Annotated in this window: 50 protein-coding genes and 1 tRNA gene; 30 read left to right on the top strand and 21 right to left on the bottom strand. The window is 67.2% G+C overall.

Going from position 1 to position 56,126, the window contains the following annotated elements:
• The first annotated feature begins 15 nt into the window (after positions 1-15).
• Positions 16-867: an acetyl-CoA carboxylase, carboxyltransferase subunit beta gene (gene accD / locus BZF57_RS03525; protein ID WP_086734741.1), complete on the top strand. Its 852-nt coding sequence runs from the start codon at positions 16-18 to the stop codon at positions 865-867.
• A gap of 39 nt (positions 868-906) precedes the next feature.
• Complete coding sequence (locus BZF57_RS03520; protein WP_086734739.1) at positions 907-2,217, top strand: bifunctional folylpolyglutamate synthase/dihydrofolate synthase; 1,311 nt, start codon at positions 907-909, stop codon at positions 2,215-2,217.
• Here BZF57_RS03520 and BZF57_RS03515 read toward each other — a convergent pair.
• Positions 2,214-3,926 (bottom strand): AmpG family muropeptide MFS transporter, encoded by a 1,713-nt coding sequence (locus tag BZF57_RS03515; RefSeq protein WP_086734737.1) that lies wholly within the window; start codon positions 3,924-3,926, stop codon positions 2,214-2,216. The two genes, BZF57_RS03520 and BZF57_RS03515, sit on opposite strands and share 4 nt — an antisense overlap.
• Positions 3,927-4,044: 118 nt before the next feature.
• Here BZF57_RS03515 and BZF57_RS03510 point away from each other — a divergent pair, with 118 nt between their 5' ends.
• The 3 genes from BZF57_RS03510 to rsmD are packed head-to-tail and all read left to right on the top strand — an operon-like array spanning position 4,045 to position 6,575.
• Positions 4,045-5,184 carry an aromatic ring-hydroxylating oxygenase subunit alpha gene (locus BZF57_RS03510; protein ID WP_240505838.1) on the top strand — a complete coding sequence of 380 codons (1,140 nt, stop codon included), beginning with the start codon at positions 4,045-4,047 and terminating at the stop codon, positions 5,182-5,184.
• A gap of 39 nt (positions 5,185-5,223) precedes the next feature.
• On the top strand, positions 5,224-6,003 hold the full coding sequence (locus BZF57_RS03505) for a pseudouridine synthase (RefSeq protein WP_086734733.1): 780 nt from the start codon (positions 5,224-5,226) through the stop codon (positions 6,001-6,003).
• On the top strand, positions 6,000-6,575 hold the full coding sequence (gene rsmD, locus BZF57_RS03500) for a 16S rRNA (guanine(966)-N(2))-methyltransferase RsmD (protein ID WP_086734731.1): 576 nt from the start codon (positions 6,000-6,002) through the stop codon (positions 6,573-6,575). Before BZF57_RS03505 ends, rsmD begins: the two co-directional genes overlap by 4 nt.
• A 4-nt stretch (positions 6,576-6,579) precedes the next feature.
• Here rsmD and BZF57_RS03495 read toward each other — a convergent pair whose 3' ends face one another.
• On the bottom strand, positions 6,580-7,125 hold the full coding sequence (locus BZF57_RS03495; protein WP_086734729.1) for a hypothetical protein: 546 nt from the start codon (positions 7,123-7,125) through the stop codon (positions 6,580-6,582).
• A 273-nt stretch (positions 7,126-7,398) separates the two neighbouring features.
• Here BZF57_RS03495 and BZF57_RS03490 point away from each other — a divergent pair, with 273 nt between their 5' ends.
• Complete coding sequence (locus tag BZF57_RS03490; RefSeq protein WP_086734727.1) at positions 7,399-9,702, top strand: ATP-dependent helicase; 2,304 nt, start codon at positions 7,399-7,401, stop codon at positions 9,700-9,702.
• A 4-nt stretch (positions 9,703-9,706) separates the two neighbouring features.
• Here BZF57_RS03490 and BZF57_RS03485 read toward each other — a convergent pair whose 3' ends face one another.
• The 3 genes from BZF57_RS03485 to BZF57_RS03475 form a co-directional block, all read right to left on the bottom strand.
• Positions 9,707-10,531, bottom strand: a complete 825-nt coding sequence (locus BZF57_RS03485) for a sterol desaturase family protein (RefSeq protein WP_086734725.1) — start codon at positions 10,529-10,531, stop codon at positions 9,707-9,709.
• Between the two features lie 72 nt (positions 10,532-10,603).
• Entirely contained in the window at positions 10,604-12,049 is a 1,446-nt protein-coding gene (locus tag BZF57_RS03480; protein ID WP_086734723.1) for a DEAD/DEAH box helicase, read from the bottom strand.
• A 145-nt stretch (positions 12,050-12,194) separates the two neighbouring features.
• The gene (locus tag BZF57_RS03475) at positions 12,195-12,764 is read right to left on the bottom strand and encodes a hypothetical protein (RefSeq protein ID WP_086734721.1); all 570 of its coding nucleotides are present in this window, start codon (positions 12,762-12,764) and stop codon (positions 12,195-12,197) included.
• Positions 12,765-12,938: 174 nt separating this feature from the next.
• Here BZF57_RS03475 and BZF57_RS03470 point away from each other — a divergent pair, with 174 nt between their 5' ends.
• On the top strand, positions 12,939-14,408 hold the full coding sequence (locus BZF57_RS03470) for an FAD-binding oxidoreductase (protein ID WP_086734718.1): 1,470 nt from the start codon (positions 12,939-12,941) through the stop codon (positions 14,406-14,408).
• Between the two features lie 108 nt (positions 14,409-14,516).
• On the top strand, positions 14,517-15,311 hold the full coding sequence (locus tag BZF57_RS03465) for a SapC family protein (protein WP_086734716.1): 795 nt from the start codon (positions 14,517-14,519) through the stop codon (positions 15,309-15,311).
• 99 nt (positions 15,312-15,410) lie between these two features.
• Here BZF57_RS03465 and BZF57_RS03460 read toward each other — a convergent pair whose 3' ends face one another.
• Entirely contained in the window at positions 15,411-16,400 is a 990-nt protein-coding gene (locus BZF57_RS03460; protein ID WP_169712926.1) for an N-formylglutamate amidohydrolase, read from the bottom strand.
• 139 nt (positions 16,401-16,539) lie between these two features.
• On the opposite strand from BZF57_RS03460, the gene cpdR reads away from it, so the two are divergent.
• The 4 genes from cpdR to BZF57_RS03440 all read left to right on the top strand — a co-directional run bounded on the left by cpdR (position 16,540) and on the right by BZF57_RS03440 (position 20,417).
• Positions 16,540-16,929 (top strand): cell cycle two-component system response regulator CpdR, encoded by a 390-nt coding sequence (gene cpdR, locus BZF57_RS03455; protein ID WP_086734714.1) that lies wholly within the window; start codon positions 16,540-16,542, stop codon positions 16,927-16,929.
• Positions 16,930-17,017: 88 nt separating this feature from the next.
• Positions 17,018-17,092: transfer RNA gene (locus tag BZF57_RS03450), tRNA-Val, on the top strand.
• Between the two features lie 224 nt (positions 17,093-17,316).
• Entirely contained in the window at positions 17,317-18,540 is a 1,224-nt protein-coding gene (locus tag BZF57_RS03445; protein WP_086734712.1) for an NADP-dependent isocitrate dehydrogenase, read from the top strand.
• A 107-nt stretch (positions 18,541-18,647) separates the two neighbouring features.
• Positions 18,648-20,417: a cation:proton antiporter domain-containing protein gene (locus tag BZF57_RS03440; RefSeq protein ID WP_086734710.1), complete on the top strand. Its 1,770-nt coding sequence runs from the start codon at positions 18,648-18,650 to the stop codon at positions 20,415-20,417.
• A gap of 5 nt (positions 20,418-20,422) precedes the next feature.
• Here the strand turns inward: BZF57_RS03440 and BZF57_RS03435 are convergent, their stop codons facing one another.
• From BZF57_RS03435 to BZF57_RS03415, 5 genes are all read right to left on the bottom strand, one after another.
• On the bottom strand, positions 20,423-21,088 hold the full coding sequence (locus BZF57_RS03435) for a hypothetical protein (protein WP_086734708.1): 666 nt from the start codon (positions 21,086-21,088) through the stop codon (positions 20,423-20,425).
• Positions 21,089-21,168: 80 nt separating this feature from the next.
• Positions 21,169-23,823, bottom strand: coding sequence for an alanine--tRNA ligase (gene alaS / locus BZF57_RS03430; protein WP_086734706.1), 2,655 nt, complete (start codon positions 23,821-23,823; stop codon positions 21,169-21,171).
• A gap of 277 nt (positions 23,824-24,100) precedes the next feature.
• Positions 24,101-25,168 (bottom strand): recombinase RecA, encoded by a 1,068-nt coding sequence (gene recA, locus BZF57_RS03425; RefSeq protein WP_086734704.1) that lies wholly within the window; start codon positions 25,166-25,168, stop codon positions 24,101-24,103.
• Positions 25,169-25,300: 132 nt separating this feature from the next.
• On the bottom strand, positions 25,301-26,920 hold the full coding sequence (locus tag BZF57_RS03420) for a DUF4139 domain-containing protein (protein ID WP_086734702.1): 1,620 nt from the start codon (positions 26,918-26,920) through the stop codon (positions 25,301-25,303).
• Between the two features lie 146 nt (positions 26,921-27,066).
• Positions 27,067-28,560, bottom strand: coding sequence for a DUF4139 domain-containing protein (locus BZF57_RS03415; RefSeq protein ID WP_206073206.1), 1,494 nt, complete (start codon positions 28,558-28,560; stop codon positions 27,067-27,069).
• A 196-nt stretch (positions 28,561-28,756) separates the two neighbouring features.
• Here BZF57_RS03415 and BZF57_RS03410 point away from each other — a divergent pair, with 196 nt between their 5' ends.
• Entirely contained in the window at positions 28,757-29,986 is a 1,230-nt protein-coding gene (locus BZF57_RS03410) for a tetratricopeptide repeat protein (protein WP_086734700.1), read from the top strand.
• Between the two features lie 9 nt (positions 29,987-29,995).
• Here the strand turns inward: BZF57_RS03410 and BZF57_RS03405 are convergent, their stop codons facing one another.
• The 3 genes from BZF57_RS03405 to smpB all read right to left on the bottom strand — a co-directional run bounded on the left by BZF57_RS03405 (position 29,996) and on the right by smpB (position 33,807).
• Positions 29,996-32,422 carry a hybrid sensor histidine kinase/response regulator gene (locus BZF57_RS03405; RefSeq protein ID WP_086735907.1) on the bottom strand — a complete coding sequence of 809 codons (2,427 nt, stop codon included), beginning with the start codon at positions 32,420-32,422 and terminating at the stop codon, positions 29,996-29,998.
• A gap of 128 nt (positions 32,423-32,550) precedes the next feature.
• Positions 32,551-33,165, bottom strand: a complete 615-nt coding sequence (locus BZF57_RS03400) for a DUF2062 domain-containing protein (protein ID WP_420810153.1) — start codon at positions 33,163-33,165, stop codon at positions 32,551-32,553.
• 159 nt (positions 33,166-33,324) lie between these two features.
• The gene (gene smpB / locus BZF57_RS03395) at positions 33,325-33,807 is read right to left on the bottom strand and encodes an SsrA-binding protein SmpB (RefSeq protein WP_086734698.1); all 483 of its coding nucleotides are present in this window, start codon (positions 33,805-33,807) and stop codon (positions 33,325-33,327) included.
• Between the two features lie 105 nt (positions 33,808-33,912).
• On the opposite strand from smpB, the gene BZF57_RS03390 reads away from it, so the two are divergent.
• The gene (locus BZF57_RS03390) at positions 33,913-34,977 is read left to right on the top strand and encodes a succinylglutamate desuccinylase/aspartoacylase family protein (protein WP_086734696.1); all 1,065 of its coding nucleotides are present in this window, start codon (positions 33,913-33,915) and stop codon (positions 34,975-34,977) included.
• On the opposite strand, the gene BZF57_RS03385 is transcribed toward BZF57_RS03390, so the two are convergent.
• Positions 34,974-35,852: a hypothetical protein gene (locus BZF57_RS03385; protein WP_086734694.1), complete on the bottom strand. Its 879-nt coding sequence runs from the start codon at positions 35,850-35,852 to the stop codon at positions 34,974-34,976. The genes BZF57_RS03390 and BZF57_RS03385 overlap by 4 nt on opposite strands.
• Before the next feature lie 2 nt (positions 35,853-35,854).
• The gene (gene dapA / locus BZF57_RS03380) at positions 35,855-36,739 is read right to left on the bottom strand and encodes a 4-hydroxy-tetrahydrodipicolinate synthase (protein WP_086734692.1); all 885 of its coding nucleotides are present in this window, start codon (positions 36,737-36,739) and stop codon (positions 35,855-35,857) included.
• Between the two features lie 97 nt (positions 36,740-36,836).
• On the opposite strand from dapA, the gene BZF57_RS03375 reads away from it, so the two are divergent.
• Together BZF57_RS03375 and BZF57_RS03370 are read left to right on the top strand one after the other, a co-directional pair.
• Positions 36,837-38,801, top strand: coding sequence for a lytic transglycosylase domain-containing protein (locus BZF57_RS03375; protein WP_240505837.1), 1,965 nt, complete (start codon positions 36,837-36,839; stop codon positions 38,799-38,801).
• An 11-nt stretch (positions 38,802-38,812) separates the two neighbouring features.
• A complete protein-coding gene (locus tag BZF57_RS03370) occupies positions 38,813-39,292 on the top strand; it encodes a GreA/GreB family elongation factor (RefSeq protein WP_086734689.1) in 480 nt (159 codons plus the stop codon).
• Here the strand turns inward: BZF57_RS03370 and BZF57_RS03365 are convergent.
• Together BZF57_RS03365 and BZF57_RS21575 are read right to left on the bottom strand one after the other, a co-directional pair.
• Positions 39,283-39,666 (bottom strand): RNA 2'-phosphotransferase, encoded by a 384-nt coding sequence (locus tag BZF57_RS03365; RefSeq protein WP_206073187.1) that lies wholly within the window; start codon positions 39,664-39,666, stop codon positions 39,283-39,285. The two genes, BZF57_RS03370 and BZF57_RS03365, sit on opposite strands and share 10 nt — an antisense overlap.
• A gap of 72 nt (positions 39,667-39,738) precedes the next feature.
• Entirely contained in the window at positions 39,739-39,834 is a 96-nt protein-coding gene (locus BZF57_RS21575; protein ID WP_240505836.1) for an RNA 2'-phosphotransferase, read from the bottom strand.
• 48 nt (positions 39,835-39,882) lie between these two features.
• On the opposite strand from BZF57_RS21575, the gene BZF57_RS03360 reads away from it, so the two are divergent.
• From BZF57_RS03360 to BZF57_RS03320, 9 genes are all read left to right on the top strand, one after another.
• Positions 39,883-40,368 (top strand): hypothetical protein, encoded by a 486-nt coding sequence (locus BZF57_RS03360; protein ID WP_206073186.1) that lies wholly within the window; start codon positions 39,883-39,885, stop codon positions 40,366-40,368.
• Between the two features lie 40 nt (positions 40,369-40,408).
• Complete coding sequence (gene rlmN / locus BZF57_RS03355; RefSeq protein ID WP_086734687.1) at positions 40,409-41,668, top strand: dual-specificity RNA methyltransferase RlmN; 1,260 nt, start codon at positions 40,409-40,411, stop codon at positions 41,666-41,668.
• Entirely contained in the window at positions 41,665-42,258 is a 594-nt protein-coding gene (locus BZF57_RS03350; RefSeq protein ID WP_086734685.1) for a class I SAM-dependent methyltransferase, read from the top strand. Before rlmN ends, BZF57_RS03350 begins: the two co-directional genes overlap by 4 nt.
• The gene (locus BZF57_RS03345) at positions 42,255-42,896 is read left to right on the top strand and encodes an MOSC domain-containing protein (protein ID WP_086734683.1); all 642 of its coding nucleotides are present in this window, start codon (positions 42,255-42,257) and stop codon (positions 42,894-42,896) included. The genes BZF57_RS03350 and BZF57_RS03345 overlap by 4 nt, the downstream gene beginning before the upstream one ends.
• A gap of 134 nt (positions 42,897-43,030) precedes the next feature.
• Positions 43,031-43,501, top strand: coding sequence for a glycine zipper 2TM domain-containing protein (locus tag BZF57_RS03340; RefSeq protein WP_086734681.1), 471 nt, complete (start codon positions 43,031-43,033; stop codon positions 43,499-43,501).
• A 128-nt stretch (positions 43,502-43,629) separates the two neighbouring features.
• Positions 43,630-44,007, top strand: coding sequence for a glycine zipper 2TM domain-containing protein (locus BZF57_RS03335; protein WP_086734679.1), 378 nt, complete (start codon positions 43,630-43,632; stop codon positions 44,005-44,007).
• Between the two features lie 84 nt (positions 44,008-44,091).
• The gene (locus BZF57_RS03330) at positions 44,092-44,883 is read left to right on the top strand and encodes an SDR family oxidoreductase (RefSeq protein ID WP_169712925.1); all 792 of its coding nucleotides are present in this window, start codon (positions 44,092-44,094) and stop codon (positions 44,881-44,883) included.
• A gap of 9 nt (positions 44,884-44,892) precedes the next feature.
• Positions 44,893-45,639 carry a cytochrome b/b6 domain-containing protein gene (locus tag BZF57_RS03325; RefSeq protein WP_086734676.1) on the top strand — a complete coding sequence of 249 codons (747 nt, stop codon included), beginning with the start codon at positions 44,893-44,895 and terminating at the stop codon, positions 45,637-45,639.
• Positions 45,632-46,381, top strand: coding sequence for a molybdopterin-dependent oxidoreductase (locus tag BZF57_RS03320; RefSeq protein WP_086734674.1), 750 nt, complete (start codon positions 45,632-45,634; stop codon positions 46,379-46,381). The genes BZF57_RS03325 and BZF57_RS03320 overlap by 8 nt, the downstream gene beginning before the upstream one ends.
• Here BZF57_RS03320 and BZF57_RS03315 read toward each other — a convergent pair.
• Positions 46,378-46,818 (bottom strand): DUF1801 domain-containing protein, encoded by a 441-nt coding sequence (locus BZF57_RS03315; protein WP_086734673.1) that lies wholly within the window; start codon positions 46,816-46,818, stop codon positions 46,378-46,380. The genes BZF57_RS03320 and BZF57_RS03315 overlap by 4 nt on opposite strands.
• A 98-nt stretch (positions 46,819-46,916) precedes the next feature.
• Here BZF57_RS03315 and BZF57_RS03310 point away from each other — a divergent pair, with 98 nt between their 5' ends.
• Positions 46,917-48,143 carry an SAM-dependent methyltransferase gene (locus BZF57_RS03310; protein ID WP_086734671.1) on the top strand — a complete coding sequence of 409 codons (1,227 nt, stop codon included), beginning with the start codon at positions 46,917-46,919 and terminating at the stop codon, positions 48,141-48,143.
• Here the strand turns inward: BZF57_RS03310 and BZF57_RS03305 are convergent.
• Positions 48,140-49,501 carry an acyltransferase family protein gene (locus tag BZF57_RS03305; RefSeq protein ID WP_086734668.1) on the bottom strand — a complete coding sequence of 454 codons (1,362 nt, stop codon included), beginning with the start codon at positions 49,499-49,501 and terminating at the stop codon, positions 48,140-48,142. The genes BZF57_RS03310 and BZF57_RS03305 overlap by 4 nt on opposite strands.
• 177 nt (positions 49,502-49,678) lie before the next feature.
• Here BZF57_RS03305 and BZF57_RS03300 point away from each other — a divergent pair, with 177 nt between their 5' ends.
• Both BZF57_RS03300 and BZF57_RS03295 read left to right on the top strand, forming a co-directional pair.
• The gene (locus BZF57_RS03300) at positions 49,679-50,899 is read left to right on the top strand and encodes an argininosuccinate synthase (RefSeq protein ID WP_086734665.1); all 1,221 of its coding nucleotides are present in this window, start codon (positions 49,679-49,681) and stop codon (positions 50,897-50,899) included.
• Positions 50,900-51,867: 968 nt separating this feature from the next.
• On the top strand, positions 51,868-52,419 hold the full coding sequence (locus BZF57_RS03295; protein WP_086734662.1) for a septal ring lytic transglycosylase RlpA family protein: 552 nt from the start codon (positions 51,868-51,870) through the stop codon (positions 52,417-52,419).
• A gap of 6 nt (positions 52,420-52,425) precedes the next feature.
• On the opposite strand, the gene BZF57_RS03290 is transcribed toward BZF57_RS03295, so the two are convergent.
• On the bottom strand, positions 52,426-52,788 hold the full coding sequence (locus BZF57_RS03290; RefSeq protein ID WP_086734659.1) for a hypothetical protein: 363 nt from the start codon (positions 52,786-52,788) through the stop codon (positions 52,426-52,428).
• A 119-nt stretch (positions 52,789-52,907) separates the two neighbouring features.
• On the opposite strand from BZF57_RS03290, the gene BZF57_RS03285 reads away from it, so the two are divergent.
• Entirely contained in the window at positions 52,908-54,371 is a 1,464-nt protein-coding gene (locus BZF57_RS03285; RefSeq protein WP_143738328.1) for a sodium:solute symporter family transporter, read from the top strand.
• Positions 54,372-54,861: 490 nt separating this feature from the next.
• Positions 54,862-56,073 (top strand): IS256 family transposase, encoded by a 1,212-nt coding sequence (locus BZF57_RS03280; protein WP_011950834.1) that lies wholly within the window; start codon positions 54,862-54,864, stop codon positions 56,071-56,073.
• The last annotated feature ends 53 nt before the right edge of the window (positions 56,074-56,126 follow it).

Here is a 56,126-nt window from a genome sequence, read left to right as displayed (position 1 = left end):
ATTAGGACACCGCCCATGAACTGGTTCACCCGCGTCCGCAATTCGCTGGGCTTCGCGCCCGAAAAGAAGTCCACCGAGAAGGATCTGTGGATCAAGTGCCCCTCCTGCCAGGAGATGCTCTTCGTCGCGGATTACGAGGCGAACCTCAGCGTGTGTCCCAAGTGCGAGCATCACGGCCGCATCGGTGCCGACGCGCGGCTCGGCCTGCTGCTCGATGCGGGCTTCGAGGTGCTGCCGCTGCCCAAGGTTACCGAGGACCCGCTCCAGTTCAAGGACACCAAGAAATACACCGACCGTCTCAAGGCCGCGCGCGCCGCGAACCCGCATGAGGATGCCTTCGTGGTCGGCTCGGGCTTCATCGACGCGCAGCCGGCGGTGGTCGGTGTGCAGGACTTCAGCTTCATGGGCGGCTCGATGGGCATGGCCGTGGGGCAGGCCTTCTGCAACGGCGCGCAGAAGGCGCTCGATCGCAAGTGCGCCTATATTGTGGTGACCGCAGCGGGCGGCGCGCGGATGCAGGAGGGGATCCTCTCCCTCATGCAGATGCCGCGCGCAACGGTGATGACGCGGCGGCTGAAGAATGCCGGCCTCCCCTATATCGTGGTGCTGACTGACCCAACGACCGGCGGGGTTACCGCGAGCTACGCGATGCTCGGCGACATCCACATCGCCGAGCCCGGCGCGCTGATCGGCTTTGCCGGCCAGCGCGTGATCCAGGACACGATCCGCGAGCAGCTGCCCGAGGGCTTCCAGCGCGCCGAATATCTCCACAAGCACGGCATGGTCGACATGGTCGTCTCCCGCCACGAGCTGAAGGCGACGCTGGCGCAGGTGCTCGACTATCTGGCACCCGTGAAGGCGGCGTAAGCTCTCCCCTCCCGCCTGCGGGAGGGGCCGGGGGTGGGCATGAGAGACTTCGGCAAATCCGACGATCCGCGCGTTCAGGCCCAGCTTGATCGCCTCGCCGCGCTGAGCCTGCCGCAGGGGCGGCTCGGGCTGGAAACGATTCGCGCCCTGATGGAGCGCCTCGGCAATCCGCACCGCCAGCTGCCGCCGGTGTTCCACGTGGCGGGCACCAATGGCAAGGGCTCCACCTGCGCCTTCCTGCGCGCGATGCTGGAGGCCGAAGGTTACAAGGTTCACGTCACCACCTCCCCCCACCTCGTGCGCTACAACGAGCGCATCCGCTTGGCCGGAGAGCTGATCTCGGACGTGATGCTGGCGGACGTCCTCGAAGAGGTGCTGGACGCCGGAGACGACCTCGGCCCCAGCTTCTTCGAAGTCACCATCGCCGCCGCCTTCCTCGCCTTCAGCCGTGTGCCCGCTGACGTCTGCGTGGTCGAAGTCGGCATGGGCGGGCGCTTCGATGCGACCAATGTGCTCGAACCCGAGGCGCTCGCCGCCTGCGGGATCGCCGCGCTCGGCCTGGATCACGAACGCTTCCTGCTCGCCCCCGAGGAGGGCGTGCCCAAGGAACCGATGGCGCGGATCGCCTTCGAGAAGGCGGGGATCGCCAAGCGCGGCGTGCCGCTGGTGACAATGGGCGAGCTATATCCCTTGCCATCGCGAGCAGCAATTCATGCGGTGGCCAAGCGCGTCGGACCGCTTCTGATCCAATACGGGAAGAATTGGGTTTGCGCCGTCGAGGGAACTGAAATGTACTTTTCCGATGGGGAAGTTCTTGGGACTGAAAACTACCTGCCCTTACCGGCAATCGCAGGCGAACATCAGGTTTTCAATGCCGGGTTGGCAATTGCAATGTTGCGGTTTCAGAATCGGATCAAAATCTCTGACGATGCCGTTGATGACGGGCTTTTGAACGCCAGCTGGCCTGCCCGAATGCAGCGCCTCGCCCCCGGCCCGCTGACAGGGGCACGCGAAGTGTGGCTCGACGGCGGGCACAATCCGCAGGCGGGCGCGATGATCGGCGCGCATTTCGCAGGGCAGCGCCTGCACCTCGTTATCGGCATGATCGAGAGCAAGGACCCCACCTCGCTGATCGGACCGCTTGCCGCTTGCCTCGCCAGCATCACCGCCGTGCCGGTGCCGGGGCATGACTGGCACCCGGCGTCCGCCTTCGGCCCCTCGGCACGCGCGGCGCCCGATGTGCCGAGCGCGTTGGCGATGATCCCGGACGACGGCCTGCCGATCCTCGTCGCCGGCTCGCTCTACCTCGCGGGCGAGGTGCTGCGGCTCAATGACGAGCTGCCGGACTAGATCTCCGGCTCGGGCGGCGGCGCGTTGTCGGCCCGGCCCGACCTTGCCTGCCGCACCCATTCCACTACGCACAAGACCACCGCAAAGGCGCCGATCGCGGTCGTCAGCAGGAACACGTCGTAATAGCCGCGCTCCTCGATCATCTGGCCCAGCGCAGGCCGCCCCAGCGTCCCCACCAGCATCGTCAGCGAGGACAGAAGCGCATACTGCACCGCGCTGTAGCCCTTGGCCACGACGCTCGAGAGGTAGGCGACGAAGGCCGCGCCCGCGATGCCGACCGCGATGTTCTCCGCGCCGATGGCGAGCATCAGGCGGCCCATGCGCTCCTCCGCGCCGAACTGCGCGATCAGCGTGGTGAAGCCGATGGCATCGCTCACCGCCTGCATCCGCGCGCCGCCCACGGCAAGGTCGGCATAGAGCAGGTTGGTCAGCGCCGCGATTACCGCGCCCAGCGTCAGCGTGCTCATGCGGCCGATAACGGTCAGCAGCGTGCCCCCGGCCGCCAGCCCCACGATCAGCGCGCCGACGCCGAAGAACTTGGAGGCAATCGCGACCTCGTCCTTGGTGTATTGCAGTTCGCCCAGATAGAAGGGGTAGGCAAAGCTGCCCCAGATCGCGTCGGTGATGCGGTATGACAGCACCAGCGCGATCACCAGCACCGCGGCCCATTTCAGACGCCCGATGATCTCGGCCAGCGGCAGGATGAGCGCGCGGTAGCCGTGGTCGAGCGCGGTATCGAGCGCGCCGGTCGCGGGCGCATCAGCAGCGAGGACATGGCGACCGGACTTGCGCATCGCCTCCAGCCACCCGGCGATGGCTCCGGGGATCACCACGGTCGCTATCACGATAAGCGGGCCCATCTGGCTAACGAAGGCGGTCGAATCCGGCCGTGTCTCGGGCGTCGCCGTCAGCGAGGCCACCATGAAGTCGAGCACGATGAACAGCGCCCAGCCCCACAGCACGGCGACAGCGGCAAGCGCATAGGCGCGCACCCGGGGGGCGATCTGTCCCGCCTGCCGCAGCGTGCCGAGATTGGCGCGCTCGCTTTCCAGTGCGGCGGCGCTGCGCTCGGCATCGGGAGCGAAGAGGCCGAGGAAGCCGACGAACAGCAGAATGCCGCCCATGCTGGCAAAGACCGCGGGCCAGCCCATCCGTTCGGCCATGAAAAGCGCCAGCGCTCCGCCGACCAGCGCGGCGACGCGGTAGCCCATCTGGAACACGGTCGAGAGGATGTCGATCGTCGCTACCTCGTCGGCGACATCGACCCGCCACGCGTCGATCACCACGTCCTGCGTTGCGGAGGCGAAGGCACCGATCCCCGCAAGCAGCGAGAACACCCCGAGCGAGGACAGCGGGTCGAGAGCCGAGAGGATCACCAAGATTGCCCCCAGCAGCAACTGCGCGGTGACGATCCACTGCTTGCGCTTGCCGAGCTTCCTCAGCCCCGGCAGATCGACCCGGTCGAGGGCGGGCGACCACAGGAATTTGAAGGCATAGGCGAGCCCCACCAGCGAGAACACGCCCATCGTCTCGACATCGACCTTGGCGTCCGTCAGCCAGGCGTAGAGCGTGCCGAGCAGCAGCGCATAGGGCAGCCCGCTGGCAAAGCCGAACAGCAGGACATAGGCGGTCTTGGGATGGCGCAGCGCCGCCATCAGCGCGATCCAGCGCGACAGGCGCGTAGCATGTTCGGGTGCGGCTGTAGCCATTGACGATCCCATTCCTGGCCCAATCTTCGCGGGGCGGATTTGCTCCGGCCCGGTTTCGTGTCACACTAGTCGGGGTTGAGAGGATGAGAAAAGAGCGATGAACGCCGCAACAACAGATATGCCCACTTTGCGGCCCACACCCGGCCAGTTGGCACTCGCCGAGGCGATCCGCGGCGGTGTCGGGCGGCAGTCGGGCGGGGTCCAGACGGTTCCCGCGAAGAACTACACCTGCCCGGATCACTTCGCCCGCGAGAAGGCGGCGCTGTTCGAGCGGCTGCCGCAGGTGATCGCGCCCTCCGCGCTGCTGCCCGAGCCCGGCATGGCGGTGCCGCATGACGCGACCGGTCGCCCGCTGCTGATCACCCGCGACAACGAGGGCAAGGCCCATGTCTTCCTCAACGTCTGCCGCCACCGCGGCACCCGGCTGGTCGAGGGGAGCGAGGCGGTCTGCGCCAAGCGGCTGGTGTGCCCCTATCACGCGTGGACCTACAGGCTCGACGGCGGCTTCCTCGCCCTGCCCCGCCCCGAGACCTTCCCGGGGCTCGACAAGGCGGACTACGGCCTCGTGGAACTGCCCAGTCTTGAGGCAGGCGGCCTGATCTGGTTCACCCCGGCGCAGGATGCCGATTTCAGCGCTGCACAGGAATTGGGCAGCGATATGGATTCTTTCGGATTGGCCGGCGCGCACCTGTTCCGGAGGAAGCTCCACACGGTGCGCGGCAACTGGAAGCTGATCATGGATGCCTTCCTCGAAAGCTACCATGTGACGCGGCTGCACGCGGCCACGATCGGCCCCTTTTTCAAGGACGGGATCACCGCGGGCGACCAGATCGGCCCGCACCAGCGCTCGGCCGTCGGGCGGCTGGAGGAGATGGCGGGCGTCGATCTCACCGACATGGCGCAATTGAGGCGGGTGGTGACCTTCGCCTACCAGCTGCTCCCCGCGACGGTGATCGTGCCGAGCCCCGATTACATCAACGTGATGGTGCTGATGCCGCAGGCCGCCGACCTTACGCTGGTCGAGGACTTCATGCTCATTCCCGAGGCACCCGCGACCGAGAAGGCGCTGGCGCACTGGGAGAAGAGCTGGAACCTGCTCGACGGCGGGGTCTTCGCCTCGGAGGACTTCCGCGCGGCGGAGCTCGGCCAGCAGGGGCTGTCCTCGGGGGCGGTGGAGCACATCACCCTCGGCACGCTCGAAGGCGGGATCGCGCGCTTCGACCAGATCGTGAGCGAGGCGCTACGGGCCGCCAACTGAAGGTCGCATTCCGGCGCGAAATGCTTTAGGCGCGCGCCCATGCCCACCCAGCCCCCACGCTCCGAAACTCGTCCCGAAGGCGACCGCATCGCCAAGCTGCTCGCCCGTGCGGGCATCGCCAGCCGCCGCGAGGTCGAGCGGATGATCGCCGAGGGCCGCGTCGCGATCGATGGTAAGGTGCTCGATACGCCCGCGACGATCCTCGCAAGCCTCAGGGGCGTGACGGTTGACGGCAAGCCCGTGACCGCCGCGGAGGCGACGCGGCTGTTCGCCTTCCACAAGCCCACCGGCCTCATCACCGCCGAGCGCGATCCGGCGGGGCGCCCGACGATCTACACCGCGCTGCGCAATGCCCTGCCCAAGGACGCGGGCCGGGTGATGCCGGTCGGACGGCTCGACCTCAATACCGAGGGCCTGCTGCTCCTCACCAATGACGGCGCGGTGAAGCGCCAGCTCGAACTGCCCGCGAGCAAGATCCCCCGGACCTACCGCGCGCGCGCCTTCGGCGTGGTGACGCAGGAGCAGCTCGAGGACCTGATCGAGGGCGTCGAGATCGACGGGATGCGCTACGGCTCGATCGACGCGAACCTGGAGCGTTCCTCGGGCCGCAATCTGTGGATCGAGATGACCATCACCGAGGGCAAGAACCGCGAAGTGCGCCGCGTGCTCGAGCACTTGGGGCTTCAGGTGAACCGCCTGATCCGCACCGGCTATGGTCCCTTCGACCTCGGCGATCTGCCGCGCGGGCAGGCGGTGGAACTGAAGGGCAAGCCGGTCGACCGCTTCCTTGCTGATCTGGCCAAGGCGGCGGCGAAGTGAGGATCATTGCGGGCGAATGGCGCGGGCGCAAACTCACCGCGCCCAAAGGTGACGCGACCCGTCCGACCGCCGACCGCACGCGCGAGACTCTGTTCGCGATGCTCACCAGCAGGCTCGGCGATTTCGAGGGATTGCAGGTCGTGGACCTCTTCGCCGGCTCGGGCGCGCTGGGGCTCGAAGCCTTGTCGCGCGGGGCGGAACACTGCCTGTTTGTCGAGCAGGACCGCGCGGCGGTGGATGTCATCCGCGCCAATATCGCGGCGCTCGGTGCCGCCCTGCGCACGCGGGTCGAGGCGGGTTCGGTGATGGCCCTGCGCGCGGCGGCCAAGCCGCTCGATCTGATCCTCGCCGATCCGCCCTATCATTCGGGCGCGGGCGAGGTGGCGCTCGACCGTCTGCTCAGGCTCGGCTGGATCGGGCCGGAGACATGGATCGCACTGGAAACCGCGTTCAACGAGGACATCGCGATCAAGGGGCTTTCGCACGAGGCCGAACGCCGGGTCGGCAAGGGCAAGCTCCACCTCTTGCGGATGGATGCTGCCCCCGCTGCCGACCCGGCGCCCCTCGCGTGAGAGGTTAGCCCTTCATCTGCTTGACGCGGTTCTCGAGCTCGACCCAGGTGGCTTCACGCTTCGGTTCGGCCATCGTGGCGAGCGTGGCCTTGTCGGCATCGGCGATGCGCCAGAACAGCTCCTGCCGCGACTCGCTCAAGGTCCAGAAATAGGTCTGGGTCTCGGGCGCCCAGGCGTTGAAGGCGGCCTGCTTTTCGGCTGGCCAGGCCTTGATTCTGGCGTCGCGGTCCGCGGCTGACAGCGGGGGAGTCGCTGCCTGCGAGGCAGCCGGATCGGTTGCGGCATTGTCCGGCGCGGGGGTATCGGCCGGCGCGCCGGTGGTCGCATCGTCCGGCACCTGCTCGGTGGTCGTATCCGACTGCGGCATGCCGGTCGGATCGGTCGGCGGCACATCGGTGCCGGGAGTGCCCGCCGGCGGGGTGCCGGTGGTCGGGCTGCTCTGCGGCATGCTGGCGGGTGCGCCCTGATCCTGCGCTGCGGCCATCGCCGGAGCCAGCGCCAGAGCCATCGCGGCACCCGTAAGTGCGATAGTATTGAAAGACTTGTGCATGGGTAACTCCATCATTGACTGTCCCAAGCACGACGAACGCAAAAGGCGTATCCGGCTGCGCGATCCCCTGCTCGCCGGTTCCTTCAGATATGGGCCAGTGCCCGGCCGAGGCAATCGCGCGCCTCTCCCGGGCATCCCGCGGTTGCACCAGCCGGGCGGAAATTGTGGCTGAAAGGCGGCAGACCGATTTTCCGCCCGCCGCGCGCCCTGTGCACCGCGGCGCCTCGCGGCTTGCCCGTCAGGCAATTGTTCCCTACCTGTTCGCATGAGACGATGAGTACCAACCTGCCCTCCCCCGCCACGAGCGACTCGGTTCCGGCCTATGCCGCGCGGCTGAACCCGCCACAGCGCGCCGCCGTGCTCGCCACCGAAGGCCCCGTCCTGATGCTCGCTGGCGCAGGCACTGGGAAGACCGCCGCGCTCACCTCGCGGCTTGCCCATCTGGTGGCCACGGGGCGCGCCTATCCCAGCCAGATCCTGTGCGTCACCTTCACCAACAAGGCGGCCCGGGAGATGCGCGAGCGCGTGTCGCACCACCTCGGCCCGCAGGCAGAGGGGCTGCCGTGGCTCGGCACCTTCCACTCGATCTGCGCGAAGATGCTGCGCCGCCATGCGGAACTGGTCGGGCTCCAGCACAACTACACCATCATCGACACCGACGATCAGCTGCGCCTCTTGAAGCAGCTCATCACCGAGGCCGATCTCGACGAGAAGCGCTGGCCTGCGCGCCAGCTTGCGGGGCTGATCGACCGCTGGAAGAACCGCGGCCTGAACCCCGCCGATCTCGATGCGGTAGAGAACGAGGCCTATGCCAATGGCCGCGGCACCGCGCTCTACGGGCGCTACCAGGAGCGCCTGAAGCAACTCAACGCGTGCGATTTCGGCGATCTGATGCTGCACATGCTGAACATCCTGCGCGGCCATCCCGATATCCTCGCCGATTACCAGCGCCGCTTCCGCTACATCATGGTGGACGAGTATCAGGACACCAACGCGGTCCAGTACCTGTGGCTGCGCCTCCTCGCACAAGGCCACAAGAACATCTGCGTGGTGGGCGACGATGACCAGTCGATCTATTCCTGGCGCGGGGCCGAGGTCGCCAACATCCTCAGGTTCGAGAAGGATTTTCCGGGTGCGGAAGTGATCCGGCTCGAACAGAACTACCGCTCCACCCCGCATATCCTCGGCGCCGCATCCGGCCTGATCCGCGCCAACTCGCAGCGCCACGACAAGACGCTGTGGACCGAGGTCAATGGCGGCGAGAAGGTCAAGGTCATCGGCGTGTGGGACGCGCCCGAGGAAGCGCGCCGCGTGGGCGAGGCGATCGAGCGGCTCGAGCGCGAAGGCGCCGCGCTCGACCAGATCGCGATCCTCGTCCGCGCGCAGTACCAGACCCGCGAGTTCGAAGACCGCTTCATCCAGATCGGCATCGCCTACCGCATCATCGGCGGTTTCAGATTCTACGAGCGCGCCGAGATCCGCGATGCGCTGGCCTATCTGCGCCTGATCGCCCAGCCGCAGGACGACCTTGCCTTCGAACGCATCCACAACGTCCCCAAGCGCGGCCTCGGTGCGAAGGCTTTGGAAGCGATGCACAGCCATGCCCGCCGCACCGGCCTGCCACTCGCCGCTGCCGCACTGCAACTGGCCGACAGCGACGAGCTGCCCAAGCGCTCTGCCATCACCATCGGCGGGCTGATGCGCCAGTTCCTGCACTGGCGCGAACAGGCCGAGACGCTTTCGCCCGCCGATCTCCTCCGGCTGGTGATGGAAGAGAGCGGCTACAACGCCATGCTCGCCGCCGACCGCTCGCCCGAGAGTGCGGGCCGCGCCGAAAACCTGTCGGAACTCGCGCGCGCGATGGAGGAATACCTCACGCTCGGCGATTTCCTCGAGCATGTCAGCCTCGTCATGGACAATGACCGGGCAAACGAGGGCGAGACAGTCACGATCATGACGATCCACGCCGCCAAGGGCCTCGAATTCGACAATGTCTTCTGCGTCGGATGGGAGGAAGGCGTCTTCCCCTCGCAGCGCGCGATCGACGAGGGCGGCCTCGCCAGCCTCGAGGAGGAACGCCGCCTCGCCTACGTCGCGATCACCCGCGCGCGGCGGCATTGCACCATCCTCCACGCCGCCAACCGCCGGATCTACGGCCAGTGGACGAGCTCGATCCCCTCGCGCTTCATCGAGGAACTGCCGCCCGAGCATATCGAGCAGGAGACCACCCTCACTGGCGGCGCCTCGCTGTGGCGGGCCAACTGGAGCGAGCAGGAAGACCCCTTCGCCCACGTCGCGCGCGACCGGCCCGACCGCGCCCAACAGCGCGGCCCCGGCTGGCAGCGCGCGATTGCTGCAGGCTACGACACCACCCCCGCCCGCGTGCGCGAGAACACCCGCTCCGCCGCCAGTTTCGCTGCGCCTGCCCGCAGCGACGTCGCGATCGGGGCGATGGTCACCCACGCCAAGTTCGGCACGGGCTGCGTGATCGATCAGGAGGGCAACAAGCTCACCATCCTGTTCGAGGAGGCAGGCGAAAAGCGGGTGCTCGACAGTTTCGTGACGGTGGTGGGTTAGGCTCTCAGCCCGCAGGCTGTTCCGCCGCTTCGGCAGGAGCCTTGCGCCAGTAACGCGCCTCGAACGGGCGGGCGAGTTCGCCCCAGGCGTCGCGGGTGCCTTCGGCGATGCCGGTGGCGCAGTTCACGTAGGGCGCGGGGTCAAGGTAGGTGCCGAACATCTGGTCCCACACCGTCAGCATGTTGCCGAAGTTGGTGCCCATCAGTTCCTCGTCGCGGATGTGGTGCAACCTGTGCGCGGCGGGCGAGATGAACACCTTGCCGAGCGGGCCGAGTGTCCAGGGCACATCGGCGTGGATGAAATAGCCCCACCAGCCGCGGATGAGCACCGCCGCCGCAATCGCCCAGAAGGGAAGGCCGAGCAGCACCACCGGCAGGTTGTCGATCAGCACGCTGAGCATCTCGCCCAGCGGATGCTTGCGGCGCACGCTGAGCCAGGTCATCGCCTCGTCAGCATGATGGGTCGCATGGACCGGCCACAGCGCGCGGGCGTGTTCGAAGCGGTGGCGCCAATAGGCGGCGAATTCCATCAGCGCGATGGCCGCGATCACCGAGACCGCTCCCGGCATCGCCGCCCACAGGTCGACAAGCCCCTGCGCGCGCGGCAGCAGCGAATGGCCGGTCAGGATCGGCACCAGCAGCAGCGGGCCGAACACCACGGCGTTGATCAGCAGCAGCACGATATTGGTGACGATCTCGCCCCGCGCGCGGCGCAGGGCATCAAGGATCGCGCGGCGCTTGGTGACATAGGCGATCACGCCGAACACCAGCGCTAGCGGCGCGAGGCTCGTGAATTCGGTGCGCAGGATTTCGAGCGTGCTTTCGATCACGGCTCCGGACTACGCCGTCATCCGCCAAGAAAGCGTTAACCGCGTCTGCCCACGGGGACGGAGAGGCGAAGGTCAGCCGAAGCCGATGTCGAGGAAGCTCGGGCGCGGGCCGTTCCATTCGCCGGCGGGGACGGGCTCGTCATCCTCGTGATGGCGGCGCGGCCTGCGGTCATCGCCGACAGCGACACGGTCGGTACGGCGGTCGGCCTTTTCGCGACGCGGACGCTCCTCGCGCGGTTCGCGTTCGCGGCGCGGTTCGCGGTCCTGACGCGGCTCGCGCTCCTCGCGGGCGCGGCGCGGCTTGCGGGGCTCGCGTTCCTCGCGCTCTTCCGCCGGCACTTCCTGCTTGGCCTTGGCGGCCGCTTCGGCGCGGGCGATGGCTTCGCTGAGGTCGACGCGCACGTCTTCCTTGCCGAACACCTTGATCGCCGCGCCGGTCAGCTTCTCGACATTGGCGATCGCCTCGGCATCTTCTTCCGAAACGAAAGTGAAGGCCCGCCCCTTCGCCCCCGCCCGGCCCGTCCGGCCGATGCGGTGGACATAATCGTCCGGGTGCCAGGGCGTGTCGAAGTTGAAGACGTGGCTTACGCCCTTGATGTCGAGCCCGCGTGCCGCAACGTCCGAGGCGACGAGGATATTGACGTCGCCCGCCTTGAACCGCTCGAGCTCCTTGATGCGGCTCGACTGGTCCATGTCGCCGTGGATCTCGCTCGACCGGAAGCCGTGGCGGTTGAGGCTCTGATTGAGCTCGCGCACAGTAGTCTTGCGGTTGGCGAAGATGATCGCGTTCTCGACCAGATCGTTCTCGAGGAACCAGCGCAGCGTCTCGCGCTTCTGCTTCGACTTCACCGGCACCTTGAAGGCGGTGATGTCCTTGTTGGTCGTCGCCGCTCGCGCGGTTTCGATGCGCTTGGGGTTGTTGAGGAACTTCTTCGCCAGCTTCTCGATCGGCGCGGGCATGGTGGCCGAGAACAGCATGGTCTGGCGGCTCTCGGGGAGCTTGGAGCAGATGAACTCGATATCGGGGATGAAGCCCATGTCGAGCATCCGGTCGGCCTCGTCGATCACCAGCAGCTCGCAGCCGTTGAGCATGATCTTGCCGCGCTCGAACAGGTCCATCAGGCGGCCGGGGGTCGCGATCAGCACGTCTACACCGTCGGACAGGGCCTTGAGCTGGTCGCCCATCTGCACGCCGCCGATCAGCAGCGCCATCTTGAGATCATGGTTCTTGCCGTACTTCTCGAAATTCTCGGCGACCTGTGCGGCGAGTTCGCGGGTCGGCTCGAGGATCAGCGAGCGCGGCATCAGTGCGCGGCGGCGGCCGGCGGCCATCACGTCGATCATCGGAAGCACGAAGCTCGCGGTCTTGCCCGTCCCCGTCTGGGCGATGCCGATGAGGTCCTTCATCATCAGCACGGTGGGGATTGCCTGCGCCTGAATCGCGGTCGGCGTGGTGTAGCCCGCGTCCTCCACGGCTTTGAGCAATTCGGGCGAAAGGCCGAGATCGGCGAAGGTCATGCGGTTCGTGGTGTCCGAGAATAGCGGGCAGGGTCGCTGCCGGGATTTGCGGCCTGCCGCGCAAGCGAGCGCTGCATCAGGCCGCCGCGCCTTTCCCGCAAACGGGGGCAAAAGTCAAGGAATCCCGCCGCTGGAGCGGCGATGGTCAGCTGCGGACCTGCACCAGCTGGCGCATGGTCTCGACCTCGCACTGGGCGCCGGTGCGCGATTGCAGCTTGTCACGCTCGACGCACAGCTGCCCGTCCTTGTTCCGCTCGACATAGAAGCCGGCGTAGAAGTCACGGGCGCGGCACGCTTTTTCGAGGTTGACCGCGATCATCCGCCGGTCTCGCAGAAACAGCACGAGGCGGTCGCCGCTACCGGTCTGGACGCCCGCAATGTCCGCCAGCGGCACGCACTTCTCCTTGCCGCGTTCCTCGAAGCGGGGTGCAGGCGGACGCTCAGGCACTTCGGCGGTGAGGTTCTGGCGCGAGGGGCCAGGCTGCGGCGTGATCCGCACCACCACGCGCTGTTCGATCCGGACCTGGCGCAACACGGTGGACTGGCGCATCGCCGATAGCGGGTTGATCGCCGCCGGCTCCTGCGCGCTGGCCGCCTCGCTCTGCGGCGCGGGGACATCCGCACCGACGCCTGCTTCCTCGGGCACGTCGAGCGCTTCGGCCACCAGCGGCAGCATCAGCGCAAGGGGTGCGGCAAAGGCGAGCACGCTGTGCATGGATGAAGTCGATCTCTCCTCGGGCGGCCGGAGCGGCGCGATCGGACGGGGTCACCTGCCCGCGCGGCACGCCTAACGCCCTAGCCTTTCCAATTGAACCATGCCTTAACTGCCTGACGTCGCAGCCGCAAAAGCGTTGGCAATTTCATCGGCGGGTGTGGCATGGAGGCAACAATGAATCACCCCGCCCCGCCCCCGCGCGCAGCCGCATCTGCCACGGCATTCCTCGCCGCCGCCACCGAACTGCTCGGCCCCAAGGGACTGACCACCGATCCCGAGCGGATGGACGCGTGGCTGACCGACTGGCGCGGGCGCTACACCGGCCGCGCGCTGGCGCTGGCCTCGCCCGCTTCGACCGCCGAGGTCTCAGCGCTCGTCAGGCTGTGCGCCGCGCATGGCGTGCCGGTCGTGCCGCAGGGCGGCAACAGCGGCATGGCGGGCGGCGCGACCCCCGATGAAAGCGGCGATGCGATCATCCTCTCGCTTCGCAGGATGGACGCGATCCGCAGCCTCTCGCTCGAGGCGGGGCAGGCGGTTTGCGAGGCGGGGGTGATCCTTCAGACCCTCCACGAGGCGGCCGATGCGGCCGGCTTGCGCTTCCCCCTGACGCTCGGCGGCAAGGGCTCGGCGACCATTGGCGGGCTCATCTCGACCAACGCAGGCGGCACGCAGGTGCTGCGCCAGGGGACGATGCGCGCACAGGTGCTGGGGCTGGAAGCGGTGCTGCCCTCGGGCGAGGTGCTCGATCTGATGACACCGCTCAAGAAGGACAACCGCGGCTTCGACCTCAAGCAGTTGCTGATCGGCTCGGAGGGCACGCTCGGGATCGTTACTGCCGCCTGTCTGCGCCTGCTCCCCGCGCCGGTGGGCCGGGCGACCGCATGGGTCGGGCTCGGCGGCATCGTCGAGGCGCGCACGCTGCTGCGGCAGATGGAGCGCGCGATGGGCGATGCGCTGGAAGGTTTCGAGGTGGTGCCGGCTCATTGCCTCGCCTCGGTGCTCGCGCACCAGCCGACGGCCCGCGCACCGCTGGACGAGACGCACACGTGGAACGCCCTGGTTGAATGCGTGTCGCCCTCGCAGGACAGCGCAGTCTTGCGCGAAATGCTGGAGACGGCGCTCGCAACCGCGCTCGAGGAGGGCCTGATTGCCGACGCGGTGATCGCCGCCAACGATACCCAGGCAGAAGCCTTCTGGAACCTTCGCGACGGGATTTCGGCCGCCGAACGCGCGCTCGGCCCGGCGATGCAGCACGATATCTCGGTGCCGGTCGAAAAGATGCCCGAGTTCATCCTCGCCGCCGTGCCCGATGTGGAAGGCGCCTTCCCGGGCACCTGCGCGGTCGCCTTCGGGCATCTGGGCGACGGCAATGTCCACTTCCACGTCCTCGCCCCGCAAGGCGCGGTTCGGGGCGTGTGGGAAGAGGCCGAGGGCAAGGCGGTGAGCGCACGGGTCTATGATCTCGTCACGCAGTGGGGCGGATCGATCAGCGCCGAACACGGGATCGGGCAGATGAAGGTGGCAGAACTTGCCCGCCTCCACGATCCCGTCGCGCTGGCGGTGATGCGGCAGGTCAAGCAGGCACTCGATCCGCACAATCTGTTCAATCCGGGGAAACTGCTGGACATCCCCCCGGCTCGCTGACCCTCACCGCTTGCGCGCGAGGACGCAAAGCCCTAAGGCCCCCGCTTTCGGCGGGGGAGGAGATTTTCCGCTGAGGGGATCATCCACTACCGTTTCGGAGACTTCGTCATGGCCAGCGCGCCGCAACCGCAACTTCCGCTGTTCTACAAGGACCTTCTGCCGCTCAACAGCCGTGACCACGCTGACTGGAAGGCCGGCTCGCTCGAGAGCGCCGAGTACCTCTCGGTCACGCACGCCATTCCGCTTACCTCGGACGAGTTCGTGGACGCGCAGCGCCACTTCCCGATCGTGTTCACCGCCGGTGACAGCCCGCTGCCGATCGCGCTGTTCGGCCTCAACGAGGGTGTGAACACCTTCGTGGGCGAGGACATGAAGATCAACGAGCCGATCTATCTGCCCGCCTATGCGCGCCGCTATCCCTTCATCCTCGCCAAGCTCCAGCCGGGTAGCGAGGACATGTCGCTGTGCTTCGACCCGAGCGCCGGTCTGCTCGGCAAGTTCGAGGAAGGCCTTGAGCTGTTCGACACCGCCGGCCAGCCGACCGAGTACACCAACGGCGTGCTCGATTTCTGCCGCCGCTTCGAAGAAGCCGGGATGCGCACCAAGACCTTCATGGACGAGCTCGCGAAGCTCGACATCCTGATGGACGGCGAAATCGCGATCACGCGCAATGACATGCCCAACACCCCGTTCATCTACCGCGGCTTCCGCATGGTAGACGAGAACAAGCTGCGCGAGCTTCCGGCTGCCCAGCTCGAGGACCTGTCGAAGAACGGCATTCTGATGCTGATCTACGCGCACCTCTTCTCGCTGAACCTGATGCGCACGATCTTCGAGCGTCAGCTGGCTCAGGGCAAGGTGCCGATGACGCCGGAAGGCGCTCCGGCTCCGGCGCTGAACTGATATTGCAGCAGGGGCCGGGGCGGCGACGCTTCGGCCCTGACAGCATCGCGGACGGGCGGGCAGACCTTAAGGTCTCCCGCCCGTTCTACGTTCCGGGGCCTATTCGGCGGCCTGCCGCAGCCCCTCGCCCCCGCCGAGCAGCGCCGCTTCCGCACCCAGCTCGCGCACCAGCGCGGCAAGCATCGCGGCGATCGCGGGAAGCCCCGCCCCCGGCTCGGCAAGATGGCGGTCGAGATAGGTCGCGCGGCACACCTCGATCTGCACCGCGTGGACGCCTTTGTGCGGCGCGCCGTGACGGTCGAGCACGTAGCCGCCCGAATAGGGCCGGTTCTGTGCCGCCGGCACCCCGCGCGCTTCGAGATGGGCGAGCGCGCGACCGACCAGCACGTTGTGGCACGAGGCCCCGAAGCGGTCGCCCAGCACCACCACCGGCGCGCGCACCTCGCCCTCGCCCGGGCGCAGCGGCGGCATGGAATGGAGGTCGACCAGCAGCGCCGCGCCCCATTCGGCGCGGATGCTGGCAAGCTCTGCCGCAAGCGCGGTGTGATAGGCCTGGTGAATCCCCTCGATCCGCGCTGCAAGCTCGGCCGGGGCAAGCCGCCCGCGCCAGATCTCGCCCGAACCCGGCAGCCGCCGCGGCACCAGCCCGAGCCCGCTGCGTGCGCGGGCATTGCTGCGCTGGCCGGGCTCTGCGGGGGGAACGTCATCGGGCCGTCCGCCCTCGACCATGTCCCAGTCGATATCGTCCTCGGCGCGGTTGAGATCGAGCAGCGCGCGCGGCGCATGGGCCAGCAGCAGAGCCGCCCCCGTCTCGCGCGCGACCGCGATGCCGAGCCGGTCGGCGTAGCGATCCTCGAGCCGCAATTGCGCAGATCCAGCATCGCGCATCCGCGCGGTAACCTGCGGCGGATAGCTGCGGCCCGCGTGAGGCACCGCCACCAGCACCGGCATCCGCAGGCGCGGGGGGCGCGTGAGCGTGAAGGCGGGCGCATCCTCGAGCCCCGGCACCACGCCGCCGCTGGACGCGGTGCGCTGGGGAGGTGTGGGGCCAGGCAGGCCGTTCCGGGGAGAGCGGGAGGACGGTGACATGGGCACCCCTTGCTGACGCGTTTGCGCGGGGCTGTCAAAGCCTCATCGCAGGGTTAGCCCGCGCCTTTCCGCACCGGACAGGATGCGCCTCATCGCAGAAACAAAGATTTCTTAAGCCGGGTCTGCTAACGCCTTGCGCATGACAGCGACACGCACCCCCCGCATCCTGCTCGCCGAAGATGAAGAGGCGATGCGCGCCTATCTCGAACGGGCGTTGACCAATGCCGGCTACGAGGTGAGCGCGGTCGATCGCGGCACTGATGCCGTGCCCCTGCTCGAAACAGGCGATTACGACCTGCTGCTCTCGGACATCGTCATGCCCGAGATGGACGGGATCGAGCTCGCCCAGCGCTGCGCCGAGATTTCGCCGCGCACCAAGGTGATGTTCATCACCGGCTTTGCCGCGGTGTCCCTGCGCGCCAGCCGCGAACAGCCTGCCGCCAAGGTGCTCTCCAAGCCTTTCCACCTGCGCGATCTGGTGCTGGAGGTCGAGCGCGTGTTCGAGGAAGCGGACGCGGCGCGAATGTGAGAATTTCCGCGGCTCGAATCGCTTGCACCTTCGGAAGTGCTGCGATAAAGGGCCGCTCCGCCCCGAGACGGGGCTGGTCCGATGGTGCGGGCGTATAGCTCAGTGGTAGAGCACTATGTTGACATCGTAGGGGTCGCAAGTTCAATCCTTGCTACGCCCACCACCGGACAAAGACCAAAAGCGCCCGCCCTCACCGGCGGGCTTTTTTGTGTCCTGCACCCGCCGCAACGGCTCTTGCGTTTCATTCGCAACACCCGCGCTTGCAAGCCCTCACACCTCTGCTAAAGCCCGCGCGGGATCTATGGGCCTCGGACGGGCCCGCAACAGCTTCCTGTCGATCACACCTAGCCTCGCAAGAGACGGGGCAAGAAGGATAGGGCAACACGCATGAACAAGATCAAAGTCGCCAACCCCGTCGTCGAACTCGATGGCGACGAGATGACGCGCATCATCTGGCAGTGGATCCGCGAAAGGCTGATCCTGCCCTATCTCGATATCGACCTGAAGTATTACGACCTCTCGATCGAGAACCGTGACGCGACCGACGACCAGGTGACGGTCGATTCCGCCAACGCGATCAAGCAGTACGGCGTCGGCGTGAAGTGCGCCACCATCACCCCCGACGAGCAGCGCGTCGAGGAATTCAGCCTCAAGAAGATGTGGAAGAGCCCCAACGGCACGATCCGCAACATCCTGGGCGGCGTCGTCTTCCGCGAGCCGATCGTGATCGACAACGTGCCGCGCCTGGTGCCGGGCTGGACCGACCCGATCGTCGTCGGCCGCCATGCCTTCGGTGACCAGTACAAGGCAACCGACACGCGCATCCCGGGCCCCGGCAAGCTGCGCCTCGTGTGGGACGGCGACAACGGCGAGACAATCGACCTCGATGTGTTCGACTTCCCCTCGGCCGGCGTCGCGATGGCGATGTACAACCTCGACGATTCGATCCGCGATTTCGCCCGCGCCTCGTTCAACTACGGCCTCAACCTCGGCTGGCCGGTGTACCTCAGCACCAAGAACACCATCCTCAAGGCCTATGACGGGCGCTTCAAGGACCTGTTCCAGGAAGTGTTCGACACCGAGGGCTTCGCCGAGAAGTTCAAGGAAAAGGGCATCGTCTACGAACATCGCCTGATCGACGACATGGTCGCCTCGGCGCTGAAGTGGTCGGGCAAGTTCGTCTGGGCATGCAAGAACTACGACGGCGATGTGCAGTCCGACACCGTGGCGCAGGGCTTCGGCTCGCTCGGCCTGATGACCTCGGTGCTGATGACCCCGGATGGCAAGACCGTCGAGGCCGAAGCCGCCCACGGCACCGTCACCCGCCACTACCGCCAGCACCAGCAGGGCAAGGCGACCTCGACCAACCCGATCGCCTCGATCTTCGCCTGGACCCGCGGCCTGATGTACCGCGGCAAGTTCGACAACACGCCGGACGTGGTGAAGTTCGCCGAGACGCTCGAAAAGGTCTGCATCCAGACCGTCGAGAAGGGCTACATGACCAAGGATCTCGCGCTGCTGATCGGCCCGGGCCAGGCCTGGCAGACCACCGAGCAGTTCTTCGAGACGATCGTCCAGAACCTCGAAAAGGAAATGGCCAGCTGGGCCTGATCGCTTCGCTGCATTCCTGAAAGACCGGGCGGCCCTTGCGGCTTGCCCGGTTTTTTATTGTCCCCCGACAGGGTGACAGCCACTCCCCTGACCGTTAAGCCTTGGGCATGGCTGGCGAACTGACCCTGTCCCCCGTCCTTTCGGACGCGCTGGTGATCCTTGGCGCGGCCGGGGTCGTCATTCCTGTCTTCGCCCGCTTCCGCATCACTCCGATTATCGGGTTCATCCTGATCGGCGTGCTGGTCGGCCCTTCCGGCCTCGGCGCGCTCGCCGACGATCACCCCTGGCTCTACTACATCACCATAACCAACGTGGTGAGGCTGGTGCCATTTGCCGATTTCGGCATCGTGCTGCTGCTGTTCGCGATCGGGCTCGAACTCTCGTTCAACCGCCTGTGGGAGATGCGCAAACTGGTGTTCGGCCTCGGCGCGCTCGAGGTGCTGATCAGCGGCGGCGCGCTGGCGCTGTTCGTGGGGCTTGCCAGCGGCATGAGCTTCACCGCCGCGCTGGCGCTGGGCTTCGCGCTCGCCTTCTCCTCGACCGCGATCGTGCTGCCTATCAGCGGCACCAAGTCGCCGGTCGGGCGCGCGGCGCTGTCGATGCTGCTGTTCGAGGACATCATGATCGTCCCGATCATCTTTATCCTCGGCGCGCTGGCGCCCAATGCCGCCGATGCTGGCTGGGCGGGCATGGTCCGCACGTTGTGGCAGGGCGGTCTTGTGGTCGCAGTGCTGCTGGTGGCGGGGCGCGTCATCCTCCCCCGCCTCTTCGCCCAAGCCGCGCGCACCAAGAGCCCCGAGCTGTTCCTCTCCGCCTCGCTGCTGGTGGTGATCGGCGCGAGCCTCGCCACCGCGCTCGTCGGCCTCTCGCCCATCGTCGGCGCGCTGATCGCGGGCCTGCTGATCGCCGAGACCGAATACCACACCGAGGTCGAGCTGATCATGGAGCCGTTCAAGGGCCTTGCGCTCGGCGTGTTCCTGATCACCGTCGGCATGAGCATCAACCTCGCCGAGATCGCGGGCGAGATCGGCACCATCGCGCTTGCAGTGACCGGGGTCGTGGTGTTCAAGGCGATCGTCACCGGCGTGCTGCTGCGCCTGATGGGCGCGCGGCGGAGCACGGCGGCGGAGACCGGGCTGCTCATGGCTTCCCCGTCCGAGACCACGCTGATCGTGCTCGCCGCCGCCACCAGCGCGCTGGTGCTCGATGCGGAGACGGCGCGCTTCTGGCAGACCGTTACCGCCATCGGCCTCACCATCACACCCTTGCTGGCCAAGCTCGGCGCCATCATCGCGCGCTGGGTCGACGGGGCGAGCCACACCCCGGGCGAGGATGACAGCGACACCGCGCGGACCATCATCGTCGGCGGGGGCCGCGTCGGACGTCTGGTGGCGGACATGATGCGCACCCACGGCAAGCCCTATGTGATGATCGATTCGAACCCCGATCTGATCGCCAGCGCCAGGATCGACGGCTACCGCGCGACCTTCGGTGATGCGGCGCGCACCGACACGCTCGCACGCCTCGGGGTCGAGACGGCGCCCGCGGTGGTGCTCACGATGGACGAGCCCGTGCTCGCCCAGCGCCTCGTCACCAAGCTGCGGCAGGCCTATCCCGATCTCCTGATCGTCGCCCGCGCGCGCGATCCCGATCACGCCGCCGCGATGTATCGCGCAGGCGCCAGCCATGCCGTGCCCGAGACGCTGGAGGCCTCGCTCCAACTGTCGGAGGCGGTGCTGGTCGATATCGGCGTGGCAATGGGCCCGGTGATCGCCTCGATCCACGCCAAGCGCGACGAGTTCCGCGAACAGCTGGAACGCGACGGGGGGCTGAGCGAGAAACCGAAGCTGCGGACGTCGCGCGGTCCGGCGGGTTGAAGCGCCTAGGGAATGTTCCAGGCGATCGACACCACGAAAGAGCGCGCGTCCGGCGCGTTCTTCAGACGGAAGCTGTCAGCCGCCGCCTTGCATGTTTCATAGGCCATGCGCGCGGTATTGGTGGATTCGAACGGCCGGCATGATGCGACCCTTCCTTCGGCATCGAAGCCCAGCACAACCACGACGTTAGCCCTCAAGTCCATGCTCAATGCCGAGCGCGGATATGACATCGGCTCGTAATCGAGATCGGCGATCGACAGCCGCTGGTCGGCCGGAGGCAGCTCGATGTCCGCAAACCGCACGCGGGTGCGTTCGAGCGGATAGTTCTCGGACGTTTGGAACTCTTCGCCTTTCTCGCCGCGCCGACCTTCATGATACCAGACGGAGAGCTGGTAGGTTGCCTGTTCGTAATCGAGTGTGACCGCCGGATGGCGCCGGAAGCGTCCCGTCTTGAGCGCGTGGGCACACAGCGCCTGTGTCGCCTCGGCATATTCCTCGGGTCGATCAGGCACGCACGCGAGAGGCTTGCCCGCAGCATCGAGCGTCAGCGCCACCGTCATCCACGCATTAGGCGCAAGGTTCTCACGCAGGGGGCCAAGCACCGGATCGAGCGGGCCAAGGTCGAATTCGCCCGCACCCGTCACGTCGAACGAGTCGGGTCCGAATGTCACTTCGCCCCGGCCTTGCGCCGTCAGCGAAACGGGAAAGCACAGAGCCAGAGCCGCACCGACAGCCCGGGCTCGTGCCGCTGTCATGCGGTGAGAACAGCCTTCACAGCTGCGAGAGCCTCTGCCGCCTTGCCGCCGTCCGGCCCGCCGCCCTGCGCCATATCGGGCCGCCCGCCGCCGCCCTTGCCGCCCAGCGCTTCAACGCCAGCGCGCACCAGATCGACCGCGCTGAAGCGGCCTGTGAGGTCGTCGGTCACCGCCGCCGCGATACTCGCCTTGCCGTCATTGACCGCGATCACCGCCGCCACGCCGCTGCCCATGCGCTGCTTGGCCGCATCGAGCAGCGGGCGCAGTTCCTTGGGGTCGAGCCCTTCGAGCACCTGCCCGCTGAAGGTGACGCCCGCCACGGTCTCGTCGGCTGTGGCCGCGCCACCGCCGCTGCCGCCTCCGAGCGCGAGGGCCTTCTTGGCTTCGGCCAGCTCCTTTTCGAGCCGCTTTCTTTCATCGAGCAGCGCGGCAAGGCGTGCGGGGACTTCCTCGGGCGTGGCGCGGATCACGCTCGCGGCACTCTTCAACGCCTCTTCGCGCGCAACCAGCCACTGGCGCGCGCCCTCGCCGGTCATCGCCTCGATCCGGCGCACGCCCGAGGAGACTGCGCTTTCCGAGACAATCCGGAACACGCCGATATCGCCGGTGGCGCGCACATGGGTGCCGCCGCACAGTTCGACCGAATAGTTGCGCCCTTCCCCGCCGGCGCGGCCCATCGAAAGCACGCGGACCTCGTCGCCATACTTCTCACCGAACAGCGCGAGCGCGCCCGCGGCAACGGCATCGTCGGGGGTCATCAGGCGGGTGCTGACGGTTTCGTTGGCGCGGATCTCGGCGTTCACCTCGGCTTCGATCGCGGCGATGTCCTCAGGCGTCAGCGCGACCGGATGCGAGAAATCGAAGCGCAAGCGGTCCTCGGCGACCAGCGAACCCTTCTGCGTCACATGCCCGCCGAGGCGGTTGCGCAGCGCGGCGTGGACGAGGTGCGTCGCCGAGTGGTTGGCGCGGATGCGGTCGCGACGCTCGGTATCGACTTTGAGCTCGACCGTATCGCCCACCGCAACCGTGCCCTCGTCGATCCGCACCTGATGGGCGTGGAGGCGGCCGAGCGGCTTGGAGGTGTCGGTGACAGCCGCGCGCAGCCCGCCGAGGCTGGTGATGGTGCCCGCGTCGCCCGTCTGGCCGCCGCTTTCGCCATAGAACGGGGTCTGGTTGGTGAGGATCACGACCTCGTCACCCGCCGATGCGCTGGCGACTTCGGCGCCGCCCTTGACGATGGCGACAACCTTGCCCTCGCCGCTGGTTGAGGCGTAGCCGGTGAACTCGGTCGCGCCTTCGCGCTCGGCGATGTCGAACCACACCTCGCCCGAGGCTGCTTCGCCCGAGCCCTTCCACGCGGCGCGGGCAGCGGCCTTCTGGCGCGCCATCGCGGCGTCGAAACCGGCCTTGTCGACGCCGATGCCGCGGGTGCGCAGCGCGTCTTCGGTGAGGTCGTAGGGGAAGCCGTAGGTGTCGTAGAGGCGGAAGGCGACCTCGCCGTCGAGCTCGCCGCCTGTCGCCAGATCGCCGGTCGCTTCGTCGAGCAATTTCAGACCCTTGTCGAGCGTGCGGCGGAACTGGGTTTCCTCGCGCTCGAGCACTTCCTGAATCAGCGCCTGGCCGCGGACGAGCTCAGGATAGGCCTGGCCCATCTCGGTGACGAGCGCGGGGACGAGGCGGTGCATCAGCGGTTCGGCAGCGCCCAGCAGGTGCGCGTGGCGCATGGCGCGGCGCATGATACGCCGGAGGACATAGCCCCGGCCCTCGTTCGAAGGGAGCACGCCGTCCGCCATCAGGAAGCTGGTCGAGCGCAGGTGATCGGCGATGACCCGGTGCGAGGCGGCGTGGTCGCCCGCCGCGGCGACGGCGGTGAGGCTTTCCGAGGCCGCAATCAGCGCCTTGAAGGTGTCGGTGTCGTAATTGTCGTGGACGCCCTGGAGCACGGCGGCGACGCGCTCGATCCCCATGCCGGTGTCGATCGAGGGCTTGGGCAGGTCGATCCGGGTGCCGCCCGCCTGCTGCTCGTATTGCATGAACACGAGGTTCCAGATCTCGACGAAGCGGTCGCCGTCCTCATCGGGGCTGCCGGGAGGACCGCCGAAGATGTGGTCGCCGTGGTCGTAGAAGATTTCCGAGCAGGGGCCGCAGGGGCCGGTGTCGCCCATCGACCAGAAATTGTCCGACGTTGGAATGCGGATGATCCGCTCCTCGGGAAGGCCTGCGATTTTCCTCCACAGGCCGGCTGCTTCGTCGTCTGTATGATATACGGTAACCGTGAGCCGGTCCTTGGGCAGGCCCCATTCCTTCGTCAGGAGGGTCCAGGCATGCTCGATCGCCTGCTCCTTGAAGTAGTCGCCGAAGGAAAAATTCCCAAGCATTTCAAAGAACGTGTGGTGGCGCGCGGTGTATCCGACGTTGTCGAGATCATTGTGCTTGCCGCCGGCGCGGACGCATTTCTGCGAGGAGGCGGCGCGCGGGCTTGTCGGGGTTTCGAGGCCAGTGAAGACGTTCTTGAACGGCACCATCCCGGCGTTGACGAACATCAGCGTCGGATCGTTGTAGGGAACGAGCGGCGCGCTCGGCGTGGCGGCGTGACCATTCCTACTGAAATAGTCGAGGAAGGAGCGGCGGATGTCGTTCGTCGAGGTCATGGCGGTGCAGTTAGGCAAAGCGCGGGGATTTCGCAATGGAGCGCGCAAAAAGGGCGTTCCGGCCGGGGTCTGGAGGGGGTCTAGGAGGGGTCTGGAGGGGGTCTAACGCGATCTGGCGCCATGCTGACAGGGGTCTGGCGGCGCCTGAAAAACGAAAGGCCGGCCTCGCGCTCTGGGGAGAAGCGCAAGACCGGCGTTCCGCGTGTCCGGGCGTGTTTGGGGACAGCCGGGGCAAGGAGCGGGACACTCCTGCCGCCGGCGAGGCGCCCGCTTGGGGTCAGTCTTCCGAGTCCGCGTCCGGGCCCGTCATCATTTCCCCGGCGACCTGATCGGTGCGGCTGCGGATCGCAGCTTCCAAACGGTCGCAAACTTCCGGATTCTCCTTGAGGTAGGTCTTGGCGTTCTCACGCCCCTGCCCGATGCGGATCGAATCGTAGGAGAACCAGCTCCCCGACTTCTCCACCAGGCCGGCCTTCACCCCGAGATCGAGAATCTCGCCGATCTTGGAGATGCCCTCGCCATACATGATGTCGAATTCGACCTGCTTGAACGGCGGCGCCACCTTGTTCTTCACCACCTTCACGCGGGTGGTGTTGCCGGTGATCTCGTCACGCTCCTTGATCTGGCCGGTGCGACGGATGTCGAGCCGGACCGAAGCGTAGAACTTGAGCGCGTTGCCGCCGGTGGTGGTTTCCGGGTTGCCGTACATCACCCCGATCTTCATGCGCAGCTGGTTGATGAAGATCACCATGCAGCGCGAGCGGCTGATCGAACCGGTCAGCTTGCGCAGCGATTGCGACATCAGGCGGGCCTGAAGGCCGACGTGGCTGTCGCCCATCTCGCCTTCGATTTCCGCGCGCGGCACCAGCGCCGCGACCGAATCGACCACCAGCACGTCGATCGCGTTCGAGCGCACCAGCGTGTCGGTGATTTCGAGCGCCTGCTCGCCGGTATCGGGCTGCGAGACGATCAGTTCATCGATGTCGACGCCGAGCTTCTTGGCATAGACCGGATCGAGCGCGTGTTCGGCATCGACGAAGGCCGCGGTGCCGCCCGCCTTCTGCGCTTCGGCGATGACATGCAGCGCCAGCGTGGTCTTGCCCGAGCTTTCCGGACCATAGACCTCGATCACGCGGCCGCGCGGCAGGCCGCCGATGCCGAGTGCGATGTCCAGTCCCAGCGATCCGGTCGAAATGGCTTCGACCTGCATCGCTTCCTTCGAGCCCAGCTTCATTGCCGAACCCTTGCCGAATGCACGATCGATCTGTGCGAGCGCGGCTTCCAGAGCCTTCTGACGGTCCACGGCCTTCTTGTCCTCTTCGACCAATTTCAATTGGGTAGCCATCGCACGCGCTCCTTCGCTTGCCTAGGGGAGGAAAGCAGTTTTCCGCCGCCTGTTGGAGCGTATGTATCGCGTTTGTTCTCATGGAACAAGTAGGGAACGAAAATTTTTTGCGCGCCGGCTACGCGTCTTTCCCTACCGCGCGGTCGCGTCGCGCAGCTTCCAGTCTAAGTTCTTTTCGCTGTTGGCCGGAAGCGTCAGCTCGACCGTTTGCCAGCCGTTCTTCACCACCACCTTCTGGCCCGGGAAGCGGATGTCCAAGCGCCCCGCCCAGCCGAGTTGCAGGCGCATGGTCACCGGGTGCGGATTGGCGTTGGTGAGGCTTGCGCGCATCGCGGTCCACTTGCGCCCCTCGGCTTGGCCCTTCTCGCTCAGCGAGGCGCAGCGCGCGAAGACCTGCGTGCTCGAAGCCAGATCGAGCTCGACATCCTGCCCGCTCGCGTAATCGCGCAAGGAAGTGCTGCCCGCCACCCGCTCGCCGCGCGGGCTTGGCTCGTAGTGCGTCAGCCCGCCTTGCGGCAGAGCGATGCCGAGGCCCTTCTTCTCCTCGTTCTTCGTCACCAGCAGCATGTCGGCGGGCGCGGGATTGCTGCCATCGCCGATCCAGTTGCCCGGGTTGCAGCGCGCCTGATAGAGCAGCCGCGCCTTGACCGCATCCTTGTTGAGGAAGGCGACCTGCTTCATCCCCTTGGCCGCAACATCGACCCGGCCCGGTACGCGGAACAGCTTGAGATCGCCGAGGTTCTCCTCGCTCGCAGTGATGGCGGTCACGGCGAGCGGCACGGCCATGTCGTATCCCTTCATCCGCTCGGCGGTGACGATGATCGGGGCGGCGGATGCATACATGGGCGGCGGCGGCGGAGCCGCAGGCGGCGGAATGGGCTCCAGCATGGGAATGCCCCCGTTCGATGTGCTGCCCAGCGGATAGCAGGTCAGATAGAGCGGCGCTGCCACCGGCGGATCGGCAAGCCCCTCGTAATCGCTCTCGACATTGAGCCGGCCCGCGATAATCTGGAGCCGCGCCTTGTCGAAGCTCTGGCCGTTGTCGTTGACGAGGGTGAGCCAGCTCAACAGGCCCATCTCGAACTCGTCGCCCTCGGCCTTGGCGCCCGCTTCCCTGAGCGTGCCGACATAATTCGCCTGCCAGTCGAAGCCCCAGGCGAGGTAGGTGAGGGTCAAGTCGAAGGTGCCGCCCTCGTCCGAACGGGTGTCGACCGAGAATACCGGCGCGGACGACAGCCCGGCGGGGACGCGGTCGAAGGTGAGAGTTTCGGGCAGGCCCGAACAGCGCACCGCCTCGAAGCCCTGCGACGTCTGGAGCACGAGACCGCCGTCGGCGCGGGTGCGGACCACGGCGCTCTCGCTCGCCTGCTGGCCGGTCGCGGGATTGGTGCGGGTGATCGTCACCCGGTTGCCGAGCGTCCCGTCAACCAGCGCAGCGGGCGAAAGCAGCGCGGCGTTGCGGTTCTTCTCGATCGTGCCGCCGGGAAGGCCGGTGACGATGGCGGAGACGCCGATCATGCCCTCGGCCACGCCTTCGAAGCGGATGGTCGATTCGCCCCGGGGCAGCGTCACGCGGCGCGTCTCGGAGATCATCGCGAGGCCGCGCGGATTGCTGCGCTCAAGCTTTTCGTCCGAAGCGCGGTCGGGATCGCGGTAGATCGTGACCGCAATGTCCGAGGGCGCGGCGGCGTCGACCACCTCGCGCGCGGCAAGCGGCGCGGCGAGGATGGTGGCGAGGGTTGCTGCGAGCAATGCCCACTTCCTCCCCTCCCTTGAGGGAGGGGGCGGGGGTGGGTGTGCGGCGGTAGTCACTGGCGTCGAGCCCCCACCCCCAGCCCCTCCCCGCGGGGAGGGGAGTTTCAAAGCCGTGCTGAAATGCAGGCGCACAGCCGGCGCCCTCAGTAGCGGGTTTCGTAGGTGACGCGGACCACCCGTTCGCCCTGCGCAGGGACGGGGATGGTGTAGCGGCGCTGGTCCTCGTTGATCTGGACGCCCTTCACGTCCTCGGCGGTGACGCGGAAATCGTCCGCCCACCAGCTGCGGAACAGGCCCGACTGGGTGAGCTCGACATCGACCGGCGCAGCCTTGGCGTTGGTGAGCGTGTAGCGCATGGTGGTGCGGTAATAGGTCTTGGGCCGCTCGAGCGTGATGGTGCGGGTCCTGGAGCCATCGGTGACGCGGTAGCGGGCGCTCTTTTCCCATTCATCGGAGGTGATGACTTCGCGCTTCTCGACCTCGGCCTTGATGGTGATGTCGAAGGCATCGCCCGTCACCAGCGAGAGGTCGCTGCCCATCGGGGTGTGGCCGATGCCCTTCTCGCCGATGAACTGCGGCGTGCCCTCGCGGTCGCGCTGGTAGAAGCGCACGGTGCCGGCCGGGAGCGCGTCGCCGAGGCCCTGGTCGCGCGAGGTCGAGAAGGCGATGCGGCTCTCGACATTGCGGGGCTGCTGGTCGTTCTGCTGGAAGTAGGCGCTGGCGGCGTAGATCTTGCGGGCGGGCACGGACTGGACGTCGAGGAAGCTCACCTGCTTGGTCTGGGCATTGGCGACCGTGGTGCGCCCTTGAATCGGGTAGAGGTAGAAATCGCCCAGCCGCTCGCGGTCCGAGGCCTCGGTGCCCGCGCGGGTCATGCCGCGCTGGCTGTAGCCGCCGTTGAAGTTGCCGTTGTTGGGATTGCCTGCGACCAGCACGGTGTTGGCGTTGCGGAAGGTGGTGCCGGTATCGTTGGTGAGCGTCACCCAGCCCTGCATGTCGATCGTGCCCGCCGCCTCGTTGTAGAGCGCGACATAGTCCGCGCTCCAGCCCAGCCCGTTGGTGAGGTAGCGCAGGTTGACCGGGCGGGTGCCGGCGCGGGTCGATTCGAGATTGACCGACAGGGTCGGCCGCGCGCGCAGGCCCGGCGGCACGCGGTCGAAGATCACGCGGACGGGCAGGCCATCGTCGCGCAGCACCTCGATCCTCTCGCCGATCTGGATCACGGTGCCGCCCGCGACCGAGAGCACCTTGGCCCGCTCGCGCATCTCGGCGCCGGTTGCGGGGTTGGTGCGCAGCAGGGTGACGGTCTGGCCGATCGCCTTTTCCATCAGCTTTTCGGGGGTGAGCAGGTCGTAGTCGAAATTCTGCTCGATGATCGTGGTGTTCGCCGCCGCGAAGCTCAGCGTCTCGGGCTGGATCTGGGCGGAGACATCGGGGAACTCGATGCGCGACTGGCCCTGCGCGATGGCGATCTGGCGCACGTCCTGCACCAGCGCAAGATTGCTGTTGTAGATGGTGAGGCTGACATCGCCCTGCGCGTTGGCATCGGGATCGGGCACGCCCTGCGCGAGCACGCCGGTCGCCAGCAGCGCGGCCAGCGAGATGCCGCAGCCGGCGGTGATTGCGCGATTGATCATCATGTCCCCTCCACTCGTGTTGTCGGCACAGATGAACGATCCGGCCGCTTTATCCAAGGTGAACGGCGCGGAATTACCGGTGAATTTCGAGGGGCCGCTGATGGCACCCGCGCATTGATCGCAGCCCGCTTCGGGTCTACCCCTCGCGCCGGGACGCAAGGCTGACCGGATCACCGGAAACCTGGAGAGGGACAGGATGGGCAAGCTTTCAACCTCCGCGCTGGCGGCGGCACTTCTGCTGGCGGGCGCTGCCACATCGGCATTGGGGCAATCCGCACCCCGGCGGATGATCGGCACGCTCGAAGTTGCTGAGTTATGCGCGGCGGTCGACGTCCAGACGATCGAGCTCGAGCCGGTGCACGATAGCGTCGCCTATCAATTCCAGAACATGCTGTTCAAAGCCGCCGGGGTGCAAGCCGCCGATGATCAGGAGGCGATCAACCGCAAGATGCGGGCCTTTTTCAACGCGCATATGCCCGAGCTGCTATGCGCCAACGGGTTCTTCACGCCGAAGAACGGCAACATCCTCAAATATGCCGTCCGCAATGGCGGCGGCAATCCGTTGCTCGACGATGTCCTGGCAAACTGGAAGCCCGATCTCGATCAGGTCGATGCGGCCGACGGCTTCACCGTGCTCGATTTCATCGAGCAGAAGATGGACACCTACAAGCCGGACAAATACCGGCGGCGCGCCTTCGAGGCCGACTACGCCCGGTTCCGCAAGGCCGGAGCGCGGCACCGCTACGAACTCGCCGCGGCGGGCAAGCCTCTACCGCCGGTCGAGAGTGTCGCCAGCGTGCTCGGCAAGCTCGAGACCAAGGCCGGTACCGGGGATTTCTATTCGGCGATCCGCCTCGCCACGATCTACCGCAGCGGGCGGATTCTCAACGGGCCGATGCCGCCCGATCCGGCGAAGATGCGGCTGTGGCTGGAGCGCGCCGCCGCCCTCGCCACGGCCAGCCGTGACGTTTCGGATTCGCACTGGCTGGGAATGTTCTACGGCGAACTCAAGGAGCGCGACGCCGAATTGCGCTGGTATGCCAAGGCGGTCGAATTCGGCATGCCGCCGCCCAAGTCGATGATCCCCAAAGGCTGGTGGGAATCGAATTTCGAGCTCGGAAAGGCCTATGCCCAGGGCGACGGCGTACCCCGTGATCTCGAGCGCGCGCAATGGCACCTCGAGCGGGCGCGGGAGAGCGCTTGGGCCCCGGGAGACAGCGCGATCCCCGTCTCGCAGCGCTGGATGGGCTATCTCGCGGAGCTGCGCGGCGATATCGACAAGGCGGCGCGCTGGTATCGCACCGCGCGCTACGCCTTTGCCACCAAGGACGACCCGCCGAGCCTCGCCAAGGGCATCGAACCGTGGCTCGCGGCCAAGGGCCTGCCCAAGTGCGGGATCAACAGCGACGGCAACAAGGACTGCTGAGCGCCGTCCTCACGCCCCTGCCTCGACCCGCGCCTCGCGCAGCACCGCGCCGACCTTGTCGCCGATCGAGGCGACGCTGAAGGGCTTGGCGATGAAGTGCATGTCGGGAATGTCGATGTCACGGCGCAGCTGTTCCTCGGCATAGCCCGACATGAACAGCACCGGCATCTTGGGCAGCTTGGCGCGGATCGCGCGGACCATCGCCGGGCCGTCCATCCCGGGCATCACCACGTCGCTGACCACGATATCGAAGCTCGCCGAGCCTTCGAGGATCGCGGCGAGGCCCTCCTCGCCATTGGCGCAGGCGGTGACTTCGTAGCCCGCGCGGGTGAGCGCGCGTTCGGCGACGGTGCGGACCATGTCCTCGTCCTCGACCAGCAGCACCTTGCCGCCCGCCGACCAGTCCGACGAGACCAGCGGCGCGGCCTCGCGCTTCCGGGGCATCTCGCCGCGGTGGACGGGGAAATAGACCGTGAAGCGCGCGCCCACGGGGTGTCCGGTCTTGTCGGTGATGTTGTCGGCGAAGATGAAGCCGCCCGATTGCTTGACGATCCCGTAGGCGGTCGAGAGGCCAAGGCCGGTGCCCTTGCCCTGCTCCTTCGTCGTGAAGAACGGCTCGAACAGCTTGGGCAGCACATGGGGCGGAATGCCGCCGCCCGTATCTTGCACGATCAGCACGGTGTAATCGGCCGCGGGCAGCACTTCCGAGCCGAGCTGGATCACCTGCTTGGCGTGGAGCGTGCGGGTGAACAGCGAGATCCGCCCCTGCCCGTTCCCGCGCGACTGGATCGCATCGCGCGCGTTGACCGCAAGGTTCATGATGACCTGCTCGAGCTGCTGCGGGTCGGCGCGCACCGGGCCAAGGTTCCGGTCGTGCTGGACGTAATAGGTGATCTTCTCGCCCAGCAGCCGCTTGATCAGCGGGCTCACTTCGCTGACCACATCGGGCAGCTGGATGATCTCGGGCCGCAGGGTCTGCTGGCGCGAGAAGGCGAGCAGCTGGCGGGTCAGCGAGGCGGCGCGGTTGGAATTGGCGCGGATCTGCTGGATGTCGTCATAGTCGCTGTCGCCCGGGATATGGCGCAGCAGCATGAGGTCGCAGGTGCCGATGATCGCGGTCAGTACGTTGTTGAAATCGTGCGCGACCCCGCCCGCAAGCTGGCCGACCGCCTGCATCTTGGTCGCCTGCGCGACCTGACGGCGCAGCTGGTTTTCCTGACTGGTGTCGGCAAGGCTGAGCAACACCGCCGCCTCGCCCAGCCCCCGCACCCCTGCAAGCCCGAGGCTGACCGGCTCCTCGGGGCTGGAGACCAGCCGGACGGCGACATCGCCGCTGGTGGACGGCCCGCGCCCGTGGCGGCGCACGGCGTCCGACAGGGCGGCCTTGTCCTCGCGCACCACAAGATCGGTCGGGAAGGCCGGCAGCCCGCGCCCCTCGCGGCCCACGCTGCGCAGGAAGGCCTCGTTGCCGAACAGGAAGCGCCCGTCACGGTCGGTCATGGCAAGGCCGAGCGGCAGTTGCGCGAGCAGCGCGTCGAGCTGGGCGACGCCCGCCTGCCCGGCACCTTCGAACCCGCCGCCGATGCCCACGCCGCTGTCGATCAGCAGCATCAGCGAGGTCGCCTCGTCGGGCCCGGCAGGCGTCACCCGCTCCTCGGGATCGACGAGGGGAATGTCGACGAGGGTCTGCGGCGTCCCGCCCCGGCCCTCGCGCGCGAAAAAGATGCGGTCGCGCTCGTCGGAACGCAGGAAGCTGACGAAGTCCTGCCCGACAAGGCTCGCGCGCTCGTCCCCCGCCGCGCGTTCGGCAAAGCCGGCGCTGACCGCGCGGATCACGCCGTCGGCGGTGGTGACCGCGGTTTCGATCCCCGCGCGGCTCAGCATCTTGCCGAAGGGTCCGGCGAGGTCGAGCGAGCCAAGATCGGCGCCGCGCGCGCGGGCGACGGGCTTCAGCCGCCAGATCAGGTGATCATCGCCCCGCCCGGCGCGGGTGGCGGAAATCTGCCAGCGGGTCTCGTCGCTCGCCTCGATCTCCTCGAGCGCGGCCGAGCCGTCGCGCCAGGCATTGCGCGCGAGCAGCGTCACCGCTTCGAGCCCCGGACGGTCGAGCGGCAGCGCGGGGGGCGCTGCCCCGGGGCCGAAGCTGTCGAGGAAGAACAGGTTGGCGCAAACCATGCGGTTGGCGCGGTCGGTGATCGCGATTGCCTCGCCCGCACGCTCGATCGCGGCGACGGTGACGCTCCAGTCGGCGGCGGCAGGGCCTTCGACAGCGGGGGCCTCGCGCATCCGGTCGAGCAGCACCACCCCGCCAAGCAGCACGCCCGAGGCAAGGAAGAAGGCGAGCGCCACCAGCCAGCTGCCGGTCGCGGCGAACAGCACCGCAGCGCTCAGCACCAGCGCGCCGCCGATGGCGGCAAGGAGGTTGGCAGGGGGCATCCCCGCATCCTCGGCACGGTCCTCGGCGGTGGTCAGGCTGTGCGAATCGGTGCCGGTGCGGCGGGACAAGACGGGCAAGCTCCTCTGGCGCGGTGCGGATGCGCTGCGGCTCCGCGAAAGCCCGCTTCCTACTGTGCGCCGAGCCGCTGGTCGAGCCGCGCTTCCATCGCCTTCAACCGTCTGGCGCGTTTGCGGGACACAACGGCGCGCCACACCCAGCCCGACAGGACATAGCCGATCACAGGGGTGACGAAGGACAGCACCAGATAGCCGACCAGCGTGGCCCCGGCGACTTCATAGGCATCCGCGAACCACGCCCATGCGCCGGTGCTGGCGGCCTTGGCGCTTACGACCGCGGGTGCAGTCGCGCCGAAATGCAGCACGAAATCGCCGACCTTGTAGGCAATCGCCGCCCAGAAGGGCAGCGTGAAGGGGTTGGTGACGAAGGTCACCAACGCGGCGAGCGGCACGTTGGCGCGCACCGGCAGGGCGAGGAAAGTCGAGATCAGGATCTGCCCCAGAGGGAAGATGAAGGCCGCAAACAGCCCAAGCGCCACGCCGCGCGGCACCGAGCGGCGGGTGAAGCGCCACAGCTCGGGCGAAAGCACGCGGTGCGCGACCGGCGCGAGGAAGCGGTTCTGCGCCATCTCCTCGCGCGTGGGGGTGTTCTTGCGGATGAGGTCCATCGCCCAGGTCTTGGAGCGACGGCCGAGACCGGGCTTGCGGGGCTCGGGCGCGCTCATGCCCGCGCCTCTTCGGCACGCTGGCAAGCGAAGGAATCGCAGGAGATCGGGAAAGCCACCATGACGCGTGCCCATATGGGTAGCATGACAGTGCTGACTAGGTGGTGAATCGGAACCTCGTGCGATTTTTCGACCAGCGCCGTCAGCCGCGCTCGCGCATCACGATCGTTCTCTGAGGATTCTGGCCTTGTCGCGCTTCCAGTCGCGTTCCTTGATGCTGGCGCGCTTGTCGTGGGTCTGCTTGCCCTTGGCGAGCGCGAGTTCGACCTTCGCCCGGCCGGTGCGGTTGAAGTAGATCGACAGCGGCACCAGCGTCATGCCCTTGCGCTCGACCGCGCCGAACAGCCGCTCGATCTCGCGCTCGTGGAGCAGCAGCTTCCTCGGTCGGCGCGGTTCGTGGTTGAGGCGGTTACCGTGCGAATATTCGGGGATGTTCGCGTTGACCAGCCACACCTGCCCGTCGCGCACCTCGGCATAGGACTCCGCGATCGACGCCTCGCCCGCCCGCAGCGCCTTCACTTCGGTGCCCTGCAAGGCAAGGCCCGCCTCGTAGGTGTCCTCGACATAGTAATCGAACCGCGCGCGGCGGTTCTCGGCGACGATCTTGAGCTTGTCGAAGGTGACGGGTTTGGGGCGTGCCATAAGGGGCGGCGATGTAGTGGCTGGGGGCGCAAAAAGCGAGGGGCTTTGCGCTTTGGGGCGGCGGGGCGTAGCGTGGCGGCGGACGGAACACGCAAAGCAGGGGCCATGACCACAGCGCAAGCCTTCATCATTGCGGGGCAGAGCATCGCCCCCGGCACTTCGAGCGACGTCGCCTTCCCGATCACGACGATGGCGACGGGCACCACCTCCTCGCTGGCGGTGCGGGTGCTCCACGGGGCGCGGCCTGGCCCGGCGGTGTTCGTCAGCGCCGCGATCCACGGCGACGAGATTATCGGCACTGCGGTGATCCAGCGCCTCGCGCAGGAGCTGCGCCCCGAAAGCCTGGCGGGCACAGTGCTGCTGGTGCCGGTCGCCAATATCTTCGGCTTCATCACCCACAGCCGCTACCTCCCCGACCGGCGCGACCTGAACCGCAGCTTCCCGGGGAGTGCGGGCGGATCGCTCGCAGGCCAGCTCGCCCACATCTTCTACCGCGAGGTGGTGGCGCGCTGTTCGCTGGGCATCGACATCCACTCGGCCGCGATCCATCGCTACAACCTCCCCCAGATACGCATCGCCGCGGGCAACCGCCGGCTGGTAGAGCTGGCGATGGCCTTCGGCGCCCCGGTCATCATCGAGAGCCCGTTGCGCGACGGCTCCCTGCGCGATCAGGCGCAGAAGCACGGGGTCGACATGCTGCTGATGGAGGCGGGCGAGGCGCTGCGCTTCGACCGGCTGTCGATCGAGACCGGCGTCGAGGGCGTCACCCGCGTGCTCGCCCATCTCGGCATGGTCGAGGCGGACGACGGCCTCAGCGCGGTGGGCATCCCGGCGCGCGCCAACCGCTCGGTGTGGGTGAGAAGCCCGCGCGGCGGCGTGATGCAGGCGGTGCGCGCCTCGGGCGATCCGGTGCGGCAGGGCGAGGTGCTCGCCCGCGTCGCCGGCCTGTTCGGGGAGGACGCCGAGGAGCTCGTCAGTCCGGTCGACGGCATCGTCATCGGCCACGCTACGCTCCCCGTGGTCCACCAGGGCGACGCGCTGTTCCACATCGCCGCGATCGACCACCCCGAACAGGTCGGCCGCCAGATCGATTCGATCACCGAAGCGATCCTCGCCAGCGAACCGCAGGGCAGCGCGCAGGGGATGCTCGACGAGGACGAGGTGGTTTAGTCACCGGCCTGCTTGTCCTCTGGCGATGGCGCAGGCGGCAAAAGCTTTGTTCTTTGGCCCTCGGCATGGGCACGATCCGCGAAATAACCGAGTATCGTCCTGATGGACGCCTCCGACCTTTCCGATTGTGCATCTGCCAGTTCCGACAGGCCCGGACGAAGCTTGACGCTATATCCGCCCAACTCATCGACCAGTTCAATGATGCTCTCGCCGTGGACCATAATGATCTCCCCAGATGAGGTAAGCGGGTTTCCGAATGGCTTTTCGTGGACGATGTCGTCGGGGTCGTTCGCCTTCATGATCTGAATGAGGTAATCGCAGTCCCGCCCGCTCAGCGGCATTTCCCAGATGCCAACCTCCTCGTCAGTTGCAGAGCTCCAGAGTCGGATGAACCGCGCGGTGCCGTCGATGGCGATATCGTTCCATGACTGGCGCGGGTCTGCGCGGAAGTGACACAACACAGTCCGGACGACCGCAGGGCTACCGTAGGCGACGAGCACCTCGCGAACTGCGATGAATTTCGTAGCGCCCTTGGGTGGTTCGTACTTGGCCAGCGAGGGTTCGGGAACGCGCTCCAAAAGCGGCTGAAGGAGATGCTCGACCTTAAGCCAATCATATTCGCAGTCGAAGGCCAGTTCGTCTGAAACCGCCTCCGCCTCGATTCTTTTCCGCACATCATCGGCAAGCGGCGGCTCGGGCGCGTCGCAGGTCAGCGGCTCGGGCTGCCATGCATCGCGGATCGCCTTGATATCCGCCAAATAGGCCGCATCGGTGCCTGCATCCTCATCCGCGTCAACGGATTCCTGCGCAGAAGCGGGTAGCGCAGCAAACACCCAGATCGCCGCAAGGGCAAAGAGGCGAACCGGACGGCGCAACGCTACGTGAGCACCCCCGCGCTCACCAGCGCCTCGTCCACCGCCTTCTTGGCCTCGTCCGAGCACTCCACCAGCGGCAGGCGCACCTCGGGCTCGATCCAGTCGTGGACGCGCGAGAGCGCATATTTCACCGGCGCGGGGCTCGCGTCGGAGAACATCGCGTAGTGGAGCGGGAACAGGCGGTCGTTCAGCTGCCGCGCCTTCTTCAGCTCGTTGGCGGCGATAGCTTCGTGGAATTCGGCGCACAGCTTGGGCGCGACGTTCGCCGTCACCGAAATGCACCCGCGCCCGCCCGCGGCCGCGTGGGGCAGCCACAGCTCGTCATTGCCCGACAATTGGCAGAACTCGCGGCCGATCCCCATGCGGTGATCGGCGACGCGGCTGAGGTCGCCGCTCGCGTCCTTGATGGCGATGATCCGGTCGGGATACTTGCGCACCAGCTCGACCACGGTGTCGTCGAGAATGTCGGTCACCGTGCGCCCGGGCACGTTGTAGAGCACGATCGGCAGGTCGCAGTTTTCGGCCAAGTAGCTGAAATGGGCGATCAGCCCGCGCTGGCTCGGGCGGTTGTAATAGGGCGCGACGCACAGCCCTGCCGCAGCGCCCGCCTTCTTGGCGAAGGTCATGTGGAGCTGCGCGTTACGGGTGTCGTTGGATCCGCAGCCCGCGATCACCGGCACGCGGCCCGCCGCCTGCTCGATGCACACCTCGATCACGCGGTGATGCTCGGCGTTGGAGAGGGTCGAGGCCTCGCCCGTGGTGCCGCAGGGGACGAGCGCGGCAGAGCCGTTCTCGATCTGCCAGTCGACCAGCCGCCGGAAAGCCGCCTCGTCGAACGCTCCGCCGCGAAAAGGAGTCACCAGAGCGGGAATGGAACCGCTGAACATTGCCTTTGTCCTGCTTTCATCGCTAGGGATCGCAGCAAGGGGCCTCTCCCCTCACCCTTCCCACCGTTCAGCGCCTGATAAGGAGCCGATTGGCACTATGTCCAGCATGGTCCGCAAGCTTGTGATGTCTTCCCGGATGTATGCTGTGATGGCGGGGCTCGGTGCGGGCCTCGCGGTGGCCTCGCCTGCGGCCGCGCAGGACTGGGGTTCGGGCAATGATCTCGTCGCGCGCCAGCCGGCCGCGATCGATGCCGCCCTCGCGCGGTGGGAGGCCTTGCAGGCCGGCCGCAGCTACATGTTCGCCGATTATGCCGGCTTCGTGCTCGCCTATCCCAGCTTCCCGCGCAGCGAGCTGCTGCGCCAGAAGGCCGAGGCCGCGCTCGAGAACGAGGCGCCCTCGCCCGCCGATGTGCTGCGCTTCTTCGATGCCAACCCGCCGCTCACCAATGCGGGCCGCGCGCGCTATGCGCTGGCGCTGGCCGCGATGCAGCGCCCCGAGGCGCTGACCGAGGCGAGGAAGGCCTGGCGCGGCGGGCAGATGGCCGACGCGGTCGAGCTCTATCTGTCGCAGCTTTTCGCCGGGCAGTTCACTCCCGATGACAACACGGTGCGGATGGATGCGCTGCTGTGGCAGGGCAAGGCCGATGCCGCATCGCGCCAGCTGATCAACCTGCCCGAGGCCGCGCGCCCGATGGCGCTCGCGCGCCTCTCGCTGCTGCGCGGCACCCGGCCCGAGGCGGCGGGCGTCGCCGTTCCCGCCGGGGCCGAGGCCGATCCGGGCTATGTCTTCAACCTCGTGAAGTTCCTGCGCGGCAGCGGGCAGAACTACGAGGCGGCGCGGGTCTTCACCAGCCGTCCGGCCTTTACCCGCCCCGCGCTCGATCCCGAGGCATTCATCGGCCAGCTGCTCGGTCTCGCGAAAGACGTTGGTGCGCGCGACGCCGCCAGCATCGCCGGTCGCACGGGCGATCTCTTCGCGCCGGGCACCGATCTTTCGGCGACGAGCTTCGTGCTACGCGACCGGCTGACCGACCTGATGTGGCTCGGCGGCACCAGGGCGCTGTGGGACATGGGCGACGGCACCAGCGCCGCGCCGCTCTTCGCGCGCTATGGCGATGCGGCCAAGACCCCGCTGACCAAGGCCAAGGGCTTCTACTGGGCGGGCCGCGCGGCGCGGCAGGCGGGCGATCAGGCTTCGGCGCAGCGCTGGTTCGAAATGGCCGCCCGCTGGCCCGATTACTACTACGGCCAGCTCGCGCTCTCGGCGCTCGGCCGCCCGATGCCGGCCTTCGCGGGCCTGCCGCAGCCCGCGATGGACGCCGGCGTGCGCGCCGAGTTCGAAGCGCGGCCCGTGGTCAAGGCGATCCGCGCGCTGGCGAAGAACCGCCGCGACTGGCGCACCGAGCGCCGCTTCTTCGAGGCGCTCGGCGACCAGTGCGACACGCCGACCGAAATGCTGATGGCAGGCATGCTCGCCAAGGAAATCGGCTTCGACGAGCTTGCAGTCGTCCTCGGCCTCAAGATGGGCGAGGTCGGGGTTTCGGGGCTCGAGCGGATCGGCTTCCCGACCGTGGCGACGCCGCCCGTCGTCAACGACTGGGTGATGGTCCATGCCATCGCGCGGCAGGAAAGCGAGTTCGACCGCACGCGCGAAAGCCATGCCGGTGCGCGCGGGATCATGCAGCTGATGCCCGGCACCGCGCGCGAGCAGGCGAGCAAGCTGGGCGTGCAATATCTCTCGGCCGACCTCACCGCTTCGCCGCAGTACAATATCCAGCTGGGCGACGGCTATTTCGCCCGGATGATGAGCTATTACGGCGGCTCCTATCCGCTGGCGGTGGCGGCCTATAACGCCGGGCCGGGACGGGTGAACCAGTGGCTCCGCGCCAATGGCGACCCGCGCACCGGCGCGATCGACTGGGTGACTTGGGTCGAGAAGATCCCCGCCGATTTCGAGACGCGCTATTACGTGATGCGCGTGATCGGCAATGCGGTGACCTATTCGCACATGTATCCCGAGCTGGCCGGGATGCCGCGCCCGGTCGACAGCTTCCTGCGCTGAGGCCCCTCGCGATGAAGCCCGCGGGGCCTCCGATCACGCCCGAAGGGATGGCGGCCTTGAAGGCGCGCTACGACCACCTGCTCGGCACCGAGCGCCCCGCGATCGTCGAGATCGTCAGCTGGGCAGCGGGCAATGGCGACCGTTCGGAGAACGGCGACTATCTCTACGGCCGCAAGAAGATGCGCGAGATCGACCGCGAACTGGCGCATCTCGCGCGGCGGATGAAGGTGCTGCGGGTGGTCGATCCGGCCGCCGCAGTGGACCGCAGCCGCGTGTTCTTCGGCGCGCGGGTCACCATCGCGGACGAGGATGACAATCACCAGACCGTCACGCTCGTAGGCGATGACGAGCAGGACGCCGCCAGGGGCCGGATTGGCTGGAACGCCCCGCTGGCGCGCGCGCTGCGAGGCGCCTCGGTCGGGGATGTGCGGGTGGTCGCCCTTCCCTCGGGCACGCGCGAGTGGGAAGTGATGGCGATCGCCTACGATTGATCCGCGCGTGCGAGGTATCGCGGAGGCACGGCATCGACCAGCCACACCCCGTTGCTCGACACAGCGAAGGCATGGCCGTCCGCCACCATCGTCGCCGCATCGACCATGAGGATCACCGCCTCCCCCCGCCGCGCGCCGACCGTCGTGGCGGTTTCGACATTGGCGGAGAGGTGGACGTGGTGGCGCTGCTGCTTCGTCAGCCCCTCGCGCAGGATGGCTTCCAGAAACCGCTCGACCGTGCCGTGATAGAGCATCGCAGGGGGCGTTGCCGCCTCCCAGCTTCCCTCGACCGCGACCGAGTGGCCCTGCCTTGCGCGGATGCGGGTGCCATCGTCCGACAGCTCGAAGCGGCGCTTGTCGTTCTCTGCGACCACCGCTTACAGCATGGCTTCGGAGGTCTCCAACCCCACGCGTGCCAAGGCGGCAAGCACGCCTGCGACGGGCGCTCATCCTGCCGCATCGAGCGTCAGCCCGCCCTTCTCCGGCGCGTGGCGGAGCCAGTAGGACAGGGCGCGCGAGCGTTTGGCGTATTCTTTCGACATGGCGGCAAGCTGTTGCAAAATCGCCGGCCTTGGGCAATCGCTGGCGCCATGTTCGCTCGCGTGTCCCATGTCGCCCTCGCGCTCCTCGCCCTTGCCGCAGCGCCGCTGGCCGCGCGCGAGAGCCTCGGGGTCTACGAAAGCTGGGCCGCCTTCCGCGATGCCGATCCGGCGCGCTGCTATGCCATCGCCAAGGCGCAGGGGAAGCTGCCCGCGCCGGCCTACGCCTCGGTCTCGACATGGCCCGGCAAGGGCGTGCGCGGAGCGGTGCATATCGTCCTCAGCCGGGACGCTGCCGCCAAGGGCAGCGTGAGGCTCACAGTGGGCGACAAGCGCTTCATCCTCGTCGCCAAGGGGCGCAACGCCTGGGCGGTCGACCCGCAAGGCGATGCCGCCATCGTCGCCGCGATGCGCTCTGCGTCACGGATGAGCGTTTCGGCGGGGAGTACAAACGGCGGCAGCTTCACGGATCGCTACTCCCTCGCGGGTGCGGCCACGGCGATCGATGCGGCCACGGTCGGCTGCGCCAAGCGCTGACTGGTCAAACGGGGCACTTGCCCCTATATGGCCGCCACCCATGGCCGATACCGCACTCATGTCCATCCCGGGCCTCGTCGACCCGGTCCCCGCTTCGCGCGACATCACGCCGCGCGCCGATGGCCGTATCGACCTGATCGGCCTGCCCCGCCCGCGCATCCGCGAGATCTTCGAGGAAGCGGGGCTTGACGCCAAGCAGGCCAAGCTGCGCGCCAAGCAGGTGTTCCACTGGCTCTACCACCGCGGCGTCACCGATTTCGAGGCGATGACCGACATCGCCAAGCCGATGCGCCCGTGGCTGGCCGAGCGTTTCGTGATCGGCCGCCCGGATGTGGTCGAAGCCCAGCACTCGGTCGACGGCACCCGCAAGTGGCTGCTGCGCACCGCTGACGGCCACGATTTCGAGATGGTCTTCATCCCCGACGAGACGCGCGGCACGCTGTGCGTTTCCTCGCAGGTGGGCTGCACCCTCACCTGCTCCTTCTGCCACACCGGCACGATGAAGCTCGTCCGCAACCTCACCCCCGGCGAGATCGTCGGGCAGGTGATGCTCGCGCGCGACGCGCTGGGCGAATGGCCGCGCGGGACGATGGTCTCCGACGCCGACGCGATCGACGAGGATGACGAGGCGGGCCACTACACCGCCGATGGCCGGTTGCTCACCAACATCGTGATGATGGGCATGGGCGAGCCGCTCTACAATTTCGATCACGTGCGCGACGCATTGAAGCTGGTGATGGACGGGGACGGCCTCGCCCTGTCCAAGCGGCGCATTACGCTTTCGACCAGCGGCGTCATCCCGATGATGGAGCGCTGCGGCGAGGAGATCGGAGTGAACCTCGCGGTCTCGCTCCACGGCGTGCGCAAGGAAGTGCGCGACGAGCTGGTGCCGCTCAACAAGAAGTACGGCATCGACGACCTGCTTCAGGCCTGCGCCGATTACCCCGGCGCCTCCAACGCGCGTCGCATCACCTTCGAATATGTGATGATCAAGGACAAGAACGACAGCGACGATGACGCGCGTGAGCTTGTCCGGCTGCTCAAGGAATACAATCTACCTGCCAAGGTGAACCTGATCCCGTTCAATCCCTGGCCGGGTGCGGGCTACGAGACCTCGGCACCCGAGCGCATCCGGCGCTTCTCCGAGATCGTGTTCGAGGGCGGCTTTTCCGCCCCCGTCCGCACCCCGCGCGGGCGCGACATCGACGCGGCTTGCGGCCAGCTCAAGACCGCTGCCGAGAAGAAGAGCCGCGCCCAGCGTGATCGTGAAGCAGCGGCAGCCGCAGCGGCGCAGGCTTGAGCACCGACCCCGCAACGATCGCCTTCTACCAGGCCCGCGCGCCGCATTGGGTTTTCCATTCGGGCGAGGCGCACAGCCACCAGCTCGACGCCTTCCTTGATCGCCTGCCCGCAGGCAGCGCCGTGCTCGAACTCGGCTGCGGCGGCGGCCGCGATGCCGACCACATCCGCAAGCGCGGCTTTGCGGTCGACGCGACCGACGCCGTCCCCGCGCTCGTCAAGCGCGCCAACGAGGCTTTCGCTCTGGGCGCAAGGGTGATGGCCTTCCATGAACTCGAGGCCGAGGCCGTCTATGCCGGGATCTGGGCGCACGCGAGCCTGCTCCATTGCCCGCGCGCAGACCTGCCCGATGTCCTCGCCCGCATCCACCGTGCGCTGACGCCGGAAGGCTGGTTCTTTTCAAGTTATAAGCTCGGGCAAGGTGAAGGCCGCGATCTTCTCGGCCGCCTGCACAATTTCCCCTCGCCCGAGTGGCTCTTCGCGGCCTACGCCAAGGCCGGTTTCACCATCGATTCGCACGAAACCTACGCCGGCAAGGCCAGCGACGGGACACAGCGCGACTGGATCGATCTGATCGCGAGGAAAGCATGAGCCGCTGGACCATCGAAGCCGTCTGCACCGGCACCGCCCGCCCGTTCAACGGCGCGGAACTCAGCGCCTTCACCAAGCGGCCGCAGCAAGGCCCCGTCCAGATCCACGCCGAGGGCCTCGCCCCCGACGAACAGGCCGACCGCCGCGTCCATGGCGGGCCGGAGATGGCGCTGCACCTCTATCCGCTCGATCACCATGACTGGTGGCGCGGGCAGATCGGCGATCACCTGCTGCTGGACGAGCCGGGCGGCTTTGCCTCCAACCTCGCGGTGCGCGGGCTGACCGAGGAGCACGTCCACATCGGCGACCGCTTCCGCTGCGGCACCGCGCTGATCGAAGTCAGCCGCCCCCGTGCGCCCTGCTGGAAGATCGAACACCGCTTCGGCCAAAAGGGCATGGTCGCCCGCATCATCGAATCGGGCCGCTGCGGCTGGTACTTCCGCGTGATCGAGACGGGCGAGGTGGAGGCCGGCGATTCGCTCGAACGGGTCGCCATCGGCGCGGGGCAATGGAGCGTCGCGCGGGTGTTCCACGCGCTGACGGCGGGCAGGGCGAGCCAGGAAGAACTCGCCCAGCTGGCCGAACTTCCGGCTCTCAGCACCTATCTGCGCGAAAAGGCCGCAGCCAAACGCAGATGAGGCACAGTTCATCCTGCAAGCCCGCAGTATGAACAAAACCTGCTGTTTCCTGACCGGATCGTTCAGCCACGGTTCTTGTAACCTGAACGAAAACGGGGTCGCTCCACAGCGGAGCCGCTACAAGGACACAGACAATGAAGAACCTCGCACTGCTTGCCGCTACCGGTTCGATGCTCGCCACCGCGCTCCCGGCGCAGGCTGCGTCGTTCGCTCCGGCCCCCGCTCCGATCACCGCGAGCTACAGCGTCGATGCCGCCGGCTTCAACCAGGTCGCGGCCTATGACCACGACGACTGGCGCCGCGAGCGTCGCGACTGGCGCGAAGACCGTCGCCGTGACCGCCGCGAATGGCGCGAAGATCGCCGCGAGTGGGAACGCGACCGCCGCCTGAGCCGCAACGACCGCGTGTGGCGCGGGAATGACGGCCGCTACTACTGCCGCCGCGACAACGGCACCACGGGCCTCGTGGTCGGTGCCGTCGGCGGGGCCCTGCTGGGCCGCACCATCGACCGCCACGGTGACCGCACCGTCGGCACTCTGCTCGGCGCCATCGGTGGCGGCCTCCTCGGCCGCGAGATCGACCGCGGCGAAGCGCGCTGCCGTTAAGACAGGCTGACAGGCGGTGGGCATTGGCCCCGGCAAATGCCCGCCCCGTCGCCGCCTCTCTTTACCCCCGCGACTGCCCTCGGGCAGTCACACAATCCGAAAGCAGCCAAACCGAAAGGAGAACTGCCGTGAAGAAGATCGCTCTCATCCTTGCCGCCGGAGCCATGACGCTCCCCATGGCGACGCCTGCGATGGCCGATCCCCCGCGTCACGCCCCGGCCTGGGGCAAGCGCGCCAAGGACCACCACCGGATCTATGACGACCGGGGCCGTTATTACGAGCCGCGCCGCCTGAGCCGCGGTGACCGGATCTGGCGCGATGGTGACCGCTACTACTGCCGCCGCGACAACGGGACGACCGGTCTCGTGATCGGCGCGGGCGTCGGCGCCCTCTTGGGCCGCACCATCGACACCCGCGGCGACCGTTCGGTCGGCACCCTGCTCGGCGCCATCGGCGGCGGTCTGCTGGGCCGCGAGATCGACCGCGGCGAGCTGCGCTGCCGCTAAGGTAAAGGCCGCAAGGCCGGGGGCGCGCGTTTTGCCCCCTCTCCCCGATTGAAGCGCGCGCCCCCCACTGTTAGCGCTGCTGTCATGGCCCTCTCCCCCGACAGCAGCGCAACCCCTTCCCGCCCCGCCGTCCTCGTGACCGGCGGGGCGACCCGTATCGGCGCGAGCATCATCCGCCGCTTTGCCGCCGCGGGCTGGCATACGGTGATCCACCACAGGAGCTCCGCCGAAGCCGCCGAGGCGCTGGCCGCAACGCTCCCCTCGGCCGAGACGATTTCCTTCGACCTTGCCGATGAACAGGCTGCGATTGCCGCCATCACTGCGCTCGCCGCAAGGCTTCCGGGGTGGCGCTGCCTGGTGAATTCCGCCTCGGTTTTCGATTACGACGGTGTAACCGCGCTCGATCCGGCGACGAACCGGGCAGCGATGCAGATCAACGCGCTCGCCCCGGCCGCCCTCGCGCAGGCCTTCATCGCCCTCACCGCCAAGGCCGGGGGCGTGCGCAGCGTGATCCACGTCACGGACATGAAAATTGAAAATACGAACCCCGATTTCTTCAGTTACACCATGTCCAAACACGCGCTGGCAGCCACCATCGGCATGCTGGCCAAGGGGAATTCAGACACCGGCGTGAAGGTCTATGGCCTTGCACCGGGAGCCGTTCTGGCAAGCCACGACCAGCGCGAGGAGGAGACCGAGATTTCGCACCGGATGAACCTCCTCGGCCGCAAGACCGGCCCTGACGAGATCGCCGATGCCGCGCTGTTCCTCGCCGGCGGCACGCTCGCCAGCGGGCAGAGCCTGTTCATCGACAGCGGGCAGCACCTGCTCGACCAGCCGCGCGACGTGATCTGGCTCGCGCGCGAGGAGGCCTAGGGGGATCGGATGGCCAAGAAGAAGCATGCACTGACAACGCGCCTTTGGCACTGGGTGAACGCGGTCGCGATCATCGTGCTGTTCATGACGGGCCTCAATATCTCGAACGCCCACCGGCACCTTTACTGGGGCCATTACGGCTTCGACGCGAATGACGCGTGGCTGCACGTGATCCGCTTCCCCGGCTGGGCGACGATCCCCGGGCATTACAACCTCGCTCTCGCGCGCGACTGGCACATCACGATGGCCTGGCCTTTCGGGATCGGGGTGCTGTTCATCTGGGTGGCGATGCTGCTCAATGGCCATTTCCGCCGCGATCTGATGACCGCGCCCAAGGACTGGACGCCGGGTGCGGTGATCGCCTCGGTCAAGGCGCATTCGGGGGCGAATGCGGGCGCGCATCATGGCTACAACTCGGTCCAGAAGATCCTCTACGGCGGCGTCTTCGGGGTGCTCTTGCCGCTGATGCTGATCTCGGGCCTCGCGATCAGCCCCGGATCGGGCGGTTATGCCCCATGGCTGATCGACCTGTTCGGTGGCCGCCAGAGCGCGCGTTCGCTGCACTTCATCGCCGCCTGGGGCATTTTCGGCTTTTTCGTGATCCACATCGTTCTGGCGCTCAGCGACTGGCGGCTGATCCTCGAGATGTTCACCGGCGGCAAGCGCGAGGATGGCGCCCCGCCCGCTCCTCCCCAGCCCGAACCCGTTGCCGAACCCGCCCTAGCCGCCGAAGAAGGAGCGCCCGCCCATGGTTGACCTGCCGCGCCGTTCGCTGCTTGCCGGGATGGCCGCTCTCGGCGCCTCGGCCTGTTCCAAGATCAACGATAGCGAGACCACCCAAGAGGTGTTCAAGGCCGCGGAAGACGGTCACCGCGCCCTCCACCGCGCGCTCGCGGGCAAGCAGGGCCTCGCCAAGGAATTCACCCGCGACCAGCGCTCGCCCACCTTCCGCGGCAATGGCTCGGTGACGGTCGCCGATCCCTTCTATCAGGACCAGCTCGCCAAGGGCTTTCCCGACTGGAAGCTGGAAGTGCGCGGGCTGGTCGAGACCCCGCTCGCTCTCAGCCTCGCCGAGGTGAGGGCTCTGCCTCAGCGCACCCAGATCACCCGCCACGACTGCGTCGAGGGATGGAGCGCGATCGGCGAATGGCAGGGCGTGCAGCTCGGCCATCTGCTCGATGCAGCGAAGGTAAAGAAGGAAGCCAAGTTCATCGTCTTCCGCTGCGCCGATCTCTACCACGGCAAGCCCTATTACGAGAGCATCGACATGGTCGATGCCTATCACCCGCAGACGATCATCGCCCACAGCCTCAACGGCGAACCGCTGCCCGAGAAGAACGGTGCGCCCTACCGGATGCGGATCGAGCGGCAGCTGGGCTACAAGCAGGCCAAGTTCGTCCAGGCGATCGAAGCGGTGACGAGCTTTGACCAGATCGGTCAGGGCGGCGGCGGCTTCTGGGAGGATTTCGCCGGCTACCAGTGGTACGCGGGGGTCTAGGTATCGGGAAACGCCCGCTGCATCGTGGTCCAGCCGATCGCGATCAGCTCCTCCAGCACCGCAGGATCGACGTCGGAGAGCTTCTTCACATAGAGGCAGCCCTTGCCCGTCTCGTGCTTCCCGAGCCGCGCCAGCGCCGCCTCGCGCGCGGCGGCAGCGGCTTCGTCGGTGTAGCCCGAGGACAGGTAGAGCACGTGCTTGGCCTTGCGCGGGCTGAACCCGATTTTGAGCGAGTTCACCTTCCGCCCGCTGTCATAGACCGTCGAATATTCGCCGTAGCCGACGATGCTCGGCCCCCACATTTTCGGCGCCTCGCCGGTGACCTTGCGGAACAGCGCATCGAGCGCGCGGGCCTCTTCTGCCCTGGCGGGGGGCTCGACGCTGTCGATGAACGTCTGGGCCGCAACGTCGGTGATCGTCGTCTTCGCTTCGGCCATGTACGCCCCCTGACTACCCGCTTCGTCCAAGTCGATGATATTGCGAAAGCCGGACGTCCGGCTAAGCTTACCTAGACAGCATCCTTGAAAGGAGCCTCATGAGCAAGCCTCTCCTCGACCGATTTCTTTCGCGCGGCGTCAAGCAAGGCCGCCTCGGCGTGGTCTTCGCCGACGGGTCGGCAAACACCTATGGCGTCCCGGCCGAGGGCTTTCCCGAGATCGTGATCCGCTTCACCGACAATGCCGTGCCGCGCGACATCCTGCTCGATCCGCGGCTGGGCGCGGCCGAGGCCTTCATCGAGGGGCGGCTGGTGATCGAGGAAGGCGATGTGATGGGCCTCGTCAGCCTGCTGCGCTCGAACAATCCGTGGGACAAGGGCGGCGACATCGGCCCGCCGAGCGCATTGAAGCGCCTCATCAACAGGGCGAGCTTCGCCGCCGAGCAGATCAATAACCGCGTGGGTTCGAAGAAGAACGTCGCCCACCACTATGACATCGGCAATGATCTCTATGCGCTGATGCTCGACCATGAGCACTGGCAGTATTCCTGCGCCTACTGGCCCGAGGGCGTCACCACGCTTGCGGGCGCGCAAGAGGCCAAGCTCAAGCTGATCGCGAGGAAGCTGCATCTTGCGCCCGGGCAGGAGGTGCTCGACATCGGCTGCGGCTGGGGCGGGATGGCGATCCATCTGGCCAAGCACCACGATGTGAAGGTCACCGGCATCACCCTGTCCGAGGAACAGGCCGCCCTCGCCCGCCAGCGCGTGCGCGATGCCGGTGTGGCTGACAAGGTGACGATCCTGCTCGAGGATTACCGCGACACCGCCGCAAGCGGGCGCCGCTTCGACCGGATCGTCTCGGTCGGCATGTTCGAGCATGTCGGCCGCGCACAGTTCGAGACCTTCTTCGAGGCCTGCGCCAATATCCTCGCCGATGACGGCGTGATGCTGCTCCACACCATCGGCCGCTTCGGCGGGCCGGGTACGACCGACGCCTTCACCCGCAAATATGTCTTCCCCGGCGGCTACATCCCCGCCCTGTCGGAGACGGTCGCAGCCTCGGAGAAATACCGCCTGATCGCCTCGGACGTGGAGACGCTGCGGCTCCACTACGGCAAGACGATCCGCGCCTGGTATGCCAACTGCATGGAGCACAAGGACAAGATCGTCGCGCTCTACGACGAGAAGTTCTTCCGGATGTGGACCTTCTACCTCGCGGGCGCGGCGACCGTGTTCGAGCACGGGGGGATGGGCAATTACCAGATCCAGTACATCCGCAGCCGCCACGCGGTGCCAATCACACGGGATTACCTGCTGAAGGCCTAACCCATCTCTGCCGCGCCGGGACGCTGGCGCGGGCGGTAGACCGGGCCGAAGCCCATCAGCGCCGCGCCCACCAGCGGCAGCGCAATCACCCACCAGCGCACGCCGGTGACGCCTTCGGGGCTGGCAATGGTCAGCCCCGCCGTCGCGCCGAGCCCCGCGCAGATCGCCAGCACGCCCAGCACCGCGCGCAGGCGCGGCACAGTGCGCCCGCCGCGGATCGGGCCGAAGCTCCTCTCGTGCTTTGCGAAGATCCCGATGAAGGGAAGCAGCGCAAGGATGTAGACCGCGATCCAGATCGGGCGCGTGATCCACCACTCGGTCGTGCCCGGCACCGGGCCGAGGCCCCAGCCGCCCAGCACCAGCCAGTCGATCGTCATCACCAGCACGAAGGCGGTAAGGTGCCACAGGAAGACGGTCATGATCATGCCGTTCATCAGTACGGTCGCGGTCCAGATGCCGACGCGGTCGAGCATCCGCCGTCCGGCAGGTTCGAGCGCCAGCACCAGCCCCACCTGCATCGCGCCCAGCGCGAACAGCGCCAGTGTCGGCGGGAGCGAGTTCGAGAAACCGCCCGGCGCCGAGACCATCGAGACGGGGTAGAAGCCGAAGACAGTGATCTTCACGAGGATCGCCAGCGAGACCGCGAACCAGACCCACGCGAACCATGGCTTCTCGAACTTGCCCGCGCGCCACGCGAAGCCAAGCTGGTGGAGCGCGAGGAACACCCACAGGAAGTTGCTGAAATTGACCCAGGGCACTTTCGCCGTGAAGGTCAGCCAGTCGGTCGCCATCGCCAGCGGGATGAACAGCGCAAAGCTCCCCCAGCTAAGCTTGGTCCAGAGCTTCTGCGCAATCGGCGTGAAGGCGGTCACCAGCAGATAGACCGCGAGGAACCACACGGGGATCAGCGCCGCCTCGGTCGCCATGCGGATCTGCGCGCGCGGCAGGCCGACCTGCGTCATCACCAGCGCGAGGCTAGCCCAGAGCAACAGCACGGGGAAAGTCGGCGTGATCAGGCGCTGCACGCGGCTCGCCAGCCAGTCGCGGTAGACCCCGCTCTGCCCCGGCGCAGCCTTGCGCGTAGTCGCCTCCCAGCTCACCTGATTGGCATAGTCGCCGACGAGGAAGAACACCGGCATCACCTGGAAGCCCCATGTGAGCCAGTGCGCCCATTGCGAGATCGAAAGCAGATCACCGCGCCTGAGCTCGCCCGCCGCATCGATATAGAGGCCCGCCATCAGCCAGTGGCCGATCACCACCGCCATGATCGAGACCGCGCGCAGGAAATCCACCCAGCGGTTGCGCTCGGGCGGGGTCATTACCGCCAGTTCGCGCGCCTTGCTCCACATCTGCAACATATCGGACCCCAGTCACGCGGCCGAATTGCGCCGCATGGCAGGGGTTTAGCAGCAAATTCTGAAAGGAGGATTGCCGCGCGCGGCATCATCCCCAATCAGCAGCCGCAAAGCGCGATTGCCCCCGCGCCCCCGCGCTGTTAGGGGCGCGCGCGCATTCAGTTCCAAGGAACCCCTCCCATGGCTCAGCCCCAGAAAGTCGTCCTCGCCTATTCGGGCGGTCTCGATACCAGCGTCATCGCCAAGTGGCTGAGCGTGGAGCGCGGGCTCGAGGTGGTGACCTTCACCGCCGACCTTGGCCAGGGCGAGGAGATCGAGCCCGCGCGCGCCAAAGCCCGCGCGATGGGCATTCCCGACGATCACATCTTCATCGAGGACGTGCGCGAGGAATTCGTGCGCGATTTCGTCTTCCCGATGATGCGCGCCAATGCCCGCTATGAGGGCGACTACCTACTCGGCACCAGCATCGCCCGCCCGCTGATCTCCAAGCGCCTCGTCGAGATCGCGCACCAGACCGGCGCCGATTTCATCGCCCACGGCGCGACCGGCAAGGGCAATGACCAGGTGCGCTTCGAACTCAGCGCCTATGCGCTCGATCCCGACATCAAGGTGATCGCCCCGTGGCGCGAGTGGAACCTCACCAGCCGTACCGCGCTGATCGCGTGGGCCGAGGCGCATCAGATCCAGGTCCCCAAGGACAAGCGCGGCGACAGCCCGTTCTCGACCGACGCGAACCTTCTGCACACCTCGTCCGAGGGCAAGGTGCTCGAAGATCCGTGGGAGGAGACCCCGGACTACGTCTATTCGCGGACGGTCAACCCCGAGGACGCGCCGGACGAGCCGGAATACATCACGGTCGACTTCGAGAAGGGTGACGGCGTGGCCCTCAACGGCGAGGCGATGAGCCCCGCGACGCTGCTGGCGGCGCTCAACGACCTCGGCCGCAAACACGGCATCGGCCGGCTCGATCTGGTCGAGAACCGCTTTGTCGGCATGAAGAGCCGCGGGATGTACGAGACCCCCGGCGGCGAGATCTATGCCCGCGCGCATCGCGGGATCGAGCAGATCACGCTGGATCGCGGCGCGGCGCACCTCAAGGACGAGCTGATGCCGAAATATGCCGAGCTCATCTACAACGGCTTCTGGTTCAGCCCCGAGCGCGAGATGCTGCAGGCGGCGATCGACCACTCGCAGGACAAGGTCACCGGCACGGTGCGCCTCAAGCTCTACAAGGGGCTGGCAAGCGTGGTGGGCCGCAAGTCGCCCTATTCGCTCTATTCCGAAGCCCACGTCACCTTCGAGGACGATGCGGGTGCCTACGACCAGAAGGACGCGGAAGGCTTCATCAAGCTGAACGGGTTGCGCCTGCGTCTGCTCTCACGCCGCAACCGCGACGCCTGATCGCGCCAAGCCGACAGGGGAAAAGCGAGTCGCTGCGGTCGCCGCAGCGGCTGGAGGCCTCTAACGTGACAGCTTGAAGGCGGTTTCGTTCCCGCTCTTTGCTCCGCTTCGCGACAAATGCGACGAAGCGTTGAGTTATCCACGCGTGTCCACAGGCCAAATCGCCCGAAGTGGAAAACTAACCCGCCGGAATGTTGTCAGAACGCCGATTCAGGCGCACTTTGAACCTGTCTTCGGGACACGAAGCAACCGGAACGGAAGGCCGCAAGGCTCTGACAAACCGGAGGTTTTTATCCCAAGGATGGCGGTGGCATCTGTCCACGCGCCGATCTGGAGACGGCATGCAGGAGGCTTCGGCCAAAGGCAAGTCGGCTCAATTCAAGGATCGGAGCGACGCGGTGGCACCGGACAGGCCCAGAACCTGGCCGAGCGGAAGTGCAGCGGAAACGGCGTAAGCCCCCAAGCCGCAGCTCTTGTGAACGGTAAAGGGACGAAAGCCTCGGCAGATGCGAAGGCGCGGCGGCGAAAATCGGAAGGCTTCGGCCGGAAGACGGACGCAGAACCAAGCCGGAGCGAAGCCGGATGCCGGCGCGAGCGCCGGTGACAAATCTCTGGCAGGCCGGCCGCAAGGCAAGGCAGCGAGAGGCTAGACATCGGGCGCCAAGCATGGCCCCAGGCAGATGAAGCGGAAGGTTCGCCGGACGCATCACGAGCAGGGGTCATCCACACGCCGGTGAGAGTGGGGTCGGCAGCAATGCCGGCCCCATTTGCATTGCATCTCACCCTTTCCGGCACCCCGGCGAGCCGAGTCGCCCGCGCAAACCCGGCTCAAATCGGCCTCCAGCGCCCCTCACCCGTCAACGGTTCATCGCGTTTCAGGGGCAGGTCATGCTTCACCGGAAGCTGGGGGACGATGAAATCCTAACCTGGTTTGCCTTCCACAGGCCCGCTTCTGTATCCGCGCCGCCATGCGGACGGGAAATCGCATCGAGGGCATCGCAGCCCGCAGCTTCGCCAGCCGGAGCGTGCAAGCGCTGGTGGTGGCAGGCCTGCTCGGCCTCGCCCCCCTGACCGCTTCGACCGCCGCCGCGCCCGATGCCAACGCCGCCGGTGTCGATGCCGCTACCAGCGCCGCCGTGATCGAGCTCGTCCCGCTCCAACCGACCGCCGAAGTCACCGCGCCTGTCCTCGCTGAACAGCCCGCGCCGTCGGCTCCGCAGGAAACCGTCGTCGGTCGGGGCAGCGCCTCCTACTACGCCGCCCAGTTCGATGGCCGCCGCACAGCCAGCGGCGAGCGGTTCGACAATGACGAGATGACCGCCGCGCATCGCACCCTGCCCTTCGGCAGCCGCGTGCGCGTCACCAACCTCGCCACCGGCCGCAGCGTCGTGGTGCGCATCAACGACCGCGGGCCCTTCACCCGCGGCCGCATGATCGACGTGAGCCGTGCGGCTGCCGTGGAACTCGGCCTTGTCGCTCGCGGTCACGGCGAAGTGGAGCTGGCGCTGATCGCCGACTGATCGGCCTTACGGATTGGCCGAATAGGTCATCCCGAGCGCCGAGGTATCCCCGTTGATCGTGAGCTTCAGCCGCGCGGTTTCCATGCTGCTGGTGTTGCGCAGCAGCGCCTGCTCGCCCGGCCCGAAGGACGCGTTGACAGCCCCGCCCGGCGCCACGGTACCGCGTTCGACCGGCGCCTTTCCGCCCTCGCGCAAACCATAGACCACCACGGCCACGCGCCCGGTGTTCTTGCCCGTCACCACGAAGCCGCCCTTCTGCCCGCCGCCGAGCTCGAAGGTCTGCCCCGCCTCGATCTGGAGCTGCGAGTTGATCTGGCCCGCCGACACGCCGGTGCCGAGTGCCGCCAGCGCAAGCACGGCAGCGATCATGCGGGGGGAATTGCAATAAGCCATAAGGGCGCTCCTTCGCGCTGCCCCGTCCGCATGGAGCTACGGCCGCCTCGCTTGGCCGGATGCGCCGTGCCTGACGATATCCGCCATCCGCCCCCTTGCGCGCGACATGCGCAAGATTAGGACAGGCCCGCCGCGGGGGCGCGGCCATCCGGGGGGACCTTGCCATCTCGTACACGCTACTCCTCATCCTCGCCTATGTCGCGGCGCAGGTGGCGCTGGCGGTGCGCGCCGGGCGCGGGACCAAGTCCGATGCCGACTACCTTGTCGCCGGCCGCTCGCTCTCGACCTTCGCGGTCGCCATGTCGCTGTTCGCCACATGGTTCGCCTCGGAGAGCCTGATCGCCACCTCGGGCGAGGTCGCAGCCCAGGGCCTTGCCGGTGCCCGGGCGGAGCCCTTCGCCTATGCCGTCGGCATCCTCGCCATCGCGGTGTTCTTCGCCTTCCGCCTCCGCAGCGGGGACTACATCACCCTCGCCGACTTTCTGCGCGACCGCTTCGGCACCGGGACCGAGAGCCTCGCCGCCGGCGTCATCGCGCTGTCCGCCACCACCTGGTCGGCCGCGCAGCTCTTCGCCTTTGCCACCATCATCGAGGGCACCTCGGGCCTCGGCTTCACAACCGCACTGCTGGTGGGGACGGTGCTGGTGATGGGGTATACCCTCTATGGCGGCCTTGCCGGGGACGTGGTCACCGACATCCTTCAGGGCATCGTCATCGTCGTCGCGATCGCGATCATGTTCGTGCTGATGGTCATCGCCTTCGGGGGCCCGGCGCGCATGTGGGACACCCTGCCCGTCACCGTCTTCACCTTCACCGCGCCGGGCGAGAGCTGGACCGATCGGGTCGAGTTGTGGCTCATCCCCATTGTCGGCACCATGGTCAGCCAGGAGGCGCTCGCCCGCACGCTGGCCGCGCGTTCGCCCGCGGTGGCCCGCAAGGGCGCGCTGTGGGCGGCGGGGATCTACCTCACGGTCGGGCTCGTCCCCGTCAGCTTCGGCCTGTTCGGCCCGCAGCTCGCCCCGATCCTCGGCGTCGAGCTGGGCGCGGACGAGGCCTTCCTGCCCTCGCTCGCCAAGGCGGTGCTGCCGGGGTGGCTGATGATCATCTTCACCGGAGCGCTGGTCTCGGCGATCCTGTCATCGGTCGATTCCGCCCTGCTCGCGGTCTCGGCCGTCGTCACCGAGAGCGGGTACAAGCGCTTGAATCCGCAGGCTTCCCCCCTCGCCCTGCTGCGTGCTGCGCGCACGGCGACCGTGGCGGCGGCGGCGGTAGCGGCGTGGCTGGCGATGCAGGGGGAATCCCTGCGCAACCTCGTGCTCGATGCGGGCGCTATCGCGGCGGTGCTGGCAGTGCCGATCGTCGCGGGGCTGGCCGGATGGCGCTCGTCCGGGCGGGCGGCGATCGGGGCGATCCTGGTGCAGATCGCGGTGCTGGGAGTGCTCGACAAGCTTCTCGCGGTGCCGGGCGCCTTCCTGTGGATGCTCGCCGCCGGGATCGCCACCTTCGCTGCCCTCGCCGCGACGGAACGCCGCGCGGAGGAGGGTCTGGAGGGGGTCTGACCGGGGTCTGGCGGAGCCTGGAGGGGGTCTAACACCCGCCAAGACGCGGCTAGACGCACCCTGGCACAGGGGTAGATTTCGGACTTGTCCCGTATTTTCAGAGATTTGGCCGTCCGAAGCCCTGCTCCGGAGCCTTTCGCAGCCCCTCGCGCCCCGCCCTTCGAGCGGACCCCAAGCGGCGGGAAAAGCCTCACGCCCCCGCCCCAGCCCTGCGAACCCTGATACTCCCGCGCCTCGCCGTAGGAAAGCAAAGCGCAGCCAAGGCGTTACCTAACAATTGCCTAAAAATAACTGCATCGCATCTAAAACCCCCGCTTCAATCGTTTGAAGGTTAGCGTCCGCGCTCGTGGTGTAATTTCTGGTGTAGATTGAGATGATCGCATGGGGTGGGGCATGCCCCACCCCATGCGATTTCGATCTCGGTGGCCACCGGGCTCATCGGTAAGGTGGAGTTACCACACTTCACACGCCCACCGAGGAGTTGATCCCGATGACCGACGACAGACTACCGCTTGCCGAGCTGATGGCGAAGACTGGAGATGGAGATTTCCTGCGCACGATCGCCGAGAGCGTATTACAGATCATCATGGAGGCCGACGTCGATGGCCTGGTCGGCGCTAGCCGACACGAGCGCTCCGGCGACCGGACGACCTGGCGGAACGGCTACCGCGACCGCAGCCTCGATACCCGGCTCGGCACGCTCAACCTGAGGATTCCCAAGCTACGGACCGGCGCCTACTTCCCTGGCTTCCTGGAACCCAGGAAGACCGTCGAGAAGGCGCTGGTCGCGGTGATCCAGGAGGCGTGGATCGCCGGCGTCAGCACCCGGCGTGTCGACGAGCTGGTGCAGGCCATGGGCATGACCGGCATCTCCAAATCCTCGGTGTCCAAGCTGTGCAAGGATATCGACGAACGTGTCCATGCCTTCCTTAAGCGGCCGCTCACCGGCGACTGGCCCTACCTCTGGCTCGATGCTACCTACCTCAAGGTGCGCGAGGGCGGGCGGATCGTCAGTGTCGCCGCGATAATAGCCGTTGCCGTCAACACCGAGGGCAAGCGCGAAATCGTTGGCCTTCACATTGGACCCTCCGAAGCCGAGCCATTCTGGTCGAGCTTCCTCAAGGACCTCGCACGCCGCGGACTGACCGGCGTGAAGCTGGTCATCTCCGATGCCCACGAGGGCCTCAAGGCAGCGATCACTCGCGTGCTCAGCGCCACCTGGCAGCGGTGCCGCGTCCACTTCATGCGCAATGCCCTGGCCTACGTGCCCAAGGGCCAGAACACCGTCGTCGCCGCTGCCATCCGCCAGGTCTTCCTCCAGCCCGACCATGCCGCCGCGACACAGGTCTGGCGCCAGGTCGCCGACCAGTTGCGTACCCGCTGGCCAAAGCTCGGCGCCTGCATGGACGATGCCGAGCACGACGTGCTGGCCTACATGACCTTCCCCGAGCAGCACCGCGTCAAATTACATTCCACCAATCCACTGGAACGCCTGAACAAGGAAGTGAAGCGCCGCGCCGATGTCGTCGGCATCTTCCCGAACGAGGATAGCATCATCCGCCTCGTCGGCGCCGTCCTGCTGGAGCAGAATGACGAATACCAGCTCCAGCACCGCTACATGCAGATCGAGGGCATGGCCGCCCTTGCTACACCAATGATCGAGGAGGCACAGCCGCTACAGATTACACCCAAGGCCGCCTGAAAATGCAGCCCGCTGGCCACACCCAATTCTACACCACATTGACGGACGCGACC

This window comes from Erythrobacter colymbi, assembly GCF_002155685.1.
Taxonomy (GTDB): domain Bacteria; phylum Pseudomonadota; class Alphaproteobacteria; order Sphingomonadales; family Sphingomonadaceae; genus Erythrobacter; species Erythrobacter colymbi.
Note: the sequence above shows the minus strand (reverse complement) of the source record. Positions and strands in the feature narration are given on the sequence as shown.

Excerpts from the sequence above, each read along its gene's own strand:
- BZF57_RS03280 (WP_011950834.1), top strand. The coding sequence starts at position 54,862 with ATGACCGACGACAGACTACCGCTTGCCGAGCTGATGGCGAAGACTGGA.
- BZF57_RS03475 (WP_086734721.1), bottom strand. The coding sequence starts at position 12,764 with ATGCACAGCGTGCTCGCCTTTGCCGCACCCCTTGCGCTGATGCTGCCG.
- BZF57_RS03370 (WP_086734689.1), top strand. The coding sequence starts at position 38,813 with ATGAAGCCCGCGGGGCCTCCGATCACGCCCGAAGGGATGGCGGCCTTG.
- BZF57_RS03465 (WP_086734716.1), top strand. The coding sequence starts at position 14,517 with ATGGCCAGCGCGCCGCAACCGCAACTTCCGCTGTTCTACAAGGACCTT.
- BZF57_RS03415 (WP_206073206.1), bottom strand. The coding sequence starts at position 28,560 with ATGATCAATCGCGCAATCACCGCCGGCTGCGGCATCTCGCTGGCCGCG.
- BZF57_RS03445 (WP_086734712.1), top strand. The coding sequence starts at position 17,317 with ATGAACAAGATCAAAGTCGCCAACCCCGTCGTCGAACTCGATGGCGAC.
- BZF57_RS03470 (WP_086734718.1), top strand. The coding sequence starts at position 12,939 with ATGAATCACCCCGCCCCGCCCCCGCGCGCAGCCGCATCTGCCACGGCA.
- dapA (WP_086734692.1), bottom strand. The coding sequence starts at position 36,739 with ATGTTCAGCGGTTCCATTCCCGCTCTGGTGACTCCTTTTCGCGGCGGA.
- alaS (WP_086734706.1), bottom strand. The coding sequence starts at position 23,823 with ATGACCTCGACGAACGACATCCGCCGCTCCTTCCTCGACTATTTCAGT.
- BZF57_RS03440 (WP_086734710.1), top strand. The coding sequence starts at position 18,648 with ATGGCTGGCGAACTGACCCTGTCCCCCGTCCTTTCGGACGCGCTGGTG.
- BZF57_RS03495 (WP_086734729.1), bottom strand. The coding sequence starts at position 7,125 with ATGCACAAGTCTTTCAATACTATCGCACTTACGGGTGCCGCGATGGCT.
- BZF57_RS03375 (WP_240505837.1), top strand. The coding sequence starts at position 36,837 with ATGTCCAGCATGGTCCGCAAGCTTGTGATGTCTTCCCGGATGTATGCT.
- BZF57_RS03340 (WP_086734681.1), top strand. The coding sequence starts at position 43,031 with ATGAAGAACCTCGCACTGCTTGCCGCTACCGGTTCGATGCTCGCCACC.
- accD (WP_086734741.1), top strand. The coding sequence starts at position 16 with ATGAACTGGTTCACCCGCGTCCGCAATTCGCTGGGCTTCGCGCCCGAA.
- BZF57_RS03520 (WP_086734739.1), top strand. The coding sequence starts at position 907 with ATGAGAGACTTCGGCAAATCCGACGATCCGCGCGTTCAGGCCCAGCTT.
- rlmN (WP_086734687.1), top strand. The coding sequence starts at position 40,409 with ATGGCCGATACCGCACTCATGTCCATCCCGGGCCTCGTCGACCCGGTC.
- BZF57_RS03330 (WP_169712925.1), top strand. The coding sequence starts at position 44,092 with ATGGCCCTCTCCCCCGACAGCAGCGCAACCCCTTCCCGCCCCGCCGTC.
- BZF57_RS03305 (WP_086734668.1), bottom strand. The coding sequence starts at position 49,501 with ATGTTGCAGATGTGGAGCAAGGCGCGCGAACTGGCGGTAATGACCCCG.
- BZF57_RS03300 (WP_086734665.1), top strand. The coding sequence starts at position 49,679 with ATGGCTCAGCCCCAGAAAGTCGTCCTCGCCTATTCGGGCGGTCTCGAT.
- BZF57_RS03400 (WP_420810153.1), bottom strand. The coding sequence starts at position 33,165 with ATGAGCGCGCCCGAGCCCCGCAAGCCCGGTCTCGGCCGTCGCTCCAAG.
- BZF57_RS03325 (WP_086734676.1), top strand. The coding sequence starts at position 44,893 with ATGGCCAAGAAGAAGCATGCACTGACAACGCGCCTTTGGCACTGGGTG.
- BZF57_RS03295 (WP_086734662.1), top strand. The coding sequence starts at position 51,868 with ATGCGGACGGGAAATCGCATCGAGGGCATCGCAGCCCGCAGCTTCGCC.
- BZF57_RS03345 (WP_086734683.1), top strand. The coding sequence starts at position 42,255 with ATGAGCCGCTGGACCATCGAAGCCGTCTGCACCGGCACCGCCCGCCCG.
- BZF57_RS03315 (WP_086734673.1), bottom strand. The coding sequence starts at position 46,818 with ATGGCCGAAGCGAAGACGACGATCACCGACGTTGCGGCCCAGACGTTC.
- BZF57_RS03515 (WP_086734737.1), bottom strand. The coding sequence starts at position 3,926 with ATGGCTACAGCCGCACCCGAACATGCTACGCGCCTGTCGCGCTGGATC.
- BZF57_RS03480 (WP_086734723.1), bottom strand. The coding sequence starts at position 12,049 with ATGACCTTCGCCGATCTCGGCCTTTCGCCCGAATTGCTCAAAGCCGTG.
- BZF57_RS03320 (WP_086734674.1), top strand. The coding sequence starts at position 45,632 with ATGGTTGACCTGCCGCGCCGTTCGCTGCTTGCCGGGATGGCCGCTCTC.
- cpdR (WP_086734714.1), top strand. The coding sequence starts at position 16,540 with ATGACAGCGACACGCACCCCCCGCATCCTGCTCGCCGAAGATGAAGAG.
- BZF57_RS21575 (WP_240505836.1), bottom strand. The coding sequence starts at position 39,834 with ATGTCGAAAGAATACGCCAAACGCTCGCGCGCCCTGTCCTACTGGCTC.
- BZF57_RS03310 (WP_086734671.1), top strand. The coding sequence starts at position 46,917 with ATGAGCAAGCCTCTCCTCGACCGATTTCTTTCGCGCGGCGTCAAGCAA.
- BZF57_RS03405 (WP_086735907.1), bottom strand. The coding sequence starts at position 32,422 with ATGCCCCCTGCCAACCTCCTTGCCGCCATCGGCGGCGCGCTGGTGCTG.
- BZF57_RS03510 (WP_240505838.1), top strand. The coding sequence starts at position 4,045 with ATGCCCACTTTGCGGCCCACACCCGGCCAGTTGGCACTCGCCGAGGCG.
- BZF57_RS03460 (WP_169712926.1), bottom strand. The coding sequence starts at position 16,400 with ATGTCACCGTCCTCCCGCTCTCCCCGGAACGGCCTGCCTGGCCCCACA.
- BZF57_RS03410 (WP_086734700.1), top strand. The coding sequence starts at position 28,757 with ATGGGCAAGCTTTCAACCTCCGCGCTGGCGGCGGCACTTCTGCTGGCG.
- BZF57_RS03490 (WP_086734727.1), top strand. The coding sequence starts at position 7,399 with ATGAGTACCAACCTGCCCTCCCCCGCCACGAGCGACTCGGTTCCGGCC.
- recA (WP_086734704.1), bottom strand. The coding sequence starts at position 25,168 with ATGGCTACCCAATTGAAATTGGTCGAAGAGGACAAGAAGGCCGTGGAC.
- BZF57_RS03360 (WP_206073186.1), top strand. The coding sequence starts at position 39,883 with ATGTTCGCTCGCGTGTCCCATGTCGCCCTCGCGCTCCTCGCCCTTGCC.
- BZF57_RS03390 (WP_086734696.1), top strand. The coding sequence starts at position 33,913 with ATGACCACAGCGCAAGCCTTCATCATTGCGGGGCAGAGCATCGCCCCC.
- BZF57_RS03290 (WP_086734659.1), bottom strand. The coding sequence starts at position 52,788 with ATGATCGCTGCCGTGCTTGCGCTGGCGGCACTCGGCACCGGCGTGTCG.
- BZF57_RS03505 (WP_086734733.1), top strand. The coding sequence starts at position 5,224 with ATGCCCACCCAGCCCCCACGCTCCGAAACTCGTCCCGAAGGCGACCGC.
- smpB (WP_086734698.1), bottom strand. The coding sequence starts at position 33,807 with ATGGCACGCCCCAAACCCGTCACCTTCGACAAGCTCAAGATCGTCGCC.